Consider the following 57,671-nt stretch of genomic DNA (forward strand, 5'->3'; position numbering starts at 1 on the left):
CATGACCGTGAAGAAGTTCTACGACGACGACGCCGACCTGTCGATCATCCAGGGCCGCACCGTGGCCGTCATCGGCTACGGCTCCCAGGGCCACGCCCACGCCCTGTCGCTGCGCGACTCCGGCGTGGACGTGCGCATCGGCCTCGCCGAGGGCTCCAAGTCCCGCGCCAAGGCCGAGGCCGAGGGCCTCCGCGTCGTCGACGTCGCCACCGCCGCCGCCGAGGCCGACCTGATCATGATCCTCACCCCGGACCAGGTCCAGGCCGACGTGTACGACCAGCACATCGCCGGCAACCTGCAGGAGGGTGACGCCCTCTTCTTCGCGCACGGCTTCAACGTGCGCTTCGGCTACATCCAGGCCCCCGAGGGCGTCGACGTCGCCCTGGTCGCCCCCAAGGGCCCGGGCCACGTGGTGCGCCGCGAGTTCGAGGCCGGCCGCGGCGTGCCCGCGCTGATCGCCGTCGAGAAGGACGCCTCCGGCCAGGCCCACGCCCTCGCCCTGTCCTACGCCAAGGCCGTGGGCGGCACCCGCGCCGGCGTCATCGAGACGACCTTCACCGAGGAGACCGAGACCGACCTGTTCGGCGAGCAGGCCGTGCTCTGCGGCGGCGCCTCCCAGCTCGTGCAGTACGGCTTCGAGACCCTCACCGAGGCCGGCTACCAGCCCGAGATCGCCTACTTCGAGGTGCTGCACGAGCTGAAGCTCATCGTCGACCTCATGGTCGAGGGCGGCATCGCCAAGCAGCGCTGGTCCATCTCCGACACCGCGGAGTACGGCGACTACGTCTCCGGCCCCCGCGTCATCACCCCCGACGTGAAGGAGAACATGAAGGCGGTCCTCGCCGACATCCAGTCCGGCGCCTTCGCGAAGCGCTTCATGGACGACCAGAAGGCCGGTGCGCCCGAGTTCAAGGAGCTGCGCGCCCGGGGCGAGGCCCACCCGATCGAGAAGACCGGCCGCGAGCTGCGCCAGATGTTCTCCTGGCTCAAGGACGCGGACGACGACTACACCGAGGGCACGGCGGCCCGCTGAGCCGCCCGAGCCCCCGACGCCGGCCCCGGGCATCGCGCTCCGGGGCCGGCGTCGCATTCCGGCCACGGCCCGGTCACGCGTCTAGGCTCGGACCGGAGCGCGGGCCGGCCCGCCTTCCATCCCACCGCACCACACCTCCAGGAGCACCCGTGAGCGCAGCCCAGCCCGTCGTCCTGATCGCCGAGGAACTCTCGCCCGCCACCGTCGAGGCCCTCGGCCCCGACTTCGAGATCCGCCGCACGGACGGCGCCGACCGCGCCCGCCTCCTCGAGGACCTGCGCGACGTCGACGCGGTGCTGATCCGCTCGGCCACCCAGATGGACGCCGAGGCGATCGCCGCCGCGCCGCAGCTGAAGGTCATCGCGCGCGCCGGCGTCGGACTGGACAACGTGGACGTGCCCGCCGCCACCGAGGCCGGCGTCATGGTCGTCAACGCGCCGACGTCGAACATCATCTCCGCCGCCGAGCTCACCTGCGGCCACATCCTGGCCGCCGCCCGCAACATCGCGGCCGCCAACGGCTCGCTGAAGGCGGGGGAGTGGAAGCGGTCGAAGTACACGGGCGTCGAGCTGTACGGCAAGCGGCTGGGCGTGATCGGCCTGGGCCGCATCGGCGCGCTCGTGGCCGAGCGCATGAAGGCGTTCGGCATGGAGATCCTCGCCTACGACCCCTACGTGACCACCGCCCGGGCGCAGCAGCTCGGCGCGAGCCTCGTGGAGCTGGACGAGCTGCTCGAGCGCGCCGACGTGGTCACGATCCACATGCCCAAGACCCCCGAGACGGTCGGCATGATCGGCGATGAGCAGTTCGCCCGCATGAAGGACACCGCGATCATCGTGAACGTGGCCCGCGGCGGCCTCGTGGACGAGGACGCCCTCGCCCGCGCGCTCGAGACCGGGACCATCGGGGGCGCCGGCATCGACGTCTTCAGCTCCGAGCCGGCCACCGACCTGGCGTTCTTCGCCCACGACTCCGCCGTGGTCACCCCCCACCTGGGCGCCTCGACCGCCGAGGCCCAGGAGAAGGCGGGCGTCGCCGTCGCCGGCTCCGTGCGCCTGGCCCTCTCCGGCGAGCTCGTGCCGGACGCCGTGAACGTGGCCGGCGGCGCGATCCACGAGGACGTGCGCCCCGGCCTGCCGCTGGCCGAGAAGCTGGGCCGCGTGCTCACCGCGCTGGTGGGCGAGCAGTCCATCACGGCCGTCGAGGTGGAGATCGCCGGTGAGATCGCCGAGCACGACGTCTCCGCGATGCGCCTGGCCGCCCTGAAGGGCGTGTTCACGGACATCGTCTCGGACCAGGTCTCCTACGTGAACGCCCCCGTGCTGGCCGAGCAGCGCGGCGTCGAGTGCCGCCTCACCACCACCGCGGTGTCCGAGTCCTACCGCAACACCGTCACGGTGCGCGCCGCGACCGCGCAGGGCTCCCAGACGGCCGTCACCGGCACGCTCACCGGCCCGCGCCAGGTGCAGAAGCTCGTGGGCGTGGACCGGCACGAGCTCGAGGTGCCGCTGGCCGACCACCTGCTCGTGTTCGCCTACCAGGACCGCCCGGGCGTGATCGGCGTCCTGGGCCAGGCCCTCGGGGTGCAGGGCGTGAACATCGCCGGCATGGACGTCTCGCGCGACGACGAGGGCGCCGCCCTGGCCGTACTGACCCTGGACGGGGCCCTCTCCGGGGACACCGCGGCCACGCTGGCCGCGGCCATCGGCGCCGCCCGTGCGGCCGAGGTGGACCTCTCCGTCTGACCCGTCGACGCCCGGGCGGGCAACGCGGGGCCGGCGCGCGTCGCCCTGTGTTGAGATGGTGTCCATGTCGCGTCCAGCCGAGCCCCGCCCCGCACCCGCCCCGACCGCGCGCGCCGCAGCGGCCCGCCCCGCCACGCCTCCGGGCGTGCAGGGCCGCTGGGCCCGGCGCGCGGCGGGCGGGCTGATCGGCGTCAGTGTCCTGCTCGCCGCCTGGTCGTTCGCCCTCCCCTTCGTGTTCGGGCTGGGCCCGCGGCAGGTGCCGTGGTGGCGCGAGGTCTTCGACGTGAACCACGAGGCCAACCTCACGGCGTGGTGGAGCTCGGGCCTGCTCCTGCTGGGGGCCGCGGGCTTCACCACGGTGGGTCTCGTGCGCCGCGCGCTGGGGGCGGATCGGCGGCGGAGCCTGCTCGCGTGGCTGACCCCCGCGGCCCTGCTGGCGGCCCCATGAGCCTGGACGAATCGACGCAGCTCCACGAGCAGGCCGGCCAGCTGTGGGAGGTTCTGCCGTTCGCGGGGGAGAACCCGCTGCCCGCGTTCCAGTGGCTGATCCTCGGCGCGCCGGCCGCGATCGTCGTCCTCGGGCTGCTCGCGCTGTGCACCGTCGCCCTGCCCCGCCGGACCCGAGCGCTGACGGTGGCGGGCGGCGCGGTGTTCTTCTTCGGCGCGATCGTCCTCGAGGCGGTGCCGCTCGTCTTCGGGATCGGGCGCAGCACCCTGGCCTACCACGTGGCGACCCACGCGGAGGAGCTGACCGAGATGATCGGGGCGTCCGTGCTCGTGGTGGCCCCGTGGGCCCACCTCCACCTGCGGCCTGCGCCGGGCCATCTGCAGGTGACCGCCGACGGCGTCCCGGACGCCGGCGCGGACGACGTCGTCCTCGGCGCGGGCCCCGGCCCCGCGGCTAGACTCGACGACTGTGACTGACGCCCGCGCCCCGTACTACCTGACCACGGCCATCTCCTACCCGAACGGCGAGCCGCACATCGGCCACGCCTACGAGTACATCGCCTCGGACGCGATGGCCCGCTTCCAGCGGCTCGACGGGCGGGATGTGCGCTTCCTGACCGGCACGGACGAGCACGGCCAGAAGATGGAGCAGACGGCGCAGCAGCAGGGCGTGAGCGCCCTCGAGCTGGCCACGCGCAACGCCGCCGTCTTCAAGGAGATGGACGACGACGTCCTGGACATCTCCTACGACCGCTTCATCCGCACCACGGACACGGACCACGCCGAGGCCGTCCGCGAGATCTGGCGGCGGATGGAGGCCAACGGGGACATCTACCTCGGCTCCTACGCCGGCTGGTACTCCGTGCGGGACGAACGCTACTTCGGCGAGGACGAGACCGAGGTGGGTCAGGACGGGGTGCGCCGCGCCGTCGAGACCGGCACCGAGGTGACGTGGACGGAGGAGGAGTCCTACTTCTTCCGCCTGTCCAAGTACCAGCAGCCGCTGCTGGACCACTACCGCGAGCACCCGGACTTCGCCGCCCCCCGGTACCGCTTCAACGAGGTCATCCGCTTCGTGGAGGCCGGGCTCGAGGACCTGTCCATCTCCCGGACCTCCTTCCAGTGGGGCATCGACCTGCCGGCGCCCGCGGACCCCGACGCCGCCGACGCCGACCGGCGCGCCGACCACGTCACCTACGTCTGGGTCGACGCGTTGACGAACTACCTCACCGGCGCGGGCTGGCCGGCGGAGGACCCGGAGGCGTTCGCGCGCTACTGGCCGGCGGACCTGCACGTGATCGGCAAGGACATCTCCCGGTTCCACTGCATCTTCTGGCCCGCGTTCCTCATGTCGGCCGGCCTCGAGCTGCCGCGCCGCGTCATGATCCATGGCTTCCTGAACAACAACGGGGCCAAGATGTCCAAGTCCCTGGGCAACGTGGTGCACCCGCGGGAATGGGTGGCCCGGTACGGCCTGGACGCCATTCGCTTCTTCCTGCTGCGCGAGTTCCCGTTCGGCGCGGACGGTTCCTACAGCCACGAGGCCGTGGTGAGCCGCAAGAACGCGGACCTGGCCAACAACCTCGGCAACCTCGCCCAGCGCTCGCTGTCCATGGTGGCCAAGAACTGCGGCGCCGCCGTGCCCGAGCCGGGCGAGTTCACCGAGGCGGACCGCGCCGTCCTGGCCCAGGTCGACGCCCTGCTGGAGCGCTCCCGGTCCGCGTACGCGGTGCAGGACTTCCACGACGCGCTCGAGGAGACCTGGCGCGTGCTCGGTGAGATCAACGCCTACTTCGCGGACCAGGCCCCGTGGGTGCTGCGCAAGACGGACGAGCCGCGCATGCGCACGGTGCTGTACGTGACGTTGCAGGCCGTGCGCCGGGTGGCCCTGCTCGCGCAGCCGGTGATGCCCGGCTCGGCCTCGCGGCTGCTGGACCTGCTCGGCGTCCCCGCCGAGGGCGACGCCGGCCGCACCGGCGCGTCCGGCACCGGCCCGCGGTCCTTCGCCGCGTTCCACGAGGACCTGGTCCCCGGCACCCCGCTGCCCGCCCCGCAGCCGGTCTTCCCGCGGCACGAGGAGCCCGCCGAGGACTGAGTCCGTCCGGAGGGTGAGACCGGGTGTCACACGATGTGGTCCTCACGCGTGCCGCGCGTAGCCTGAGGGCCATGACCGAGACCACACGCAGCTCCGCAGACCCCTTGGACATCGCCGTCATCGGCGGCGACGGCATCGGCCCCGAGGTCACCGACCAGGCCGCCGCCGTCCTGCAGGCGGCGCTGCGTGCCGAGGGGCGTCCGGAGGCCCGGCTCACCCCGTATCCGCTGGGTGCGGAGCACTGGCTCGAGACCGGCGAGGCGCTCACGGACGAGGTCCTCGAGTCCCTTCGCCGCCACGACGCGATCCTGTTCGGGGCCGTCGGCGCCGCGCCCGGGGACGAGCGCATCCCGTCCGGGCTGATCGAGCGCGGCATGCTGCTCAAGCTGCGCTTCGCGCTGGACCACGGCGTGAACCTGCGCCCGGCCACCCTGCTGCCCGGCGCCGTCAGCCCCCTGGCCGCGCCCGGCGAGATCGACTTCACCGTGGTGCGCGAGGGCACGGAGGGGCCGTACGTGGGCAACGGCGGTGCGATCCGCGTGGACACCCCGCACGAGATCGCCACGGAGGTCTCCGTGAACACGGCGTTCGGCGTGCGCCGCGTCGTCGAGGACGCCTTCCGTCGCGCCGACGCGGGCGAGCGCAAGCGCCTCACGCTCGTGCACAAGCACAACGTCCTGGTCCACGCCGGCCACCTGTGGCGCCGCACCGTGGAGTCCGTGGCGGCCGACTTCCCCGCGGTCACCTGGGACTACATGCACGTCGACGCCGCCATGATCTTCCTGGCGACGGACCCGGCCCGCTTCGACGTGATCGTGACGGACAACCTGTTCGGGGACATCATCACGGACCTCGCCGCGGCCGTGACCGGCGGCATCGGGCTCGCCGCCTCCGGCAACATCAACGTCGAGGGCACGGTGCCGTCGATGTTCGAGCCGGTCCACGGCTCCGCTCCGGACATCGCGGGCCAGGGGATCGCCGACCCCGTGGCCGCCATCCTCTCCGCCGCCCTGCTGCTCGAGCACGTGGGCGAGACCGGCGCCGCGGCGCGCGTGCGCACCGCGGTGTGGGCGCACCTGAAGGACCGGGTGGACGGCGCGCGGGGCACCACCGCCGAGGTGGGCGCCGACGTCGCCGCGCGGGTCTGACGCGCGGGCCCGGCGCGTCGACGCCGGGTCTAGGATGGGGCGACGGCCTGTGGCGTGTGCCACGCCCGGCGCCGTGGCCCCCCGCGCGTCGTGCCCGGCACCGGAGCCGTCCCCATCCGTCACCCGTCACGAGGAGTGATCCCACCGTGTCCGAGACCGTGTTCACGCGGCAACCACATCTGTCCCCGATGTCCGATCAGCAGCGCGTCGAGATCCTCCAGGACCCCGGTTTCGGCAACGTCTTCACGGACCACATGGTCTCGATCGACTGGACCTGGGACGAGGACGGCGGCGCGTGGCATGACGCCCGCGTGGAGCCCTACGGCCCGCTGTCCCTGGACCCCGCGGCCGCCGTGCTGCACTACGGCCAGGAGATCTTCGAGGGCCTGAAGGCCTACCGGCACGAGGACGGGTCGGTGTGGACGTTCCGCCCCGAGGCCAACGCGGCCCGCCTGAACCGCTCCGCCCGCCGCCTGGCCCTGCCGGAGCTGCCCGAGGAGCTGTTCCTCGGCTCGCTGCAGGCCCAGCTCGAGGCGGACCGGGCCTGGGTGCCCACCGGCCCGGGCCAGTCCCTCTACCTGCGCCCCTTCATGTTCGCCTCCGAGGCGTTCCTCGGCGTCCGCCCGGCCCGGCAGGTGCGGTACATGGTGATCGCCTCGCCGGCCGGCAACTACTTCGGCGGCGAGCTCAAGCCGGTGACCATCTGGGTCTCGCGTGACTACGCCCGCGCCGGCAAGGGCGGCACGGGCGCGGCCAAGACCGGCGGCAACTACGCCGCCTCGCTGCTGCCCCAGCTGCAGGCCGCGGCGAAGGGCGCCGACCAGGTCGTGTTCCTCGACCAGTACCACGACGACGCGATCGAGGAGCTCGGCGGCATGAACGTGTTCTTCGTGCACGCCGACGGCCGCCTCGTCACCCCGGCGCTCACCGGCACGATCCTCGAGGGCGTCACCCGCTCCTCGATCCTCCAGCTCGGCCGGGACATGGGCCTGACCGTCGAGGAGCGTCGCGTCACCCTCGCCGAGTGGGCCGAGGGCGTCCGCTCGGGCGAGATCACCGAGGTCTTCGCGTGCGGCACCGCCGCCGTCGTGACCCCGATCGGCCGTCTGCTCGACGGCGACGACGTGATCGAGTCCGCCGGCGGGGCCGACGTGGCCCTGAAGATCCGCACCGAGCTCGAGGGCATCCAGACCGGGCGCGTCGAGGACCGCCACGGCTGGCTGCACCGCCTCGTCTGACCCCACCCCACGAACGGAGACCCCCGTGAGCTCGCACCGCTCCTCCGCGGCCGCCGAGGGCGCCCCACTCCCGGCCACGACGCCGGAAGACCTCCCGCCCACCGAGGCCGCCGGCCGGCCCCGCTGGACGCCCGCGAAGATCGCCGTCTGGGTGGCCGTCGCCCTGCTCGGCGGCGTCGCCTGGACCATGCTCGCCCTGCACCGCGGCGAGACGATCAACGCGATCTGGTTCGTGTTCGCCGCCGTGGCGACGTTCGCGATCGGCTACCGCTTCTACTCGAAGTACGTCGAGCGCATGATCGTCCACCCGGACGACACCCGCGCCACCCCGGCCGAGTACCGGGCCGACGGCCGGGACTACGTGGCCACCGACCGCCGCGTGCTCTACGGCCACCACTTCGCGGCCATCGCCGGCGCCGGTCCGCTCGTGGGCCCCGTGCTCGCCGCGCAGATGGGCTACCTGCCCGGCACCATCTGGATCATCGTCGGCGTGATCCTGGCCGGCGCGGTCCAGGACTACCTCGTCCTGTTCTTCTCGATGCGCCGCGGCGGCCGCTCGCTCGGCCAGATGGCCCGGGACGAGCTGGGCCGCGTCGGGGGCACCGCCGCGATCGTCGCGACCCTGCTGATCATGGTGATCATCACGGCCATCCTGGCCCTCGTGGTGGTCAACGCCCTGGGCGAGTCCCCGTGGGGCGTGTTCTCCGTGGCCATGACCATCCCGATCGCGCTCTTCATGGGCGTGTACCTGCGCTGGATCCGCCCGGGCCGCATCACCGAGATCTCCGTGATCGGGTTCGTCCTGCTCCTGGCGGCCATCATCGGCGGCGGCTGGGTGGCCGGGACCGAGTGGGGCGCGGCCCTGTTCACCCTGGACCGCACCACCATCGCCTGGGCCGTGATCATCTACGGGTTCGTCGCGGCCGTGCTCCCCGTGTGGCTGCTGCTCGCGCCGCGCGACTACCTGTCCACCTTCATGAAGATCGGCGTGATCGCCGGTCTCGCGCTGGCCATCGTCGTCGTGCAGCCGCGCATCGGCACCCCCGCGTTCTCCGAGTTCGCCTCGGGCCAGACCGGCCCGGTGTGGCCCGGTTCGCTGTTCCCGTTCCTGTTCGTCACCATCGCGTGCGGTGCGCTCTCCGGCTTCCACGCGCTGATCGCCTCGGGCACGACGCCCAAGATGGTGGAGAAGGAGCGGCAGACCCGCTTCATCGGCTACGGCGGCATGCTCATGGAGGCCTTCGTGGCCATCATGGCGCTCGTGGCCGCCGTCTCGCTCGACCGCGGCATCTACTTCGCCATGAACTCCCCGGCCGCCCTCACCGGCGGCACCCCGGAGACCGCCGTCGACTTCGTCATGGGCCTCGGCCTGGCCGGCGTGAACCTCACCCCCGGGGACCTGACCCACCTGGCCGACCTCGTGGGCGAGGAGACCGTGGTCTCCCGCACCGGCGGCGCCCCCACCCTCGCGGTCGGCCTGGCGCACATCATGGGCCAGCTCGTGGGCGGCGACGCGCTCATGGGCTTCTGGTACCACTTCGCGATCATGTTCGAGGCGCTGTTCATCCTCACCGCCGTCGACGCCGGCACCCGCGTGGCCCGGTTCATGCTCCAGGACTCCCTGGGCAACGTGGTCCCGCGCTTCAAGGACACCTCGTGGCGCGTGGGCGCGTGGGTCTGCACGGCTATCATGGTGGCCGCGTGGGGCGCCGTGCTGATCATGGGCGTCACCGATCCGCTGGGCGGCATCAACACGCTGTTCCCGCTGTTCGGCATCGCCAACCAGCTGCTCGCGGCGATCGCGCTCGCCGTCGTCCTGACGATCGTCGCGCGCCGCCGGGACTTCCGGGGCCTGTGGATCGTGGCGCTGCCGCTGGCGTTCATCACCGTGGTCACCACCGTGGCGTCGTTCCAGAAGATCTTCTCCTCCATCCCGGCGGTGGGCTACTGGGCGCAGCATCGCGCGTTCCAGGACGCGCTGGCGGCGGGGAAGACGAGCTTCGGCGCCGCGAAGTCCGTGCCGGCCATGGAGGCCGTGGTCCGCAACACCTTCATCCAGGGCACGCTCTCCGTCGTCTTCCTGGTGTTGGCGCTGATCGTCATCACGACGTCGGTGCTCGCCACGGTGCGCGCCTTCCGCGGCACCGAGGTCATCGACCACCAGGACCCGTACGTGCCCTCGCAGCGCTTCGCCCCGGCCGGGCTGTTCGCCACGGCCGAGGAGAAGGAGCTGCAGCGGAAGTGGGACGCGCTGCCGGCGGACCGGCAGCCGGTGCGGGGTCACTGACGTGGCCGATCCGCGCGCGACGCCGGCCGGGCCCTCCTCCGCGGAGGGCCCGGCCGGCCCGTCTCGGCCCAGCGTGTGGGCCCGGGCGCGCTGGTGGGTCCGCCAGCTCTCCGGCGAGGGGAAGTACGACGCGTACGTGGCCCACCACCGGGCGCACTATCCGGAACGCGCGCCGATGACCGAGCGGGAGTTCTGGCGGGCCGAGTACGCGCGCCAGGAGGCCAATCCGGGCAGCCGCTGCTGCTGAGCGGCCTGGACCCGCCCCGCTCCGCACCGCGCCGCGCTGAGCCAGACGAATCCGCCCGCGAGCCAGACGAATCGGTCGCCTCAGGCCGTCCGCCGCGGCCGAATCGTCTGGTTCGCGGCGTCAGCGGGGCTGGCATCGAGTGGGTGTCCGGCGACGGCGACCGCCGCTCACCCATTACGCTGACCCCCATGCGCATCGCCCGTTTCGTGGACCAGGCCGAACCGACCTACGGCATCGTGGAGGGCCCGGCCGACGCCGACCCCGCCGAGCTGAGCATCACCGCCCTGCAGGGGGACCCGTTCTTCCATGGGATCCAGCCGACCGGCACGACCCACCGCCTCGAGGACGTGCGCCTCGTGGCCCCGATCATCCCGCGCTCGAAGATCGTGGGCGTCGGCCGCAACTGGGCTGACCACGCGAAGGAGCTCGGCAACGAGGTGCCCGCCTCGCCGCAGTTCTTCCTCAAGCCGAACACCTCCGTGGTGGGGCCGAACGAGCCGGTGACCCTGCCGAGCTGGTCGGACGAGGTCTCCTACGAGGCCGAGCTCGCCGTCGTCATCGGCACCATCTGCAAGGACGTGCCGGTGAGCCGCGTGGACGACGTCGTGTTCGGCTACACCGTGGGCAACGACCTCACCGCCCGCGACGCCCAGCGCACCGACCTGCAGTGGGCCCGCGCCAAGGGCTTCGACGGCGCCTGCCCGCTGGGCCCGTGGATCGAGACCGAGCTGGACGTGGAGCCGGCCGGCGGCCTGCGCATCACGTCCCGGCTCGACGGCGAGACCCGCCAGGACGGCACGACGGCGGACATGGTCTTCGGCGTCCGCGAGCTCGTGGCCGCGGCCTCGGAGATGTTCACCCTCCTGCCCGGCGACGTGATCCTGACCGGCACCCCGGGCGGGGTCGGGACGGTCCAGGAGGGCCAGCGCGTCGAGGCCGAGGTCGAGGGGATCGGCGTCCTGGCCACCGTCTTCCGCCGCTGACGCGGGCGCCCGACGACGCCGTCCGGGCCCCCGCGTAGACTCGGGGCATCATGACTGACGCCACCGCTCCCGTGTCCGAGAACGCCCCCGCCCCCTTCGCCGACGTCCCCCAGGTGGACGCCGAGACCCCCGTGCGCGTGCGCTTCGCCCCCTCGCCCACCGGCACCCCCCACGTGGGGCTGATCCGCACCGTCCTGTTCAACTGGGGCTGGGCGCGGCACACCGGCGGCACCCTCGTGTTCCGCATCGAGGACACGGACGCCAAGCGCGACTCGGAGGAGTCCTACCAGCAGCTGCTCGAGGCGATGCGCTGGCTCGGGATCGACTGGGACGAGGGCGTCGAGGTCGGCGGCCCGCACGAGCCGTACCGTCAGTCCCAGCGCGGGCAGATCTACGCGGACGTGATCGAGAAGCTCAAGGCCGGCGGACACATCTACCCGTCCTACTCGAGCCCCGAGGAGACCGAGGCCCGTCACCGGGCCGCCGGCCGCGACCCCAAGCTCGGCTACGACGGGCACGACCGTGACCTCACGGACGAGCAGATCGCCGCCTTCGAGGCCGAGGGCCGCGCGCCGGTCTGGCGGCTGCGCATGCCGGACGAGGACATCACCTTCACCGACCTGGTGCGCGGGGAGATCACCTTCAAGGCCGGCTCCGTGCCGGACTTCGTGGTGGTCCGCGCGGACGGCTCGCCGCTGTACACCCTCGTGAACCCGGTGGACGACGCGCTCATGGGCATCACCCACGTGCTGCGCGGCGAGGACCTGCTCTCCTCCACTCCGCGCCAGATCGCGCTCTACCGCGCCCTGCACGCGATCGGCGTCGCTCGGTACATGCCGGTGTTCGGCCACCTGCCCTACGTGATGGGCGAGGGCAACAAGAAGCTGTCCAAGCGCGATCCGCAGGCCAACCTGTTCCTGCACCGGGACAACGGCTTCATCCCGGAGGGCCTGCTGAACTACCTCGCCCTGCTGGGCTGGTCCCTCTCCGCGGACGAGGACATCTTCACCCCGCAGCAGTTCGTGGAGCACTTCGACGTGCACAAGGTGCTGGCCAACCCCGCCCGCTTCGACGAGAAGAAGGCGATCGCGATCAACGGCACGCACGTGCGCATGCTCGACGTGGCCGACTTCCGTGACCGTCTCGTGCCCTACCTGCACGCGGCCGGCCTCGTGGGCGAGCACCTGACGGAGCGGGAGATGGAGGTCCTCACCGCCGCGGCCCCGCTCGTGCAGGAGCGCGTGCAGCTGCTCGGCGAGGCCGTCGAGATGCTCGCCTTCCTCTTCACGGCGGACCGGGACGTCCGGACCGCCGAGGGCGCCCTCAAGGGCATGCCGGCGGACCTGGGCGCCGCCGTCGCCGCGGCCCGGGAGGCGCTGGCCGCCCTGCCCGAGGACGAGTTCACCACCGAGCGCATCGAGGCGGCGCTGCGGGCGGCCCTCATCGACGGCCTGGGCCTCAAGCCGCGCCAGGCGTTCGGCCCGGTGCGCGTCGCGGTGACCGGCCGCAAGGTGTCCCCGCCGCTCTTCGAGTCGCTCGAGATCCTGGGCCGGGACTCCGCGCTCGCGCGCCTGGACCGCTTCGCCGCGGAGCAGGGCCTGGACCAGGACCAGCCCACCGACGCATGAGCCGGGGCGCCAGCACGACGCCGGCCGGCGGGTCCGCGGGCGCGCCCGCGCCGCCGGCCTGGGACGCCGTCCTCTTCGACCTGGACGACACGCTGCTGGATCTGCGCTCCGCCCAGCACGCCGCGTTCGACGCGACGGTGCGCCGGCAGTGGGCCGGGGCCGCCGACGTCGACCCGGCGGTGCTGGCTGAGGCCACCGACGCCTTCGCGTCCGACGCCGGCGGCCACTACGGGCGCTACGTGGCCGGGGAGCTGACGTTCGAGGAGCAGCGGCTGGCCCGCGTGGCCGACGCCCTGCGCGCGCTCGGCGTGCCCGAGGACGCGGCGACCCCGCTCGACGGCCTGTGGACCACCGACTACGAAGAGGTCGTGCGCGGGCACTGGGCGCTGTTCCCCGCGACCGTCGACGTCCTCGCCGAGGTGCGGGGAACAGGCCGTGGCGTGGGGATCGTCACGAACAACGTGGAGGCCTACCAGCGCGGCAAGGCCGACGCCCTCGGTCTGGAGTGGGTCGAGGTGCTGATCGGCTCGGACACGGCCGGGGCCCCGAAGCCGGACCCGGCCCCCTTCCTGGCCGGCTGCTCCCGCCTGGGCACGGACCCGGGACGCACCCTCATGGTGGGGGACAGCCTGCGTCACGACGTCGAGGGGGCCCGGTCGGCGGGGCTCGTTCCGGTGTGGATGAGCCCCGACGCCCCCGCCCACGGCGGGGCGGAGGAGCCGCTCTGGGACGAGGAGCACGCATGCTGGCGGATGCGGGCGATCGGCGGGCTGCGGACCTGGCTGGCGGCCTGACCCGCCGATTTTGCACACGTCGCCCGGAGGGTGTAGAGTTCTTACTCGTTGCCGGAGAGATCCGGGAACACCGAGCTCATGAATATGATGCACATCGGTCAGGCATGCTTGACCGACAGTGGGGTATGGTGTAATTGGCAACACAACGGTTTCTGGTACCGTCATTCTAGGTTCGAGTCCTGGTACCCCAGCGAGTCTTCGGACTCAATGAACGCGCACGGGCGGAGACGCTCGGACGTGGCGCACGGCCCCATCGTATAGCGGCCTAGTACGCCGCCCTCTCACGGCGGTAACGCGGGTTCAAATCCCGCTGGGGTCACGCAGTCGCCGCCCGGTCCTCGGACCGGAACGGCACGGGCGGATGAACGCATCCGCCGCCTGAACAGGAGACGCAGGCGCAGAAGAAGGTCTCCACGGCATCGCTTCCGCACACGCGGACAGCGCGCTCGGCCCCATCGTATAGCGGCCTAGTACGCCGCCCTCTCACGGCGGTAACGCGGGTTCAAATCCCGCTGGGGTCACCCGAGTGACAGGAGGCCCGGTCCCTGCGGACCGGGCTTCCGTCGTTTCCGTCCGCCGGGCCGGCGGGATGGGCGGCCGGTGCGCGCCCGTGAGACGATGGCCCACGTGCCACACACGGATCAGAACGCCCCAGACCTCGGCGTCGACACGGCCGTCCGTCGCGTGCGCGAGCACCTCGCCGCGCTCGAGCTGCCCTTCGAGACCGTCACCGCGGGGCAGGACCGCGCCGAGCGCGAGCGCACCCTGCACCAGATCGACGACTACGTGCTGCCCCGCCTCGACTCGCTCGACGCGCCGCTGCTGGCCGTCGTCGGCGGCTCCACCGGTGCGGGCAAGTCCACGCTGGTGAACGCGCTCGTCGGCCACGAGGTCTCCCGCTCCTCCGCCCTGCGGCCCACCACGCGGCAGCCGCTGCTGCTGCACAACCCCGCCGACGCCCACTGGTTCACGGGCCCGCGGGTGCTGCCCGACCTCGCCCGCGTCAGCGTGCACCGCGACGCGGCCGCCGGCCCCGTCGAACCCGACCAGTCCGCGATGGACACGGTCGCGCTCGTGGCCGAGCCCGCACTGCCGTCAGGCATCGCCCTCGTGGACGCCCCGGACATCGACTCCGTGGCGGACCAGAACCGCGCGCTGGCCCGGCAGCTCCTCGAGGCCGCCGACCTGTGGATCTTCACGACGACGGCGCACCGCTACGCCGACGCCGTGCCCTGGCAGCTGCTGGACGAGGCCGCCGCCCGCGACATCACCGTGGCCGTCGTGCTCGGCCGCGTGCCCGAGGGCGCGGCGGAGGACATCACCCCGGACCTGCGGCGCATGCTCACCGAGCGCGGCCTCGCCGACGCCCGGATCCACGTGATCCCCGAGACCCGCTTCGACGAGCGCGGTCTGCTCCCGCAGGAGCACGTCGCGGGCCTGCGCGCCTGGCTCGAGACCCTCGCCGCCGACGCCCAGGCGCGCGGCGCTGTCGCCCGCCGGACCGTGGACGGCGTGCTGGGCCAGCTGGCCGCCCGCGTCGCCGACCTGGCCCGCGCCGAGGAGGAGCAGCGGCACGCCGCGGACCTGCTCGCCCGGATCGTGGGGGACTCCACGGACCAGGCCGTCGGCCGGGTCCACGAGGCCACCTCGGACGGCACGCTGCTGCGCGGCGAGGTGCTCTCCCGCTGGCAGGACTTCGTCGGCACGGGGGAGTTCTTCCGCGGCGTCGAGACCACGATCGGCCGGCTGCGGGACCGCCTCGGCGCCCTGGTGCGCGGGCGCCCGGCCCCGCCCGAAGAGGTCGAGACCGCGCTCGAGACCGGCCTGCACGCCGTGATGGTCGAGGCGGCCGCCGCGGCCGCCGAGCAGATCGAGCGGCGTTGGGCGTCCGAGCCGGCGGGCCGGGCCCTCGTGGCCGGGCGCGACCTGGGCGCCCTGGCGCCGGACACGTCGGCGCGGGCGGCCGACGTCGTGCGGGACTGGCAGTCGGACGTGCTGGCGCTGATCCAGGAGGAGGGCGCGGGCAAGCGCACGCGCGCCCGCCTGGCGGCCACCGGCGTGAACGGCGCGGCCGTGGCCCTCATGATCATCTCGTTCGCCTCCACCGGCGGACTCGCGGGCATCGAGGTCGGCATCGCCGGCGGCGCCGCCGTCGTCGGGCAGAAGCTGCTCGAGTCGATCTTCGGCGAGGACGCCGTGCGCCGCATGGCCCGGCGTGCCGATGAGCTGCTCGAGCACCGAGTGCGGGCCTTCCTCGAGACCGTGCTCGCGGACCGCTTCCTGCCGCTGCTCCACCTCGAGCGCGAGCCGCAGGCCACCGAGGAGCTGCGCGCCCTCGTGCCGGTGCTGCGCCGCGGGGTGGCCGCCGGCGTCGACGGCCCGACCGGGCCCGAGCACGCCCCGTCCGCCGCCGAGGCGGGGGAGGAGCCCCGATGAGCCGCCGCGACACCCCCGCCCTGGCCCCCCGCCTGGACGCCCTCGGCGAGGCCGCCGAGCTGGCCGCGGGCCGCCTGCCCGAGGACGTCGTGGCCGGGGCCGACGCCGTCGTGCGCGCGGCCGGGGAGCGCCAGGCACTCTCCGCGGAGCACACCGTGGTCGGGTTCTTCGGGGCGACGGGCTCCGGCAAGTCCTCCCTGTTCAACGCGCTCACCGGCCGCGACCTGGCCCGCGTGGCCGCCACCCGGCCCACCACGTCCGAGCCGCTCGCCGCGGTCTGGGGCGTGGGCCGGGGACAGGGGTTGGACCCGGACGCGGAGCACGGCGACGGCACCGGCGAGGGCGGCGGCGCGGCCGCGCTGCTCGACTGGCTCGGCGTGCGCCGCCGCCACCTGCTGGACGAGGCGCCCGTGCTCGACGACGGCCGCCCCGGCTTCCTCGGCTTCGGCCGCCGTGACGGCGCCGACGCCACCGGCCTGATCCTGCTGGACCTGCCGGACATCGACTCGGTCGAGCGGGGCAACCGCGAGATCACCTCCCGGCTGGCCGGCCACGTGGACGTGCTGGTGTGGGTCGTGGACCCGGAGAAGTACGCGGACGCCGTGCTGCACCGCGAGTTCCTGGCGACCATGGGCTCGCACGCGGCCGTCACCCTCGTGCTGCTCAACCAGGTGGACCGGCTCTCGGTGCGTGACCGGGACGTCGTGCTGGCCTCGCTGCGCCGGATGCTCTCCGGCCACGGCCTCGGCGACGTCCGGGTGCTGCCCGTGTCCGCGCGCACGGGGGAGGGCCTCGAGGAGGTCGGCCGGCAGGTCGCGGCGATCGTCGCCCAGCGCGGCGCGGCCGCCGAACGCCTGGGCGCGGACGTCGCGGCCCGTGCCGCGGACCTCGCCGCCGCCTCGGGCGAGGGCGAGCCGGCCGGCGTCGGGCCCGGGGACGAGCAGCGGCTCGGGCGCGAGCTGGCCGTGGCCGGCGGCGTGCCGGCCGTCGTCCGGGCGGTGGAGGGCTCGTACCGGCTGCGCTCGGCCAAGCGCACCAGCTGGCCCGTGCTGCGCTGGATGCACTCCTTCCGCGCGGACCCCCTGCGGCGCCTGCACCTGATGCCCGAGAGCGCCGCCCCCCGCCGCGACCGGGACGAGGTCGCCCGCGACCCCGCGCTGCACCGCACCTCCCTGCCCGAGCGCTCGGGCACCCAGCGGGCCGTCGTCGACGGCGCGGTCCGCACGCTGGCCGCCGCGGCCGGCGCGGGAGCCTCCGAGCCGTGGGCCGCCGCCATCCGCCGCGCGGGCCGGGAGCACGCCGAGGAGCTCCCCGGCGCCGTGGACCAGGCGATCGCCGCCACCGACCTCGGGGCCGGTCGGGGCAGCTGGTGGCACCCCGTGCTGGACGTGCTGCAGTGGCTCGCCCTCCTCACCGCCGTCGTCGGCGCCGGCTGGCTGGGCGTCCTCGCCCTGGCCGGGTACCTGCAGTTCCCCCTGCCGCCCGCCCCCACGGTCGAGGGCTTCCCCCTCCCGACGCTGCTGCTCGTCGGCGGCCTCGCGCTCGGCGTGCTCCTGGCCCTGCTGGCGATCCCCCTGACCCGGTGGACCGCCGCGGCGCGGGGACGCCACGCGCGCCGCCGCCTCGAGGAGGCGACCACCGACGTCGGCCGGCGGCTCGTCGTCGACCCGGTGCGCGCCGAGGTGGACCGCTTCCGCGCCTTCCGCGACGCCCTCGCCCGGGCCTCCGGCGCCCCGGTCCGGCGGGGCCGCCGATGACGGTGCGCGACCCCGCGGCCGCGGCGGGGGCGACCGTCGGCGACCTCACGGAGGCCGAGCTGCTCGAGGTCGTCCTGACCGGGCTCGCCCCCGCCGTCCGGGACGGCCACTGGCCCGCCGGCACCGTCGCCCCGGGCGACGACGCCGCCCTCGTGCCCGCGCCCCGCGGCGGGACGCTCATCTCCACGGACGCGATGGGGGAGGGCACGGACTTCCTGCACCGCTGGCCCGCCGGTCCCCGCACCCGCGGCCACGACGCCGGCTGGAAGGCCGTCGCCCAGAACCTCTCGGACGTCAACGCGATGGGCGGGACCGCCTCCGCGCTCGTCACCGCCCTCACCCTGCCGCCGACGACGCCGGTCGCCTGGGTGCGGTCGTTCGCCGCGGGCATCGTGGGCGCGGTGCGTCACCTCGGCGCGCCGGACTGCCGGGTGGCCGGGGGCGACCTGGGCACCGGCGGACGGGTCCACGCCGCAGTGACGGTGCTCGGGGACCCGCACCCCGGCGGCGTGCTGCGCCGCGCGCCGGCCGCGGCGGACCGGGACCGCGTGCTCGCCGAGGGCGCCGACCTCGTCCATGCCCAGGCGGTGCCGGACGGTCCCCGGGCCGCCGCGCCTTCGGGGCCGGGGTGGGCCGCCGCCGGGCTCACCCTGCTGCTCACCGACCGCGCGGAGCTGGAGCGACGGGCGGACGCCCTCCCCGCCGCCGACCGGCCGTCACCGCGGGAGCTCGCCCGCGCCGTCCGCGCCCAGCTGCGACCCCGCCCGCCGCTGGCCCTCGGACCCGCCGCGGTGACGGCCGGCCTGCTCACCCTCATGGACGTCTCCGACGGCCTGGGCAAGGACGCGCACCGCATGGCGGCCGCCACCGGCGGGGCCGGCCCCGCGCCGGCACCGTGGCTGGACGAGGCCTGGCTGGCGGAGGCCGCCGCACCCCTGCGCCGCGTGGCCGCCCTGGCCGGGACCAGTCCGGAGGCGCTCGTGACCGGCGGGGGCGAGGACTACGGCCTCCTGGGGCTGGCGTGGCCCGAGACCGAGCTGCCCCGGGGGTTCACGCGGATCGGCCGGCTCGTGCCGGACGGGGCCCGGCCGCCGACCGGGCACCGGCCCCTGTCCGAGTCCGGCTGGGACCCGTTCGCCGGCTGAACGCCCGGGCCGGGGTCCGCGGGCGGGTCAGGCCGCGCGGAGGAGTCGCTCCGGGTCGAAGCGGTGGCCGAGGCCGATGACGTCCCACCCGTGCTCGCGCCACGCGGCGACGTCCAGGACGTTGCGCCCGTCGATCAGCAGGCGGGAGGCCACACGTGCGCCCACGGCGTCCGGATCCATCTCGCGGAACTGGCGCCACTCGGTCAGCAGCAGGGTCAGCTCGGCGCCGTCCACGGCCGCCTCGAGCGAGTCCACGTAGTCGAGCCGCGGGAAGCGGGCGGCCGCGTTGGCGTTGCCCTCGGGGTCGTACACCCGGACGTCGGCGCCGGCCGTGTAGAGACGGTTGGCGACGTCGAGGGCGGGGGAGTCCCGGACGTCGTCGGAGTCCGGCTTGAACGTGACGCCCAGCACGGCGATCCGCGTGCCGTTGAGCACCTGCACGCTCGCCGGGGTGGGGGCGGGCCCGGAGGCCTCGGCCCGGCGGATGCGGCCGTCGCGAGCCGCGGAGAGCACCTGCACCGCCAGGTCCACCACGCGGTCGCGGCGGCGCAGGTTGATGTCGTCCACCTCCGCCAGGAACCGCATGGTCCGGTCCAGGCCCAGCTCGGAGACGCGGGCCTGGAGCGCTCGGATGTCCTTGGGCAGGCAGCCGCCCCCGAAGCCCACGCCCGCGTTGAGGAACCGGCGTCCGATCCGGGCGTCGTGGCCGATCGCGTCCGCGAGGGTGCCGATGTCCCCGCCCACGTTCTCGGTGATCTCCGAGAACGCGTTGATGAACGAGATCTTCGTGGCCAGGAAGGCGTTGGCGGCCACCTTCACCAGCTCGGCCGTCTCGAGGTCCGTGCTGATCCACGGGGTGTCGGCCGCGAGCTGCCGCGCGTAGACGCGGCGCAGGATGCCCTCGGCGCGGGGCCCGTGCGTGCCGATGACGAGGCGGTCCGGGGTGAGCGTGTCCCTCACGGCGAAGCCCTCCCGCAGGAACTCGGGGTTCCAGGCGAGCTCGACCTCGCCCGGCAGTCCGGCCTCGGCGCGCACGGTGCGCACGAGCTCGGCCAGGCGGCGCGCGGTGCCCACGGGCACGGTCGACTTGCCGACGATCAGCGCGTCGCGGTCGATCGCCGCGGCGAGGGAGGCGACGGCGGCGTCCACATAGCTCAGGTCCGCCGCGGTCTCGCCCACCTTCTGCGGGGTGCCGACGCCGATGAAGTGGACGTCCGCCCAGCGGGCCGCCTCCGCGACGTCCGTGGTGAAGCGCAGCCGCCCGGAGGCGACGTGGGTGCGCAGCAGCTCGGGCAGGCCGGGTTCGTGGAAGGGCACCTCGCCGCGGGCCAGGCGCTCGATCTTGGCCGGGTCCACGTCCACGCCGAGGACCTCGAAGCCCAGCTCGGCCATGCACGCGGCGTGCGTGGCGCCCAGATAGCCCGTGCCGACCACGGACAGCCGCGGCGCGGCCTCCTGCTCGGCGGGGGCGGCGGGCGCGGTCGTCTCGGTCACGGCGGACTCCTCGGTGGTGCGGGGGCGGCGGTCGGGGACCTGGCCGACGCTAGGCCCCGCGGGTGAACGCGGGAAGAACGGGGTGTCTCCGCGGCGCGTCCCGTCGGTGGCGCGGGCGGGCCTCAGGCCTCGCCGGCGCGGATGAGCTCGGTGAGCCGCGTCGCGGCGGAGACGACGGCGTCCGCGTGCAGCCGGCCCGGCTGGCGGGAGAGCCGCTCGAGGGGGCCGGAGATCGAGACCGCCGCGATGACGCGGCCGCTGGGACCGCGCACCGGTGCGGACACCGAGGCGACCCCGGGCTCGCGCTCGGCCAGGGACTGGGCCCAGCCGCGCCGCCGCACCGCCGCGAGGACGGTGGGTGTGAACACGGCGCCGGCCAGTCCCTCGACGAGCCGCTCGTGGTCCTCCCAGGCCAGGAGCACCTGCGCGGCGGAGCCGGCCTTCATGGACATGCGGGCGCCCACGGGGATGGTGTCGCGCAGGCCCCAGGGCCGTTCCGCGCTGGCCACGCACACGCGGGAGTCCGCCTGCCGACGGAACACCTGGGCGCTCTCTCCCGTGGCGTCGCGCAGCCACAGCAGCACCGGGCCGGAGGCCGTGGTGAGCCGGTCCTCGCCGGCGGCGGAGGCGAGCTCGGCCAGGCGGGTGCCCAGCACGTAGCGGCCCTGCAGGTCCTTGCCCACCATGCGGTGGTGCGTGAGGGCGGCCGCGAGCCGGTGCAGCGTGGGCCGCGCGATCCCGGTGGCGGTGACGAGCTGGGCGAGCGTGGCCGGGCCGGACTCGAGCGCGTCGAGGATCGCCACCGACTTGTCCACCACGCCGACGCCGCTGGGATGCCGGTGGAGCGAGGGGCCGATGAGGTCGTCCTCGGTGGGCGGGCGCACGGGCTCGGTGGTCATGGGGTGATCGTAGTCGTCTCACTGCTCGGACGGACCGGGGGTGTCGGTGTGCGTCGCATGTGACCGGGCCGGCCGGCGCCAGGTCCGGCATGTGAGACGGAATCTCACGATATGGAATATCGCGCCGCGTGGTCGAGAACGGCCCCGCCGCGCCCCACAGTGGTCCGTGAGCACCGGCGCCCCGCGCCGGGCGACGACCGACAGGTGCGTGAGCAGGAAGGTGCGGCACATGACGACGGCGACGACGCGGCCCAGGACGCTGGCCGAGAAGGTCTGGGACGAGCACGTGGTGGTGCGCGGCGGGGGCGAGGGCGCCTCCCGCACCCCCGACCTGCTCTACATCGACCTGCACCTCGTGCACGAGGTGACGAGCCCGCAGGCCTTCGAGGGGCTGCGTCTGGCCGGGCGTCCGGTGCGTCGGCCCGACCTGACCATCGCCACGGAGGACCACAACACCCCGACGCTGGACATCGACCAGCCGATCGCGGATCCCACCTCGCGCACCCAGATCGAGACCCTGCGGGCCAACTGCGCCGAGTTCGGCGTCCGCCTGCACCCGTTGGGCGACGCCGAGCAGGGCATCGTTCACGTCGTCGGCCCCCAGCTGGGCCTGACCCAGCCCGGCCTCACCGTGGTCTGCGGCGACTCCCACACCTCCACCCACGGTGCGTTCGGCGCCCTGGCGTTCGGCATCGGCACCTCCGAGGTCGAGCACGTCCTGGCGACCCAGACCCTGCCGCTGAAGCCCTTCAAGACCATGGCGGTCACCGTGGACGGCACGCTGCGCCCGGGTGTGACGGCCAAGGACATCATCCTCGCGGTCATCGCGAAGATCGGCACGGGCGGGGGCCAGGGCTTCGTGCTCGAGTACCGCGGTGAGGCCATCCGGAACCTCTCCATGGAGGGCCGGATGACCATCTGCAACATGTCCATCGAGGCCGGCGCCCGCGCCGGCATGGTCGCCCCGGACGAGACCACCTTCGCCTACCTGAAGGGACGGCCCCATGCCCCCGAGGGCGCCGACTGGGACGCCGCCGTCGAGCACTGGCGCACCCTCGCCACGGATGAGGGCGCGGAGTTCGACGCCGAGGTGGTCATCGACGCGGACACGCTGGAGCCGTTCGTCACGTGGGGCACCAACCCGGGTCAGGGCGTGAGCCTGAACGACACCGTCCCCGCGCCCGAGGACTTCACCGACCCGGTGGCCCAGGAGGCGGCCCGCAAGGCGCTGTCCTACATGGACCTGGCCCCCGGCACGCCGATGAAGCAGGTCGAGGTCGACACCGTCTTCATGGGCTCGTGCACCAACTCCCGCATCGAGGACCTGCGGGCGTTCGCCGAGGTCGTCCGGGGCCGGCGCAAGGCCGAGGGGCTGCGCGTCATGGTCGTGCCGGGCTCGGCGCGCGTGCGTCTGCAGGCCATGGACGAGGGCCTGGACAGGGTGTTCGAGGACTTCGGGGCCGAGTGGCGGTTCGCCGGCTGCTCCATGTGCCTGGGCATGAACCCGGACCAGCTCGCCCCGGGGGAGCGCTGCGCGTCCACCTCCAACCGCAACTTCGAGGGCCGGCAGGGCAAGGGCGGACGCACCCACCTGGTGTCCCCGGTGGTCGCCGCGGCCACCGCCGTGCTGGGCCGCCTCGCCAGCCCGTCCGACCTGCCCGCCCTCACCCTCCAGGAGGCCTGAGCCATGGAGAAGTTCACCACCCACACCGGCGTCGGCGTGCCGCTGCGCGCCTCGAACGTGGACACGGACCAGATCATCCCGGCCGTGTACCTCAAGCGGATCTCCCGCACGGGCTTCGAGGACGCCCTGTTCGCCGGCTGGCGCCAGGACCCCGACTTCATCCTGAACACCGAGCCGTTCAGCGGGGGCACCGTGCTCGTGGCGGGCTCCGACTTCGGCACCGGCTCCTCGCGCGAACACGCCGTGTGGGCGCTCAAGGACTACGGCTTCCGCGCCGTGATCTCCCCGCGCTTCGCGGACATCTTCCGCGGCAACTCCGCCAAGCAGGGGCTCGTCGCGGCTCAGGTGGAGCAGGAGGACGTCGAGCGCATCTGGAAGGAGCTGGAGAACCGTCCCGGGACCACGGTCACCGTGGACCTCGTCACACGCACCATCGAGTGCGGGGATGTGACCGCCCCCTTCCAGATCGACGACGACACCCGTCGCCGGCTGCTCGAGGGCCTGGACGACATCGCCGTCACCCTGGGGCACCAGGCCGAGATCGACGCCTACGAGGCGGACCGCCCCGCGTACAAGCCCACCACCCTCCCGGCCCGCACGGCCGGCTGACCGGCCGCCGCCGGGGGCGCACCATTGCCGGGCGTGCCCGGCGACGCCCTATGCTGGGAGGCGATTCCGGGACCGCCCGCCGCACACGGCGGGCGGTCCCGTTCAGAGACCTCCCCGCTCCGGCGGAGTGGCCGAGACCGTGGCCCTGCGGCCGCGCTGAGGAAGGACGCGCATGGCGAAGCTCTTGACCATCCATGGCGGCAAGCCGCTGACCGGTGAGGTGACCGTGCGCGGCGCCAAGAACCTGGTGCCCAAGGCCATGGTGGCCGCCCTGCTCGGCAACTCGCCGTCCGTGCTCCGGAACATCCCCGAGATCAAGGACGTGGACGTCGTCAGCTCCCTCCTCGAGATCCACGGCGTGTCCGTGGAGTGGGACAAGGAGACCGGGCGGATCACGATGGACCCGGCCGGGGTGAAGTCGGCCCTGACCGCCGAGATCGACGCCCACGCCGGCGACTCGCGCATCCCGATCCTCTTCTGCGGCCCGCTCATGCACGCGATCGGCGAGGCCTTCATCCCCGACCTCGGCGGCTGCAAGATCGGCGACCGCCCGATCGACTACCACCTGGCCGTGCTGCGCAACTTCGGCGCCGTCGTGGACAAGCGCCCGGGCGGCATCTCCATCTCCGCCCCCAAGGGCCTGCACGGCGCCAAGCTCGAGCTGCCGTACCCCTCCGTCGGAGCCACCGAGCAGGTGCTGCTGACCGCCGTGAAGGCCGAGGGCATCACCGAGCTCAAGGGCGCCGCCGTCGAGCCGGAGATCCACGACCTCATCGCCGTCCTGCAGAAGATGGGCGCGATCATCACCGTGCAGACGGACCGCACCATCCGCATCGAGGGCGTGAGCGAGATGCGCGGCTACAACCACATCGCGCTGCCCGACCGCAACGAGTCCGCCTCGTGGGCCTCCGCCGCCCTGGCCACCCGGGGGGACATCTACGTCCGCGGCGCCGAGCAGCGCGACCTGACGGCGTTCCTGAACACCTACCGCAAGATCGGCGGCGAGTTCGACGTCGTCGACGACGGCATCCGGTTCTGGCACGCCGGCGGCGATCTCAACCCGCTCGTGCTCGAGACGGACGTGCACCCCGGCTTCATGACCGACTGGCAGCAGCCCCTCGTGGTGGCGCTGACCCAGGCCAAGGGGGTCTCCATCGTGCACGAGACCGTGTACGAGAACCGCTTCGGCTTCACCGACGCCCTCGTGCGGATGGGCGCCTCCATCCAGCTGCACCGCGAGTGCCTCGGCTCCGTGCCGTGCCGCTTCGGTCAGCGCAACTTCCTGCACTCGGCCGTGATCTCCGGCCCGACGCCGCTGCACGGCGTCGAGTTCGACATCCCGGACCTGCGCGGCGGCTTCTCCCACCTGATCGCCGCCCTCACCGCCGAGGGCACCTCCACGGCGACGGGCCTGGAGATCATCAACCGCGGCTACGAGCACTTCATGGCGAAGCTCGAGGGCCTCGGCGCCGACGTCGAGCTGACCGAACGCGACCGGTGAGCGGCGTGGACGCGCAGAGCCCTGCCGCCGCGGGGGGTCGTCCGACGCGTGCCGCGCGGGCCCCCTACGTGATCCCGGGGGTGATCGTGCGACCGGCGATGCGGGCCCTCGTCCGCCAGGTGTGGGAGGGGACCGAGCACCTGCCCGAGACCGGCGCGATCCTCGCCGTCAACCACATCTCGGAGGTGGACCCGCTCTCCGTGGCCCACATGGTCTACAACCAGGGCCTGCTGCCGACCTTCCTCGCCAAGGCCGAGCTCTGGAAGGTGCCCGTGCTCAAGCAGGTCCTCGAGGCCACCCGCATGATCCCGGTCGAGCGCACCCGCGACGGCGGCCGCTCGCTCGCCGCCGCCCGCGAGGCCGTCGCCACGGGCCGGGCGATCATCGTCTACCCGGAGGGCACCGTCACCCGCGATCCCGACGGCTGGCCCATGGCCGGGCGCAACGGGGCCGTGCGCCTCGCCCTGCAGACCGGCGCCCCGCTCATCCCCGTCGGTCAGTGGGGCATCCAGGAGCTGCTGCCGTACGGCGGCCGCTCCCTCCGCGTCCTCCCGCGCAAGACCGCCCGGATCCGGGTCGGCGCGCCCGTCGACCTCGCGGACCTGCGGGACCGCCCCGTGACGGCGGCGACCCTGCGCGAGGGCACCGGCCGCATGATGGCCGCGATCACCGACCTGGTCGCCGAGCTGCGCGGAGAACCGGCCCCGGAGGGCCGCTGGGATCCCACGGCCGGAGCGCGGGTGATCGGGGCATGAGCGATCCGCGCACCGTCGCCGTCCTCGGGGCCGGCAGCTGGGGGTCGGCCTTCGCCCGCGTCCTGGGCCTGAGCACCAGCCCCGAGCCCGCCCGCGCGTCCGAGATCGTGATGTGGTCCCGGCGGGCCGAGGTCGCCGAGGCCATCACCGAGCGACACGAGAACCCCGAGTACCTGCCCGGCATCACCCTGCCCACCTGCGTGCGCGCCGTCACCGACGCCGCCGAGGCGGTCCGGGGCGCCGGCGTCGTGGTGGTGGCCGTGCCCGCGCAGCATGTGCGCGAGACGCTACGCACCGTGCGCGCCGACCTGGCCCCGGACGCCGTCGTGGTCTCCCTCGTCAAGGGCCTCGAGCGCGGCACCGACGCGCGGATGTCGCAGGTCTGCGCGGAGGAGCTGGGCCTCAGCCCGGACCGGTTCGCGGTGGTCTCCGGACCCAACCTCGCCCTCGAGATCGCGCGCGGCGAGCCCACCGCCACGGTGGTCGCCTCGGCCTCGCGCGCGACGGCGGAGCGCATCGCCGCCCTCACGGCCGGCCGGACCTTCCGGCCCTACACGAACACGGACGTCGTGGGCGTGGAGATCGGCGGCGTGGTGAAGAACGTCATCGCGCTCGCCGTGGGCATCTGCGACGGGCAGGGGCTGGGGGACAACTCCAAGGCCTCCGTCATCACCCGGGGCCTGGCCGAGACCACCCGGCTGGCCGTCGCGCTCGGCGGCGACCCGGCCACCATGGCCGGGCTCGCCGGCCTGGGCGACCTCGTGGCCACGTGCGCCTCGCCCCTCTCCCGCAACCGCACGGCCGGCCGCCACATCGGCACCGGCCTCAGCGCGGAGGAGGCGGTGGCCGCCATGAGCCAGACGGCCGAGGGCATCAAGTCCGTCTCCGCCATCGTGCACGCCGCCCGCGCCCACGGTGTGGAGATGCCCATCAGCGAGCTGATGGACCGGGTGGTCGCCGGGGACGTGGCCGTGGACCGCCTCGCCGAGCTGCTGCTCGCCCGTGACCTGAAGTCGGAAGGACGCACCGCATGACCGCCACCCCCGCCCCGGAGGCCACCGCCGGCGCGCGTCCCCGCGTGCTCCTGCTCTTCGGCGGCCGCTCGAGCGAGCACCCCATCAGCTGCGTGACCGCGGCGGGCGTGCTGCACGCGGCCGACCGTCAGCGCTGGGACGTCGTGCCGGTGGGCGTGGCCCGCTCCGGCCTGTGGTCGCACGACGAGCTGGACGTGGCCTCGTTCCGCCTGGACAGCGACGCCCTGCCGGAGGTGCCGGAGCCCGCGGCCCCGGTGAGCCTGCGCGCCCTGCCGGACGGCACCGTCGAGCTGACCGCGGCCGACGGCTCCTCGCTGGGCCCGGTGGACGTCGTGTTCCCGCTGCTGCATGGCCCCTGGGGTGAGGACGGCACCCTCCAGGGCATGTTCGAGTCGCTGGGTCTGCCCTACGTGGGCTGCGGTGTGCTCGCCTCTGCGGTCGGCATGGACAAGCACTTCATGAAGGTCGCCTTCCAGGCCGCCGGTCTCGAGGTCGGCCCGTGGGAGACCATCACCGCCCGCGACTGGGCGCGCGATCCGGAGGCGGCCCTCGCCCGCGCTGGGGCGCTCGCCTACCCGCTGTTCGTCAAGCCCGCCCGCGCCGGCTCGTCCTTCGGCATCACCCGCGTCACCGAGCCCGCGAGCCTGCGCGTCGCCGTCGAGGAGGCCCGTCGCTTCGACCCCAAGGTCGTGGTGGAGGCGGGCATCGTCGGCCGCGAGATCGAGTGCGCCGTCCTCGACGGGCACGGCTCCGCCGCCCCGCGCGCCTCGCTGCCGGGGGAGATCGTCGTGGCCCACGACGAGGGTGAGACGCAGTTCTACGACTTCGAGTCGAAGTACCAGGACACCGGCACCACCCAGCTGTCCTGCCCGGCCGAGCTGCCGGAGGAGGAGATCGAGCGGCTGCGCGCCCTGGCGATCCGCGCCTTCGAGGCCGTGGACGGATCTGGCCTGGGCCGCTGCGACTTCTTCTTCACCCCGGACGGGCGCTGGGTGGTCAACGAGATCAACACCATGCCGGGCTTCACGCCCATCAGCATGTACCCGGCCATGTGGGAGCGGACGGGCCTGTCCTACGACGATCTGATCTCGGAGCTGCTGGACCTCGCCCTCGAGCGGGGCGTCGGCCTGCACTGACGCGGCCCGCGGCCGGCCCGGGCCACGGCGGTCGTGCCGGCCGGCCCGCGCCGGTCTCAGCCGACGGGTGTGGCGTCCTGCACGCCGACGCAGCCGCCGCTGGGCTCGATCTGCGCGACCGCCGAGGACAGGCCCACCATCACGGTGTCCGAGCTGGCCTGGTCCTTGCCGAACAGCACCTCCACGGCCGGGTCACGGCCGTAGGTGGTGATCCGCCAGTTCTCGTCCTCGTCCCGGATGACCCAGTCGATCCCGTCCACGGAGATGCAGCGGTCCGTGGTGGGGCCGGGGACCTCGGCGCCGCAGCGCAGGACGACGGCGGCCGGGTCACCCCACACGGCCGTCGCCTGGCTGTCGGTGGGGCGCAGGTCGAGGTCGCCCAGGGCGTCGGGCATGGCCACCATGGCCGGGGCACACGCCGGGTCAGCGGCGTGGGGCGCGGCCTCCACCGTGGCCACCCGTCCGGTGCAGGCCGTGGCGCCGAGGGCGATCGCGGTCAGGAGGGGCACGAGACGACGCAGACGGCGGGATTCCATCCGCCCAGGATACGTGCGGCGCCGGGACCCGCGGGGGCCCGTGCCCTAGCATGGGCGGGACCGTTCCCGTCCCCGCCTCAGGAGCCCACGTGAGCAGCACCGCGGACCCCCGCCCCCGCCCCCCGCAGGAGGACGTCGCCGTCGGGCGGCGCCGCCGTCGTCGCCGCCCGTGGCTGATCGCCCTGGCGGTCGTGCTCGTGGCGCTGCTGGCCGTGGGCATCGCGGCGGCGGTGTACGTCGGCGGGATCGCCCGGACCATCGACCAGGACACCCAGCGCTTCGACGGCGGCGCGTTCCCCGCCGAGTCGGGCCGCCCGGGCGCCGCGGGGGCGTCCGCCCAGCAGCCCACCGCGCCGCCGCCCGGCATGGACGCGGACCAGGCCGCCGAGGGCGCCCAGGGCCCCGTCGCCCCGGGCGCGGACGAGAAGGCGGACGAGCAGGCCCTCGACGTGCTGCTCGTCGGCGAGGACGCGGGCGCGGAGGGCCGTGACTCCGCCGGCCGATCGGACACCCTCATGTGGGTCCACGTGCCCGGGGACCGCAGCGAGATCCAGGTCATGTCCATCATGCGTGACATGTGGGTGCCGATCCCGGGGCACGGGGACCACAAGGTCAACGCCGCCTACCAGTACGGCGGCATCCCGCTGACGGTGGCCACCGCGGAGAACATGTTCCAGGCGCGCGTGGACCACGTGATCGCCGTGGACCTCGCCGGCTTCAAGGGCCTCGTGGACGCCCTGGGCGGCGTCAGCGTGGACAACCCCAGCGCCTTCGTCTCGACCGGCGGCGTCGACTTCCCCGCGGGCACCGTGCAGATGGACGGGGACAAGGCCCTGGCCTACGCGCGGGAGCGGTACAACCTGCCGCGCAGCGACTTCGACCGCGTGGAGAACCAGCAGCGCCTGGTCAAGGCCATCGTGGCCGCGTTCCTCTCCCGCGACACCCTCTCGGACCCGAGCCGCGTGCAGGCCGCCGTCGAGGAGTTCGCCCCCTTCCTGACCCTCGACGACGAGCTCGACTCCAGCACCCTCGCGAACCTGGCGTGGTCGCTGCGCGACGCGCGCGACGCCCCGATCGTGACCAGCACGGTGCCGTCCGTGGGCGTGGGCTACACGGACACCGGCGAGGACGTCGTGTGGCCGGACTGGGCGGCGATCGCCCGCCTGGGCGAGGGCATCCGCACCGGCACCCTGGGGGAGGCCGTGGCGCCGTGAGCACGCCGACCCGGCCGTCGCTGGTGCCGCACTGGCTCGCGCTCGCGGAGGAGCTCGTGGGCCGGGCCGCGCCGCGGCTCGACGCCCTGAACCTCTTCCCGGTCCCGGACGCGGACACGGGCACGAACATGCTGGCCACGCTGACGGCGGCCCGCACCGCGGCCGACGCCTGCCCCGCACAGGACGACGCCGGCGCCGTGCTCGCGCACGCGGGCGCGGCCGCGCTGGACTCGGCCCGGGGCAACTCGGGCATGCTGCTCGCGGTCGGCCTGGCGGGGATGGCCGAGCCTCTGCGCGGCCGGGAGCGTGTCGACGCGTTCGCCCTGGCGGCGGCGTTCGGAGCCGCCGACCGGGCCGCCCGGCAGGCCCTGTCGGATCCGCGCGAGGGGACGATCCTCACGGTGCTCTCCGCGGCCGCCCGCAGCCTCGCGCGCTCGTCCACCCAGGCCCCCGACACGCCCGCGGTGGCCGGGGACGCGGACCCGGCCGTGCGCCTCGGCCCGGCCGTGACCCTCATGCTGGCCGACTGCGTGCAGGCCGTGGAGGAGACCGAGTCGTTGCTCGCCCCGCTGACCCGGGCGCACGTCGTGGACGCCGGCGCCGTCGGGCTGCTCTGGGTGTTCGAGGCGCTGCGCTCCGTCGTGACGGGCACGCCCGTGGACGAGGAGCTGGCCACCGCGCTCCCCGGCTACGTCGAGGGCGCCCACGCCGCGGAGGGCGAGCCCGCCGCCGCGGCGGAGGCGCCGACCGAGGGGGCCGTCGAGGTGATGGGCACCCTGGCCCTGACCCCGCTTGCCGCGGCCGAGCTGCGCCGACGGTTGACCGACGTGGGGGACGCCGTGATCCTCGCCCCCGTCGGGACCGCCCGTGACGCGCAGGGCCGGGTGCCGTGGCGGGTCCACGTGCACGTGCCCCGCGCCGAGGACGCGATCGGCCCCCTGCGGGCCGCCGGCGACGTCGAGGGCCTGGCCGTCACCGACCTGGCCGAGCCGTCGCACGGCGACGACGCCGCACCGGATGGGTGCCATGGCCGCTGAGGCCCCCGTCACCGACCTGCCCCTGTCCGAGGTGCTGGGCGGGAAGCTGCCCGCCCGCCTCGAGAAGGAGCTCGGGCTGACCACGGTCGGGGACCTGCTGGACCACGTGCCGCGCCGCTGGATCGAGCGCGGCGAGCTCACCCCCATCGCCGCCCTGCCGTACGACGCCGAGGTGACCGTCGTCGCCGTCGTGGAGTCGGTGACCACGCGGCGCATGCACAGCCGGCCCGGGTTCATCGTGGACGTCACCGTCGCGGACCCGTCCGTGGCCGGCGTGCCGGGGGCGAGCCTGTCCATGGCCTTCTTCAACGGCCACGACGCCCGCCGCCGCCTCGCCCCCGGGATGACCGCCATGTTCCAGGGCCGCACGACCGAGTACCGCGGCCGGATCACGCTGAACAACCCGGACTTCGCGCTCCTGGACGACGACGTCGCCCCGGGGGAGGTGGACGTGCGACCGGTCCCGCTCTACCGGGCCACGGGGAAGCTGCCGTCGTGGACGGTCCGCTCCGCCGTCGCCCGGGTGCTCGAGACCGTCGACCTGGGACGGATCCCCGAGCTGCTCACCGAGCGGATCCGCGCGGAGGCCGCCGCGGCGCTCGACCTGGACGCGCCGCTGCCGGGCACCGCCCAGGCGTACCGGGACCTGCACGCCCCTCACGACGTCGCCGCCACCGGCCCGGCGCGGACCGCGCTGGCCCTGCGTGAGGCGCTGCTCGTCCAGGCCGCGCTCGCCTGGCGCCGGGACCGGGAGCGGGCGGTGCCCGCCGTGCCCCGCCCGCCGCGGCCCGGGGGCCTGCTCGAGGCCCTGGACGCCCGCCTGCCGTTCGCGCTGACGCCCGGCCAGGTGGCGGTGGGGGAGCAGCTGTCCGCCGAGCTGGCCCGGGACGCCCCGATGAGCCGGCTGCTGCAGGGGGACGTGGGCGCGGGCAAGACGCTCGTGGCCCTGCGGGCGATGCTGCAGGTCGTGGACGCCGGCGGCCAGGCCGCCCTGGTGGCGCCCACCGAGGTGCTCGCCGCCCAGCACCACCGTGCCCTGCTGCGCCTGATGGGCCCCCTCGCCGAGGCCGGCACCCTCGGGGCCGGCGACGGCCCGGCCACGAGGGTCGTGCTGGTCACCGGCTCGCTCAAGACCGCCGCGCGCCGCGAGGCGCTGCTGGCCCTGGCCTCCGGTGAGGCCGGGATCGCCGTGGGGACGCACGCGCTGCTCTCCGAGAAGGTGGGCTTCGCCGAGCTGGCCCTGGCCGTCGTCGACGAGCAGCACCGCTTCGGCGTGGACCAGCGCGAGGCCCTGCGGCGGGCCAACCCCGGCACGCACCTGCTCGTCATGTCCGCCACGCCCATCCCGCGCTCCGTGGCGATGACGGTGTTCGGCGACCTGGACCTGTCGGTGCTCGAGGGGCTGCCGTCCGGGCGTCAGCCGGTCACCACGCACGTGGCGCGGATGGCCCACGGCCCGCGCGTGATCGGCCGGGTGTGGGAGCTGATCGCCGAGCACGTGGCGGCCGGCCACCAGGCGTTCGTGGTGTGCCCGCGCATCGACCCCGACGACGCCGACCCGGGTCACGCCAACGTGGAGGAGATGACACCCCGGCTGCGGGGTCTCCCGGCGCTGGCGGGGCTGCGGATCGACGCCGTGCACGGGCGCATGGACCAGGCCGAGCAGGACGCGGCGATGCAGGCCTTCGCGCGCGGGGAGACGGACGTGCTGGTGGCGACCACCGTCGTGGAGGTGGGCGTGGACGTGCCCAACGCGACGGTCATGGCGATCCTCGACGCCGACGACTTCGGCCTGTCCACCCTGCACCAGCTGCGCGGCCGCGTGGGCCGCGGGCCCGGGGCGGCGGTCTGCCTGCTGGCCACGCGCCTGCCGGACGGGCACCCGTCGCTGCGCCGGCTCGAGGTCCTGGCCCAGGAGCAGGACGGCATGCGCATCGCGCAGGAGGACCTCGCCCAGCGCGGCGTCGGCGACGTGCTCGGCGCCGCCCAGTCCGGGCTGGCCTCGGGGCTGCACCACGTGGACGTCATCGCCGACGCCCCGCTGATCGCCGTGGCCGCCGACGCCGTCGCGCAGGTCATGGCGGCCGGCCCGGGGCTCTCCGCCCACCCGGCGCTCGCCGCCGAGGTGGCCCGCTGGGAGGCCGAGCACCTCACCGCCGCCGACTACCTCGAGAAGGGCTGAGCCATGTCCCGCATCATCGCCGGCGCGGCCGCCGGGCGTCCCCTGACCGCCGTCCCCGGCACGGGCACGCGCCCCACCACGGATCGAACCAAGGAGGCCCTGTTCTCCTGGCTCGAGGCCCGCGACTGGCTGGAAGGGACGGCCGTGCTCGACCTCTACGCCGGCTCCGGCGCCCTGGGGTGCGAGGCCGCCAGCCGCGGAGCGGCATCGGTGCTGCTGGTCGAGCGGGACCGGAAGGCCGTGGCCGCGTGCCGCGCGAACGCCGCGCTGGTCAACCGGGCGCGCGGGGCCGACGTCGTGCGCGTGCGCGCCGGAAGCGTGGAGCAGGCGCTCGCGGCGGAGGCCGCGTCCGTGGACCTGATCCTGGCCGACCCGCCGTACCCGGTGGCCGGCCCGCCGCTCGAGGCGGTGGTGGAGGCGGCGGCCGGACGGCTCGCCCCGGGCGGGCTGCTCGTGCTGGAGCGGGCGGCCCGGGACGTGGCGCCGCGCCGGCCGCGCGGCCTCGAGGAGGTCGAGGTGCGCGTCTACGGCGAGACCGCCCTGTACCTCTGGCAGGACGAGCGCTGACCCCGCCCACCCGCTTTCGTTCGGGAAACGGCGGCGTGTCGGCCTGCTTTCGTTCGGGAAACGGCGGCGTCTCGGCCCGTTCTCACCGGGGAGACGGGAGGGCGGAACGGACTGGGCTCAGCACGGAACCGCGAGCACGGCGGCCGCCGTTTCCCGAACGAAAATGCTCCGGGGACCGCCGTTTCCCGAACGAAAGTGCTCCGGGGGCCGCCGTTTCGTCAACGAAAGCGTCGGGGGTCAGGGCGCGCGCAGCCGCGGGGCCGCCTCGGCCAGGCGGCGCATCGCCTCGTCGATCGCATCGGGAGACTTGCAGAACGCCAGCCGCAGCCACGACCGCAGGTGGCCTCCGTCCGGGCGGCAGAGCGCGCCCACGGGGATGCCCGTGACGCCGGCCTCACGCGTCCACCGCACCGCGGCCTCGGCCGCGTCCGTCACACCCCACGGGGCCAGGTCCACGACGACGAAGTAGCCCGCCGCCGGGACGACCGGGTCCAGGCCCGCCTCCCGCAGGCCCGCCACGAGCCGATCCCGGGCGTCGCGGTACCGCTCGCGCTGGCCGGCGAGGTGCCGCTCGGCGTCGTCGGTGGGCAGGTAGGCACCCAGCGCGCGCTGGAAGGCGGGGCCGGAGGAGTAGGTGAGGAACTGCTTGACGGCGCGCGCGGCCCCGACGAGCTCGGCCGGGCCGGTCAGCCAGCCGACCTTCCACCCGGTGACCGCGAACGCCTTGCCCGCGCTGGAGACTGTCAGGGCGATGTCCTCGGCGCCCGCGACCGAGCGCAGGCTGACGTGCTCGCCCTCGTAGACGAGGTGGTCGTAGACCTCGTCCGAGAGGATCAGCACGCCCCGGGACCGGCACAGGGCCACGAGCTCCTCGAGCAGCTCCCGCGGATAGACCGCGCCCGTGGGATTGTGCGGGGTGTTCACGATGAGCAGGCGCGTGCGGTCGGTGATCGAGTCCGCCACCCGTGCCGGGTCCGGCAGGAAGTCCGGCGCCTCCACCGGCACGCTCACGTGCCGGCCGCCGGCCAGGGCGATCGTGGCGGCGTGCGAGTCGTAGAACGGCTCGACCGTGACGACCTCGTCGCCCGGGCGCACGAACGCCAGGACCGTCGCGGCGATGCCCTCGGTGGCACCCGTGGTGATCATGACCTGCGTGGCGGGGTCCTCCGTCACGCCCCAGTGGCGCCGGCGGTGCTCTGCGACGGCCCGCCGCAGCGCGGGGTCGCCCGTGCCGGGGGCGTACTGGTTGGGGCCCGCCAGCACGGCGTCGGCCGCCAGCCGCAGCAGCGCGTCGGGGCCGTCGGCGTCGGGGAAGCCCTGGCCGAGGTTCACGGCCCCGTGCTCGACGGCGAGGCCCGTCATCGTCTCGAACACGGTGGGCACGGGGCCGGCGTCACCGAGCAGGCCCGCGGCCGCCGCCGTGCGACGCCACGGCGCGTCCACGTCGACGTCGTGCCGTGCCGATCCGGGGGTGGGCTGGGTTCCGTCCATGGCCGCACTGTACCCATCGCCGCGGACCGCACACGGCGGCGCCTGCCGCGTCGGTCACGACCGCGACGCGCCGGAGCCGGACCGGACGGGCGCCCGTCGCCGCTCGGCGCGGCCCCCGCTAGGCTGGCACCCATGCGTCGTGCCGTCTGCCCTGGTTCGTTCGATCCCCTCCACAAGGGGCACGTCGAGGTGATCGCGCGAGCCGCGAACCTCTTCGAGGAGGTGGTGGTCGCCGTGTCCTCCAACCCGGCCAAGACGTACCGCTTCAGCGTGGACGAGCGCATCGCCATGATCGAGGCGACGGTGTCCTCCCTCGCCGGTGTCGCGGTCCGGCCCATGGGCCCGGGCCTGCTGGCCGAGTTCTGCCGGCAGATCGGCGCGGACGCGATCGTCAAGGGGCTGCGCGGCGGCGCCGACCTCGAGTTCGAGGCACCGATGGCCGCGATGAACCGCCACCTCACCGGGGTCGAGACGGTCTACCTCCCGGCCGACGCCCGGTACACCCACGTGTCCTCCTCGCTCATCAAGGAGGTCCATGGACTCGGTGGCGACGTCGCCGAGTTCGTCCCGGCCGCGGTCCTGCGCGGCCTCGACGGCGGGGCCTGACCCCGCCCGGCCCACCCGCGGGCCATCCCTTCGCTCGTCCCACCGCATCCACCGCAGGAGAACCGCCGATGACCGTCCCGCCCCCCTCCCGCCCCCGCACCCGCAAGGCCGTGATCCCGGCCGCCGGCCTGGGCACCCGCTTCCTGCCGGCCACCAAGGCCATGCCGAAGGAGATGCTGCCGGTGGTGGACCGCCCGGCCATCGAATACGTGGTGTCGGAGGCCCGGCGTGCGGGCCTGGCGGACGTGCTGATGATCACGGGCCGGAACAAGCGGGCCCTCGAGGACCACTTCGACCGCCATCCCGCGCTGGAGGCCGCGCTGGAGCGCAAGGGCGACGCCACGCGGCTCTCGCAGATCCGCGAGTCGGACCTGGTGGGGGACATCCACTACGTCCGTCAGGGCGAGGCCCTCGGGCTCGGCCACGCGGTGAACTGCGCACGCCGCCACGTCGGCGAGGAGCCGTTCGCGGTCCTGCTGGGCGATGACATCATCGGCGACGGCGAGGCGCTGCTCGAGCGCATGATCGACGTGCAGCAGCGCCTCGGCGGCTCCGTGATCGCCCTCATGGAGGTCCCGGAGGAGGCCGTCTCGGCCTACGGCGTGGCCGCGGTGCAGGCCGTGCCGGGGGAGGGCGACGACGTCGTCCGCGTCACCGACCTCGTGGAGAAGCCGGCCCGCGAGGACGCCCCCTCCACCCTCGCGATCATCGGCCGCTACGTGCTGGCCCCGCAGGTGTTCGACGTGCTGGACGAGACCCCGCCCGGCCGCGGCGGGGAGATCCAGCTCACCGACGCGCTGCAGAGGCTGGCCACGGAGGACGGTGAGGGCCGCGGCGTGCACGCCGTCGTCTTCGACGGCCGCCGCTACGACACGGGGGACAAGCTCGGCTATCTGCAGGCGGTCATCGAGTTCGGGACGCGGCACGAGGACCTCGGGGCCGACCTGCGGGCCTGGCTCCGGGAGTTCACCGCCGGGCTCTGAGCCGGGCCGGCGACGCGCGGGCCGCGGCCGGCTTTGGCCGAGGCGGACCCACCCGGTAGGATGGGCTGTCGGTCCGTCGTGGCTGGACCCGTGTCCAGGCCGCATCGCACCCCCGCAGAGGGCGTGCGGACGGGCCGTGTACCCCCGCCGTCCCACCCGCCGAGAGGAGCGACCATGGACAGCATCCAGCACCACGGCGCCGACTCGCCGTGGGTGATCCCCGTGCGCGATCTGACGCGCGGGGCCGGAGTCCAGCGCGAGCTGACGGCCGAGTGGCCCGCCCTTGCGGGCGTCTCCACGCCGCTGCTGGGGATCCCCGAGGGGGACCCCGTCGAACTGGACCTGCGTCTGGAGTCGGTGCACGAGGGCGTCCTCGTCACCGGCACCGCGGACGCGACCCTGAAGGGCGAGTGCGGCCGTTGCCTGCGCCCGCTGCACGAGGGGATCACCGTGGACCTGCAGGAGCTGTACCTCACCGGCACGTCCGAGGACGACGCCGGCGAGCAGCCGCTCGTGGTGCGCGAGACCGTGGACCTGGAACCCGTGTTCCGGGACGCCGTGGTCATCGCCCTTCCGTTCCAGCCGCTGTGCCGGCCGGACTGCGAGGGCCTGTGCGCCGACTGCGGCATCCGCCTCGAGGACGCGCCCGAGGGGCACGCCCACGAGCGCGTGGACCCGCGCTGGGCCGCCCTGGCCCACCTCGCGGGCACCTCAGAGACCTCCATCACCGAGACAGAAGAGAGATAGTCGTGGCAGTCCCGAAGCGGAAGATGTCCCGTGCCAACACCCGTGCCCGCCGGTCGCAGTGGAAGGCCACCGCGCCCGCCCTGGTGAAGTCCGTCGAGAACGGTCGCGTCTCGTACCGCCTGCCCCACCAGGCCGAGCTGAAGACCGACGCCGCCGGCACCCCCCTGTTCTTCGAGTACAAGGGCCGCAAGGTCGCCGACGCCTGAGATGGCGTCCCCATCGGCTCGCCGCGGGCCTGAGCCCGCGCCCGAGCCAGAAGAGCTGTTCGAGCGTCTCGGCGTGCACATCACCGCCGGGACGCTCGAACGCGCTCTGACGCACCGCTCGTTCGCCTACGAGCAGGGCGGGCTGCCCACCAACGAGCGCCTCGAGTTCCTCGGGGACTCGGTGCTGGGCTACGTGGTCACCGACCACATCTTCACGGTGTACCCGGACCTGGCCGAGGGCGACCTCGCGCGCCGCCGGGCCGCCGTCGTGTCCACGCGTGCCCTGGCGAAGGTGGCGCGCCGGATCGGCATCGGCCCGTTCGTGCGCCTGGGCACGGGGGAGCGCCGCACCGGCGGGGCAGACAAGGACTCGATCCTCGCCGACACCCTCGAGGCGCTCATCGGCGCCGTCTACGTGGACCACGGGCCCGTGGCCGCGGCCGCACTCGTGCACCGCCACGTGGTGCCGCTGCTGGACGAGCCGGACCTGCTGCGCGAGAGCACCGACTGGAAGACGGTCGTGGCCGAGGCCGCCAGCCGCCACGGTCTCGGCGCCGTCCGCTACGCGATCGAGGGGCAGGGCCCCGCGCACGACCCCCGCTACCGGGCCACCCTCGTCGTCGGCGAGCGCGAGTACGGCTCCGCCGTCGCCAGCTCCAAGAAGCAGGCCGAGCGGGACGCCGCGGCCGCCTCATGGCCCGCCCTCGAGGCGGATCTGCCGGCCGCGGGGCGCTGAGCCCGTGCCGGAGCTGCCCGAGGCCGAGGTCGTCCGGCGCGGCCTGGCCCGGTGGGCCACGGACGCCGTCGCCGCGGAGCTCGAGGTCCTCGACCCCCGCTCGCTGCGTCGCAGCCCCGGCGGTGCGGACGCCCTCCGGGAGCGGCTGCGCGGCGCCCGGCTGGCCGAGCCGGCTCGCCGCGGCAAGTTCCTCTGGCTGCCCCTGGCCGAGGGCGACGACGCCGTCGTCGTGCACCTGGGGATGAGCGGGCAGATCCGCGTGGACGAGCCGGGGGCCGCCGACCAGCGACACCTGCGCCTGCGCCTGCCCATCACCGCCGTGGACGGCTCCGCCCGCGAGCTGCGGTTCGTGGACCAGCGGATCTTCGGCGGCTGGTGGCTCGACGCGCTGCGGCCCGACGACGCCGCCGGCGGTGAGCGGATCCCCACCACGGCCGCCCACATCGCCCTGGACCCGCTGCACCCGTTGTTCGACCCCGTGGCCGTGCACGCGCGCCTGGCACGGCGCCGCTCCACCCTCAAGCGCGCGCTGCTGGACCAGTCGCTGGTCTCCGGGATCGGCAACATCTACGCGGACGAGGCCCTCTGGGGCGCCCGCCTGCACCCCGAGCGCCCGACCGAGCGCATGCGCCGGGCGGACACGCTGCGCCTCCTGGCGGCCGTCCAGGACGTGATGCGCCGGGCCCTGGAGGTGGGGGGCACGAGCTTCGACGCGCTCTACGTCAACGTGGACGGGCGATCGGGCTACTTCGCCCGCTCCCTGGCGGCCTACGGGCGGACCGGGCAGCCGTGTCGCCGCTGCGCCGCCGAGGGGATCGACTCCCGCATCGTCCGCGAGCCGTTCATGAACCGTGCGAGCCATCTGTGCCCGCGCTGCCAGCCCAGGCCGCGCCGTCGCCGGGCATCGACCGCCGACGCCTGATGAGGCGTCCGTAGACTGGCCTGACCCCCGACCTCGAGCAGGAGACCCGAGTGAGCCATCCCCCGGCCGCGTCCTGGACGCCCGAGCCCCTGCCGCGTCCCGCGTCCCCCCGCGACGACGCCCCGCCGGTCGCGCGGCGCCGCCGGCGCTGGCCGTGGGTCGTCGGCGTGCTCGCCGTCCTGCTCGCGGCGCTGCTCGGTCTGGGCGCCTGGTACGCGGGCTCGCTCGGGCGCACCTTCGACGACCACCGGCAGACGGTGGACGTGGGGGCGCTCGAGCAGGCGGCCGGGGACGGCCCGCTGAACGTGCTCGTCCTGGGCTCCGACTCCCGTGAGGGCGAGGGCGAGCAGGACATGGGCCAGCGCTCGGACACCATGATGCTCGTGCACATCCCCGCGGACCGTCGCCAGGTCTACGTCATGTCCGTGCTGCGGGATTCGTGGGTCACCGTGCCCGGCCACGGCGAGGCGAAGATCAACTCGGCCTTCGACAGGGGCGGCTACGCGCTCGCCGTGGACACGGTGGAGCTGCTGCTGGGAGTGCCGATCCACCACGTCCTGGAGGTCGACTTCCAGGGCTTCCGGGGCGTGACGAACGCGCTGGGCGGCGTCGAGGTCTGTAACCCGCAGGCCTTCTCCTCCGGTCAGGCCAACCCCTCGTACTACCCGCGCGGGCACATCCTGCTGCAGGACACGGCCGCCCTGCGCTACGTGCGCGAACGGCACGCCTTCGACGACGGCGACGTCACCCGGGTGAAGAACCAGCAGCGCTACCTGGCCGGGGCGATGGACCGCTTCCTCAGCCCGCAGATCCTGGGCAATCCCGCCCGCACCACCGAGGTCGTCGCCACGTTCTCCGACCACCTCGGTGTGGACGAGGGGCTCACGTCCGGCGTGATCGCCTCGCTCGCGTGGCAGCTGCGCGACGTCCGCGGCGAGGACGTCGAGATGTTCACGGTGCCTCGCAAGGGCTTCGCGGAGGGGCCGAACGGCGACGCCATCGTCGAGCTCGACGAGGACAAGCTGGCGGACCTGCGCTCCGCCCTCGGCGACGACGACGTCCAGCGCTATGTCGACGAGCACGAGCCCACGAAGGAGAAGAAGGCCCAGGCCGCCGGCGGGCCCGCCCCCGTGCTGACCCTGCTGACCGGCACCACGCCCGCACCCGCCCTCGGGGAGGACCCCTGTGACGACTGAGCCGCGCCGCCCCCGCCTCCTGCTCGTCTCCCACTCCTACCGACCCGAGCGCACCCCGCCCGCGCGTCGCTGGGGCGCGGTCGTGGCGGCGCTGCGGTCGGCGGGCTGGGACGTCGACGTCGTCGCGCCCGGGGGTGTGCGCCCCTTCGCCGGGCCCGACGGCGAACGTGTCCTGCCCACGCCTCGCCTGCCCCTGGGGGAGGCCGGCCGCAACGGCCGCTTCGCCGAGGCGGTGGTGCACGCGCTGCTCGCCGTCCCCCGTGGGATGGCCACCCGACGCCCGGACGTGGTGGTGGCCACCGTGCCCGCGCTGCCCGTTGTGGTGCCCGGCGTCGTGCTGTCCCGCCTCTGGCGCCGTCCGCTCGTGCTGGAGATGCGCGACGCCTGGCCGGATCTCGCCCATGAGGCCGGGGTCCACCAGGGCCTGCTGGGCGTTGCGATGGAGCGTGTTGTGACTGGCGGCCAGCGCGCGGCCCGACTCGTGGTGACCGTCACGGACGGCTTCGCGGAGACGCTGCGCGGGCGCGGGGTGCGGGTGGTCCGCACCCTGGGCAACGGCGTGGACCTGGCTCGCCTGGCGGTGGCGCCCCGGCGGGAGCGGGCCGCCGGTGAGCTCCACGTGCTGTACCTGGGCAACATGGGCGAGAGCCAGGGGCTCGAGCGGCTCGTCGACGCCGCGGCGACGCTGCATCGCACCCGGCCGGGGGTGCGCGTCCGGCTGGTCGGGGAGGGGACCCGGCGTCCGGCGCTGGAGGCCCGCAACGCCGAGCTCGGCTCGCCGGCCGAGATCCTCGGACCCGTCCACGGCGCGGCCGTGGCCGAGCAGTACGCGTGGGCGGACACGCTGGTGGTGGCCCTGCGTCCCGACTGGCCGAGCTTCCGGCACACCGTGCCCTCCAAGACCTACGAGGTGCTCGCCGTCGGCCGGCACGTCACGGGCCTGGTGACGGGGGAGGCCGCCCGCACCCTCGAGGCGGCCGGCGGCGCCGAGGTCATCGGCCCGGACGTGGACGACCTGGTGCGGCACCTGACGGCGCTCGCGGACGACCCGCACCGCACCGACGTCGGCACGGGCGGACGCGACTGGGTGCGCCGCCACGCCGACCTGCCGGCCGTGGCCCGCCGCTACGAGCGACTGTTGCGCCGCGTCGCCGGTCGCTGAGCCCGACGTCGGCCCCTTGCTAGGGTTGACGCCGCCGCACCCGGCCGGGTGCACTCCACCGGGACACCGAGGAACGGTTCTGATGCCAGCTGGGAAGTCCATCCGTCGGGTCGCGCGCGCGGGCGCTCGCCTGCTGCCGCCCGAACAGCGCCGTCGGGTGCGCCGCACCGGCGGCGCGCTGCTGCGCAGGCTGCCGCCGCAGCTGGCCGAGGAGGTCCGCGGCGTGTTCGGCATCCGCTGGGGCGCCCCTCCGGCGCACGCCCGGCCGGCTGACGCCCTGGGCCTGGCGGGCGGGCAGGCCCGTGCCCGCCCCGGCAATGTCTCCCTCACCGGCCGCGGTGCCGCCGCCGTCGGCGCCGATCCGGAGGCCGCGGCCCGTCTCGAGCGGGCCCTGGGCCTGGCCGACACGTCCCGCACCGAGCAGGGCGGGCGGGCCGTCGGCGTCGTCGCAGCCCCGGACGTGCGCGCGGCCCTCGCGACCGCCGGGCACCGCGTCGTGCCGCTCGTGCCGGGCACCGCGGGCGCGGTGGCCGAACGCGTGGAGGCCGTCGTCGTGGACGTGGACGGCGTGGACGGACCGTGGGCCGGGGCCCTCGACGCCGCCGGCGCGGCCCTCTACCTCGAGCTGCGGGGTGCCGTGAGCGCGGCCGCCGCGCGCGGGGTCACCGTCTGGGTGCTCTCCCGGGGCCGTCACCGGCACCGGCTCGGGGCCCTCGCCCTGCTGCACGCCGAGGACGTCATCGTGGTCGAGGCCGGCGCGGGCCGGACGCCGTTGCACTTCACCGAGGACCCGGGCGACGCACCCCAGGGGATCGCCGATGTCCTCGCCGCCTGCCCGGAGGAGAGCGCATGAACACGCAGCACCCCGACCGCCTGACCGACGCCGCCGGCGTGCGCGTCCTGCTCTACGGCGACGTCGACCTGAACGTCATCGACGGCTCCGCCACGTGGCTGCCCTCGTTGGCGGAGACCCTCGCCCGCACGGGTGCGAGCGTGGACGTCCAGCTCAAGGCCGTCGAACGCCGGGACCTGCTCACCGCTCCGCTGCGCGCCCTGACGGGGGTGCGCGTGCTCCCCGCCGAGCCGGCGGCCGGGCAGGGGGGGATGACCCCCTCCCGTGCCGCGGATGTGCTGGCCCGCCGGGACGACGAGTCCCGGTACGACGTGGTGCTCGTGCGCGGCATCCACGCCTGCCTCGAGCTCGCCGACCGCGGTGCCTTCCCGGGGCGGCTGTGGTCCTACGTGACCGAGTACGGCTACGTGGAGGACGGCTTCCCGGCCGGGCGCGTCGAGGAGCTCGGCCGCATTGCCGCGGCGAGCCGTCTGATGCTGGCCCAGACGCCCCAGGCCCGCGCCGTGCTCGAGGCGATGGTCCCGGCCGCCGCCGGGCGCACCGAGCTGCTCTCGCCGATGGTGCCGGACGGGCTCGCTCCGGCCGAACGCGGCGAGGCGCCCGCCGACGGCCCGGTGCGTGTCGTGTACACGGGCAAGTTCGCCCACGACTGGCGCACCGACCTCATGCCGGACGTGCTGACCGCCCTCCATGAGGCCGGTGTCCCGGCCACGCTCACGATGGTGGGGGACAAGGTCCACCCCGAGCGGGACCGGCCCGGCTGGGCTGCGGCGATGCGCTCCCGCCTCGAGGCGGACCGGCCCGACTTCGAGTGGACCGGAGCGCTCTCCCGCGAGGAGTCCATGGCCCGCACCGCGGCCGCGGACGTCTCTCTGGGCTGGCGCGCCCCCGCCCTGGACCTCTCGCTCGAGATCTCCACGAAGGTGCTGGAAAGCTGCGCGGTCGGAGTGCCGCCGCTCCTGAACCGGACCGTGGCGCATGAGGAGCTGCTGGGGGCCGACTACCCCCTGTTCGTGGACGGGGTGAGGGACTCGGCCCGCGATGTGGCCGCCCGCATCGCGGCCGCCCGCCACGACCTGCCGACCCTCTCGCGACGCGTCGTCGAGGCCGCCGCCCCCTACCGCATGACCGCGCGCGCACGTGCCCTGACGCGCGTCATGGACCGGCTCGGTCTGCTCGACCGACGGCCCGCCCGCGGCGGGTCACGCACCCGCGTGGTCCTGGCCGGCCACGACCTGAAGTTCGCGGGCGAGCTCGTCGACCTGCTGCGGGACGACCCGGGCGTCGAGCTGCGCATCGACCACTGGCAGGGCCTGCACCGCCACGACGAGGCCGCCTCACGCCGCCTCGTCGAGTGGGCCGACGTCGTCGTGTGCGAGTGGGCGGGCCCCAACGCCGTCTGGTACGCCCGCCACAAGCGCCCCGGCCAGCGACTCGTGGTCCGCCTGCACATGTTCGAGCTGCGCGGCGGCTGGCTCTCCGCGCTCGAGACCGACGCCGTGGACCGCCTCGTGACCGTCTCCGATCTCTACCGGGACCTGGTGCGCGAGCACCTGCCCATCGACCCCGCGCGGGTCTCGGTGATCCCCAACGCCGTGTCCGTGGCCGACCTGGACCGTCCCGGCCTGCCCGGTCGCCGGTTCCGGCTCGGCCTCGTCGGCGTGGTGCCGCTGCGCAAGCGCCTGGACCGGGCCGTCGACCTGCTGGAGATCCTGCGCGCCCATGACGAACGGTTCACCCTGCACGTGCGCGGCCGCATGCCGTGGGAGTACCCGCACGAGTGGCGCAAACCCCTCCAGCGCGAGGGCTACCTCGACCTGTTCGCCCGCCTCGGCGCCGGTCCGCTGCGCGAGGCCGTCGCCTTCGAGCCCTTCGGGGCGGACATGGGCTCGTGGCTGACGAAGATCGGCTGGGTGCTCTCGCCGTCCACCACCGAGAGCTTCCACCTCGCGCCCGCCGAGGGCATGGTCTCGGGCGCGGTCCCGCTCGTCTGGGACCGGCCCGGCGCGAGGGGCGTGTTCGGCGAGGAGTTCGTGCTCGACGACACCGACGCCGCGGCGCGGCGGGTGCTGGAGGCGACCGCCGACGACGCGCGGTGGGACGCGCTCTCGGCCCTGGCCCGGGACCGGGTGCGCTCGTACGACGAGCGCGTCGTGGCCAGTCTGTGGCGCGAGGCGCTCGGGCTGAACTGAAGCAGGCCGGGCGTCGGCGGTAGGGTGGGACGCGTTCGCCCCCGCCCGCCGGTGCCGGGGCCGTCGTGGACCATTCCCCATCGAGGAGACCCCGTGAAGAAGATCGAGACCGTCGCCGTCATCGGCCTGGGCTACATCGGCCTGCCGACCGCCGCCATCCTCGCCGAGAACGGCGTGAAGGTGCTCGGCGTGGACGTCTCGGACCGCACGGTGGACGCCGTGAACGCGGGCACGGTGCCCTTCGTGGAGCCGGACCTGGCCGGGTTCGTCGCGCGCGGCGTCGAGAAGGGCCTGCTCAGCGCCTCGACGACGACGCCGGCCGCGGACGCCTACATCGTCGCCGTGCCGACCCCGTTCAAGGACGGGCACTCCCCGGACCTGGGCTACATCGAGGCCGCGGCCCGCGGCCTGGCCCCGCAGCTGACCGGTGACGAGCTCGTCATCCTCGAGTCCACCTCGCCTCCCGGCGCCACCGAGCACATGGCCGAGGTGATCTTCGCCGAGCGTCCGGAGCTGCGCGAGTCCGAGCTGGACTTCGCCCACTGCCCCGAGCGGGTGCTCCCGGGCCGCGTGATGGTCGAGCTCGTGACCAACGACCGGATCGTCGGCGGCTCGACCCGGCGTGCGGCCGAGCGGGCCCGCGACCTCTACCGCACGTTCTGCGAGGGCGAGATCCTGCTGACGGACACCCGCACCGCGGAGATGGCCAAGCTCGTGGAGAACTCCTTCCGCGACGTCAACATCGCCTTCGCCAACGAGCTGTCCGTGATCTGCGCCGAGCAGGGCATCGACGTGTGGGAGCTCATCGAGCTCGCCAACCACCATCCCCGCGTGAACATCCTGCAGCCGGGCCCCGGGGTGGGCGGCCACTGCATCGCCGTGGACCCGTGGTTCATCGTGGACGCCGCCCCGCAGACCGCCCGGCTGATCCGCACGGCCCGGGAAATCAACGATGGCAAGCCCCAGTGGGTCATCGACCAGGTCAAGGCCGCGGCCTTCGACGTCCAGCAGGCCATCGGCCGGGCGCCCGTCATCGCCGCCCTCGGGCTGGCCTTCAAGCCGAACATCGACGACCTGCGCGAATCCCCGGCCCTGAACATCGCGGCCGAGCTGGCGGGCCAGTTCTCCGGGTCCGACGTGCTCGTCGTCGAGCCGCACGTGACGGAGCTGCCGGCCGCGCTGCAGGGCAAGGACAACGTGCGCCTGGTCGCGGCCGACGAGGCCCTGGACGCCGCCGACATCGTGGTGCTGCTGGTGGACCACTCCGCCTTCGCCGACCTCGGCGACCGCGTGGCCGACAAGCGCGTGATCGACACGCGGGGCCAGTGGCGCACCGTCCCGTCCCTCTGACCCGACGCGGCCCGCGCCCCGCCCGCCCCGCCGATAGGAGCCTGCACCGATGACCGCACGCGAGCGCCCCGCGTCGTCCCGCCGGCCGTTGCTGCGGTCCCTGGCCCTGACCGCCCAGACCGTCCGCGAGCACGTGACGGACGATCCGGTGCTGCTGGCCCTGCAGGTCTCCCGTCGGCTGCCGCCCGCGCTGGCGGGCGGGGCGGCCGACATCCTCACCCGCGTGGGCCGGAACGGTGTCGTGCCCGCACTCGGCCACGAGATGCGGGGCGAGCGCGCGGCGGCCCTGGCCGCCCTCGGCGTGGACGAGGCCGGCCGGCCCGTCCGCGCGTCCCGTCCGAGGGCGGGGAACGTCCGCGGGCTGGTCCACCGGGCCGACGCAGCCCTCGGCATGGGCCGGCCCGACGTCGCCGAGACGCTGCTCGGCAGCGTGCCGGAGGAGCATCGCGGCGCGGCGTGGACGGCCGCCGCCGCACGCCTGGCGGCCCACCGCGGAGACTTGGGCGGCGCAGCCGCGCTCGCCGCGCGGCATCCCCGCAACCGTCATCTCGCCCGCCGCATGGCGGGGGAGCGGGACGCGTTCCGCGGCGTCGCCCCGACCGTGCCGACCGAGCCCGGCTACCGCCCGGTCCCGGGGCGGGTGCTGCACGTGCTGACCAACTCCCTGCCCCACACCGGCTCGGGGTACGCCCAGCGCAGCCACGCGATCCTCACCTCCCTGCGGGACGAGGGCTTCGATGCCGCCGCCGTGACGCGGCCGGGCTACCCCGTGCAGATCGGCGTGCCCTGGGCGGCACAGCGGGATGTCGTGGACGGGATTCGCTACGCCCGGCTGCTGCCGGCGCGGCTCGCCCAGGGCCAGGCCGCCCGCATCCAGCAGCACGCCGAGCTGCTGGCCGCGCACGTGCGTCGACACCGTCCTGCCCTGCTGCACACCACCACGCACTTCGTGAACGCGCTCGCGGTCGAGGCCGTGGCGCGGGCCTTCGGGATCCCGTGGGTGTACGAGGTCCGCGGGCAGCTCGCGGACACGTGGGCGGCGGTGCGCGGTCCCGAGGCCCTGGCCTCGGAACGGTACCGGCTCTTCCAGGAGCGGGAGGCCGAGGCCGCCCGCCGCGCCGACGGGGTCGTGACGCTCGGGGCGGGCATGCGCGACCGCCTGGTCGCGGCCGGGGTGGCTGAGGACGCCGTCGTGCTCTGCCCCAACGCCGTGGGCCCGGCCTTCGTCGCCGAGCCGGCGGACCGGGACGAGGCACGCGCCCGGCTGGGCTGGGACCTGCCGACCGACGCCTTCGTGGTGGGCACCGTCTCGAGCCTCGTGGACTACGAGGGCCTGGACACCCTGCTGCGCGCCGCCGCACGGCTGGCCCCGCACCGTCCCGGGCTGCGCGTGCACATCGCCGGCGACGGCGTCGCCCGTCCCGGGCTTCAGGCCCTGGCCGCGGAGCTCGGCATCGCGGAGCTGTGCGCCTTCCCCGGGCGGGTCGACCGCGAGGACGCGCGCCTGCACCACGCCGCCCTGGACGTGTTCACGGTCCCGCGCCGGGACCTGCCCGTCACCCGCGCGGTGACGCCGATGAAGACCGTCGAGGCCTCGGCCACCGGTCGGCCCGTCGTCGCCTCGGACCTGCCGGCCCTGGCCGAGCTCGTCGAGGACGAGCGGACCGGCCTGCTCGTCCCCGCGGAGGATCCCGCCGCGCTGGCCGCTGCCCTCGACCGGCTCGCGGGGAACCCAGCCGAGCGGGTGCGCCTCGGCGCGGCCGGCCGGGAATGGGCCCTGCAGACGCGCACCTGGGAGGCCAACGCGCGCCGCTATCGGGCGCTCTATGACCGGCTCGGCGTCCACCCGCGCTGATACAGTGACGCTGGCGCCGGGCCTCCCGCACTCTCGTGTTCCGGAGGCCTCCTCGACGCCCGCCCGACGCTCGCCGCGTGGGGCCCGTGCACGGAAGGAAGACTGGACCCGCATGAAGATCGCCGTCGTCGCCCTGGGCAAGATCGGCCTGCCGCTGGCCGTGCAGTTCGCGAGCAAGGGACACGAGGTGGTCGGCGTGGACGTCAACGCCACCGTCGTGGACCTCGTCAACGCGGGGACCGAGCCCTTCCCGGGCGAGGCCCACCTGCAGGAGAAGCTCTCCTCCACGGTAGCCGACGGCCGCCTGCGCGCCACCACCGACTACGGCGACGCCGTCCCGGGGGCCGACGCCGTTGTGCTCGTCGTGCCGCTCTTCGTGGACGACGAGGCCCGCCCCGACTTCGGCTGGATGGACGGTGCCACCACCGAGCTGGCGAAGCACCTGACCCCGGGCACCCTCGTCTCCTACGAGACCACGCTGCCCGTGGGCACCACCCGCACCCGGTGGAAGCCGATGCTGGAGGAGGGCTCGGGCCTGACCGAGGGGGAGGACTTCCACCTCGTGTTCTCCCCGGAGCGCGTGCTCACCGGCCGCGTGTTCGAGGACCTGCGCCGCTACCCCAAGCTGATCGGCGGCCTGACCCCGGCCGGCGCCGAGCGCGCCCGCGAGTTCTACGAGGCCGTGCTGGACTTCGACGAGCGTCCTGACCTGTCCCGTCCCAACGGCGTGTGGGACCTCGGCTCCGCGGAGGCCTCCGAGATGGCCAAGCTCGCGGAGACCACCTACCGCGACGTCAACATCGGCCTGGCGAACGAGTTCGCCCGCTACGCCGGCGCGAACGGCATCGACATCTACCGGGTGATCGAGGCCTCCAACTCGCAGCCGTACAGCCACATCCACCGCCCGGGCATCGCCGTGGGCGGCCACTGCATCCCGGTCTACCCGCGCCTGTACCTGTGGAACGACCCGGCCGCGGACATCGTCCGCACCGCGCGCGCCGTGAACGCCTCGATGCCGGACTTCGCCGTGGACCTGCTCGCCCAGGCGCACGGCGACCTCGCCGGTCAGCGCGTCGTCGTGCTCGGTGCCGCCTACCGCGGCGGCGTGAAGGAGACCGCGTTCTCCGGTGTGTTCGCCACCGTGGGCGCCCTGCGCACCCGCGGCGCCGAGGTCACCGTGGACGACCCGATGTACACGGACGAGGAGCTCACCGCGCTGGGCTTCACCCCGCACTCCGCGGGCGCCGAGGTCGACGCCGCGATCCTGCAGACGGACCACGCCGAGTACCGCGCCCTCACCCCGGCCGACCTGCCGGGCGTGCGCACCTTCGTGGACGGCCGCAACGTCACCGACGCCGACGCCTGGGCGGGCGTGACCCGTCGGGTCATCGGCCTGCCGCAGGACGCCGAGGCCGCCCGGTGAGCGGGAACGTCTTCACCGCCGCCTCGGCCGACGTGGCCGAGGACGCCGTCCTCGGCGCCGGAACCAAGGTCTGGCATCTCGCGCAGGTCCGTGAGCAGGCCCGCCTCGGCGAGCGCTGCATCGTCGGTCGCGCGGCCTACATCGGCACCGGGGTGGAGCTCGGCGACGACTGCAAGGTCCAGAACCTCGCCCTCGTCTACGAGCCGGCCCGTCTGGGCCGCGGCGTGTTCATCGGACCCGGCGTCGTCCTGACCAACGACACCTACCCCCGCGCGGTCAACCCGGACCTGTCCCAGAAGTCCGGGGACGACTGGGACGCCGTGGGCGTGGACATCGGCGACGGCGCCGCGATCGGCGCGCGGTCGGTGTGCGTCGCGCCGGTGCGCATCGGCGCGTGGGCCCTGGTGGCGGCCGGCTCGGTGGTCACCCGCGACGTGCCGGACTTCGGCCTCGTGGCCGGGGTGCCCGCGAAGCGCATCGGCTGGGTCGGCCGGACGGGCCGCCGGCTGGAGGAGAAGGACGGCGTCTGGGTGTGCCCGGACACCGGGGAGACGTTCATCGAGCGGGACGGGGCGCTGCGTCCGGCCGGACCCGCGCAGGAGGAGGAGAACCATGGCTGAGTTCATCCCGGCGGCGAAGCCGCTCATCGGTGACGAGGAGCGCGAGGCCGTGGACCGCGTCCTGCGCTCCGGCATGGTGGCGCAGGGCCCCGAGGTCGCGGCCTTCGAAGAGGAGTTCGGTGCCGCGATGGTGGACGGCCGGGCCTGCGTGGCCGTCAACTCCGGCACCTCCGGCCTGCACCTGGGCCTGCTGGCCGCGGGCATCGGCCCCGGCGACGAGGTCATCGTGCCCGCCTTCACCTTCGCGGCGACCGGCAACGCCGTCGCCCTCACGGGCGCGACCCCGGTCTTCGCGGACGTGGACCTCCAGACATACACCCTCGACCCCCAGGACGTGCGCGCCAAGGTGACGGAGTGGACCGCCGCCGTCATGCCGGTGCACCTGTACGGCCACCCGGCCCGCATGGACGAGCTCGAGGTGATCTGCCGCGAGCACGGTCTCCAGCTGTTCGAGGATGCGGCGCAGGCGCACGGCGCCCGCTGGAAGGGGCGCCCCGTGGGCACCTTCGGGGCGTGGGGCATGTTCAGCCTCTACCCGACCAAGAACATGACCTCGGGCGAGGGCGGCATGGTCTCCGTGGGGGAGGAGGACGTCGCTCGTCGCCTGCGCCTGCTGCGCAACCAGGGCATGGAGGTCCAGTACCGCAATGAGCTCGTGGGCTTCAACAACCGCATGACGGACATCCACGCGGCCATCGGCCGGGTGCAGCTGACCAAGGTCGGCGCATGGACCCGGCGCCGGCAGGAGATCGCCGCCCGCTTCGACGCCGAGCTGCGAGGGGTCACCGTGCCGACGGTGCTCGAGGGCGCCGAGCACGTGTACCACCAGTACACGGTCCGCCTGCCCGAGGAGCTGGCCGGGAAGCGGGCGGACGTGCTCGCCCGGCTGAAGGACGAGTTCGGGGTCGGCACGGGGGTCTACTACCCGGTGCCCACCAATGAGCTGCCCTCCTTCGGCGTCGAGGCGGACCTGCCGAACACCCGCGTGGCCGCGTCCACCGTGTTCTCCATCCCGGTCCACCCCTCGCTGACGGACGCGGACGTCACGCGCGTCGTCGAGGCCGTCAACACCGTGGTGGCGGAGGCCGCCGCATGAGCGTTCTGCGCACCGGACTGATCGGCCTGGGCATGATGGGCCGCCACCACGCCCGCGTGATGCGCTCCATTGAGGGTACCGAGCTGGTCGCCGTCGCCGACGCGATGGGTGATCCGCACGGCGTGGCGGGGGACCTGCCCCTCTACGACTCGGTCCAGGGGCTCATCGACCACGGCGTGGACGCCGTCATGTGCGCGGTCCCGACCGGCCTGCACGAGGAGGTCGGCATGGCCCTGGCCGAGGCCGGCGTGCACGTGATGGTCGAGAAGCCCATCGCGCACAGCACCGAGGCCGGCACCCGCCTGGTCCGCGCCTTCGACGAGGCCGGCCTCGTCGGCGCGGTGGGCCACATCGAGCGGTTCAACCCCGCCCTCCAGGAGATGCGCCGCCGGATCCAGGCCGGCGAGCTGGGCCGGGTCCTGCAGATCACGACCGTTCGCCAGGGCGGCTTCCCCGCCCGCATCGCCGACGTCGGGGTCGTCAAGGACCTCGGCACGCACGACATCGACCTGACCGCGTGGCTGGCGGACAGCCCGTTCACGCGCGTGGCCGCGGAGACCATGACCCACTCCGGCCGTGAGCACGAGGACATGGTGGTCGCCAACGGCCGCCTCGAGTGCGGGGCCATCACGAGCCACGTGGTGAACTGGCTCTCGCCGGTGAAGATCCGCCAGACCGTCGTCACCGGCGAGCTCGGCGCGTTCGTGGCGGACACCGTGCACGCAGACCTGACCTTCCAGGCCAACGGATCGGTCCGCACTCGCTGGGACGCGGTGTCCGCGTTCCGTGGCGTCTCCGAGGGGGACGTCACCCGTCTGGCGATCGAGAAGCCCGAGCCGCTGCACACCGAGCACGAGGCGTTCCGCGACGCGATCCTCGGAGTCCGGCAGGAGCACGTGTCCATGGCGGAGGGGCTCGACACGCTGCGCGTGGCCGAGGCGATGATCGCGTCGGCCCGCACGGGTGAGAGCGTCACGCTGTGAGCGCGGGGGACTGGCGACGCCGCGCCCGCCGGGCCGTCCGCGCGGCGGCCCGACGGGCGCGAGCCCTGCCCGAGCCCGGGCCTCGCGTGCTGCGCGCCGTGTTCGACACCCTCCCACAGGACTCGGACGCCGTGCGTCGGATCCGGTCGATGGCCGCCCCACCCCGCCGGCGCGGCACGCCCCCGCCCCGCTCCGCCGCGCCCGCCCGCGACACCACCCCGGGCTATCGCGGCTACCTCCACCTCGCCGACGTCGGGGACACCTACACCTCGCAAGAGGCAGCGACACTGCTGCAGCTCGAGAACGCCGTGCTCAAGCGGCGCCTGTTCGCGGAGCCGGCGCCCCCGCTGACCCCCACGGGCCACGAGGAGGAGGACCTGGCCGCCGCGCCGAGGCGGGTCGCCGACCACTTCGCACGGGCGGACGCCGCCGCCCAGCTCGGCGACGACGCGCCGCGACACCTGGTCGTGGTGGGCGTGTACCCCACCCTCGAGAACTCCTACGGCAACGGCTTCGTGCACCGCCGGGTCAAGTACTTCCAGGCCGCCGGCGTCCGCGTCGACGTCGCGGTGATCGATCGGTCCGCCGAACCCCGCTCCTACGAGTACGACGGCGTCCACGTGCTGGTGGGCCGGGGAGCGGAGGCCGCGGAGCTGCTGCGCACGCGGCACTACGAGTCCGTGGCGGCCCACTTCCTCGTCCGCTCCCTCTGGGAGCCGATCCAGGACGCGCTGGCGGGGCACCGCTTCTTCGCGTTCATGCACGGTTTCGAGTCGCGCCGGTGGATCCGGACCATGCGCAACCACCGGACCCAGGGGCAGGTGGACGACGCGATCGGCGACACCCTGGAACGCCAGCGCTTCTGGCGCGAGGTGCTCGACCACCCGCACGGCCCCGAGCGGTTCGTGTTCGTCTCCCGCTGGTGGCGCCGAGCGGCTCAGGAGGACATGGAGCTCGTCTTCCCGGCGCAACGCACGGCGATCGTGCACAACGTGATCGACACGGACCTGTTCTGCTTCGTGCCCAAGGACCCCGAGCAGCGCTTCCGTGTGCTGTGGGTCCGCTCCGCGGCGAACCTCAATTACGGCGCGGACCTCGCCGTGCGGGCCCTCGAGCGCCTGCGGGACACGCCCCTGTGGGACCGCATGCAGGTCACCGTGATCGGCGACGGCAAGCACTTCGGCCTCTTCGAGGAGGCCTTCGCGGACGACGCGAACGTCACGGTGGAGCGCCGCTTCGCCGTCCAGGAGGAGATCGCGGCCCTGCACCGGGAGCACGGCGTGTTCCTGGTGCCCACCCGACTCGACTCCCAGGGGGTCTCGCGGGACGAGGCGATGGCCTCCGGGCTCGTGCCCGTGACCAATGACGCCGGCGCCGTCCGGGAGTTCGTGGACAAGGACTGCGCGATGATCGCCGACGCCGAGGACGTGGCCGGGCTGGCCGACGGCCTGCGACGGCTGATGGAGGACCCGGACCTGTTCCTGCGGATGTCCCGGGCCGCGGCAGCCCGGGTCCGCGCGCAGACTTCGCCGGAGCACACCGTGGACCAGGAAATGGCGCTGATGGGTCTGGCGGCAGGCCCGGGCGGGCGAGGGGAGGAGAACGCATGAGCGCCGTGCTGCTGTTGACGGCCGGCACGGGCCCGGCGGAGGGTCTGCTGCTGCAGGACCTGCGCGATAGCGGCCACGTGGTCGACGTCCTCGACGTCGCCTCGCACGCTTGGCTGCGCCGGCGTCCCGGCCTTGCCCCGGCCCCGCTCTACCCGTGGACCGGCACCCACGCCCTGCGCGCTGCCGGCGCCCAGATCGCGCGCGAGATGCGCAGGGTCACGGCCGCGGGCGCCTACGACGCGATCCTCGCCTCCGGGCTCGGCGCCGCGGGCTTCGCCGCCCGGCATGTAGAGGAGGAGTTCATCCCCCTGCTCCGCCGCGGCGACCTGGACTTCTCGGCGGCCCGCAGGCACGCCGAGGAGGACTTCGCGGCCCTGACGCGGGCGGTCGACCGGCTGTTCCTCGAGAACGAATGGGAGTTCGACAAGGCCCTGTCGAAGGGGTCGTGGAGCGCCCACCTCCGCCATCCACGTCGAGCCCTGCCGCCCGAGTTGTTGCCTCCGCTGGCCGAAGAATTCGAGACGCCGAGCGTCGTCGTCCTCCATCCGGAACACGTCGACGCCGATCGCCTCGCCGCGCAGATGGAGGCGCTCCAGACCGCGGTGGACACGGTGCCGGGCGCCTCGCTCCGCAGCCTCTCGGCCTCCGCCCTCTACCGCACCCGCGACCTCGCCGCAGGACGCGCGTTCGACGCGGTCGCGGCGACCCGGCTCGGCGGCGCCACGCACGTGGTCCTCGTGGGCTCGTCGCGAGACCACACTGCCGTCGGCGAACTCCTGGTCGGCACCGGCTTCGCGGAACGGCTGGTGGTGGAGGACACCATCGGCTCGGGCGCGTGGGCCGCGGGCCATCCGGGCGTGCGGACGGGGCGGGGGCTGCGCCTCGTCACGGAGCTCGCCGCGGCCCTGCGCGGGGGGCCCGAGCCTCACTCCGCCGTCGACGCCGTCGACGACGGCACCACCGACCTGCTCGCCGCCTACCGCACGGCGATGACCGGGCGCGTGGACCGGACGTTCGAGGACCTCGCCGTGCTCCGGCACGACGGCCCGCTGGACGTGTTCTTCTCCACCTCGCCGCTCGAGGACCGCACCGACGGGGCCCGTCCCCAGCGGGTGCGCAACATGAACGACGCCCTCTCCGAGCCCGCCGCGGCGCTGCGGCTCTCCTCCGTCCCGGGCGTCTTCGACCGGCGGCTCCGGGTCCTGGACGAGGCGCTCGCCGCCGGCCGTCCCCTCGGACTCCTCTACGGCGAGAACTCGACGTCGCCGATCCCGGTCGGCCGGGTGACCGCCGCCCTCGCGGACGTCATGGCCCGCTTCTCCGCCGGCGGCGGCACGAGCGTCTGGTTCGTGCGTGACCTGCACTGGCTGGACGAGATCGACGGGTACCTTGAGGACGCCGACGCGCGGCGCGACGTCCAGGAGCGTGGGCTCGCCGAGTTCGACGCGATGGCGGCGGCCGCGGACCGGCTGGCGGCTCCGTCTGCGGAGTCCGGGGAGGGCTTCGACGCCCTGCTGGCCCGCCACGGCCGCGGGCCCGTGGACTGGCTGCCGCTGCCGCCGGCCGTGTCCCCGGCGAACACCGTCCCCGCCGATGCCCCGGCGATCGGCGAGGAGGGCGTCACCCTGCTGTACGCCGGAGGCGTGGGCGGGATCTACGGCCTGGGCCAGTACCTCACTGCCGTCGGGACGCTTGACCCGCAGGTGCGACTCGACTTCGTCGTGCGCGCGGGGGAGCGTTCCGTGTTGGAGGACCTGCTGGCCGAGCACGGCCTGGCGGACCGGCCCGGGCTGCGGATCACCACGGTCCCGCTCGAGTGGTACGTCCCCGCGACGCGGACCGTGGTGGGCGTGGTGCTGCTGGGCGGCGAGTACGCCCGGTTCAGCTTCCCCTACAAGACCATGTCCTTGATCGAGCGCGGCTACCCCGTGCTCTGCTTCGCGGACATGGGGATCGCGGACTTCCTCGAGCGCAATCGCGTGGGGCTCGGCGTCGCGCGCTCCTCGGAGGCGATCCGCGCCGGCATCGCCGCGCTCGTGCGGGGCGGGGCGCCCGGCATGGCCGAGGCCCAGCGCACACAGTCCTGGGCCGCCCGGGTGGCCACCGCCCGGGCATCGGCCGAGGACTGAGTCCCGGCCCCACCGGGGGGCGCCCATCCGGGGACCCGGGAGGGGCCCGTCACGGATCACACCGCGGCGGGCTCGTCCCTCGTCTCCGCGGGGCTGAGCAGGGCCTGCAGCCGCGCCAGCACGGCTTCGGGCGCGTGCAGCCGTGCGTGGTGCTCGCGCGCCCGCTCCCGCCGTTCCCGCGCGGCCGCCGACGTCTCCTCCAGCAGGCCCAGCACCGTGGCGAGGAGCGTGGCGTCGTCGGTCTCGGTCACCGGCGGGGCGCACTCGTCCGGCGCGGGAGTCACCGGCGGCCCGGCGACCACAGCGTTGCCCGCGGCCAGGGCCTGCAGGGCCGCGATCTCCAGTTCTCCCGTGTGCAGCGGGGCCACGACGACATCGCCGTGGAACGCGTCGGGTCGACGGCGGAACCGGGGACCCGACGGGGCCTCGACCGGGATCCCGCGTGCGGTGAGTTCCGCGACCAGCTCGTCCACGGCCGCCGACTCGGCCGAGGTGCGGTCCCCGGGCAGGATGAGCACGCTGCGGGGGGCGGACGCGCCGTCAGGGCCGGGTCCCCGGTCCGTCGGCGTCGGGATCGGTGCCGGCAGCCAGAGCACGCCCGGCGTCAGCAGCGCCTCCTCGCGCCGGTGGGAGAGCACGGGGACTCCGGCGGCCAGGGCGGCCTGGAACGGGCGGCCCTGACGCCGGATGCGGCGGTCCAGCGCCGCCCGCGCGTCCGGGTCCAGTCCTCCCCAGGGGTGGCCGGGGACGGCCGTCAGCCGCCGGTCGACGCCGGCCAGGATCCGCTCGCCGGCCACGAGGGCGACCTGGCGTCCGCGAGCCCGGAGGGAGAGCAGTTCATGGACGGGGGACTGCTCGGCCCGGCCCCACAGCGGCCCCTCGCCCCCGCTGAGGACCGTGCCGTGGGCACGGTCGTCCGTGACCCAGTCGTGCAGGACGCCCCAGACCGCCTCGGGCCCGCCCACGGCGAGGCCGCGGCCCTCGGGGACCTCCCGGGGCGGCCGCTGCGTCGCGGGGCCGGCGTCGGCGGGCCAGGCGTCCAGGAGGGGTCGGACCGTGGGCGGGTCGCCCACGACCAGGAGTCCGCGGGGCCGGGGATCGCGCGCGGGGTCCGGGGCGATCTCCACGGGCGGCGGCGCGGCGGGCGTGGGCACGAGACGCCGCCAGAGGCCGTGCAGCGCCCGCTCGGCGGCCTCCCACCCGTGGCGGGCGGTGATCTCCGGGGAGCGCGCGGCCGCGGTCAGCTCGGTCCGTCGCGCCAGGAGGTCGCGCACGGCCCGGGCGAGGTCCGCCGCGTCCCCGGGGGCGAACACGGTCCCCACCCCCTGCTCCCGGACGAAACGGGCCTGCTCGCGCAGGTCGGACACGATCAGCGGCAGACCCGCCAGCAGGCATTCACGCAGCTTGGTGGCCACCGCGCTCTCGTGGGCCGGGGTGGGAAGCAGAGGGCTCACGCCCGCGGTGGCGGAGGAGACGTACCACGTCACAGAGGCCGAGGGCACGTAGTCGACGATGTGCATCCGGTCGGCGACGTCGAGCTGGGCAGCCCGGTCGCGCAGGCCCTGCCGGGCGCCGGGGTCGGGGGAGCCCACGAACGCGACGTGGACGCCGGGCAGCAGCGGCAGGGCGTCCACCAGCGTGCCCACGCCGCGGACCTCGGCCAGCTTGCCGACGTAGACGAGCAGCGGGACGTCGTCGGATAGGCCCAGCTCGGTGCGCAGGGGCAGGCGCTCGGCCGGGTCCATCGGGACCTGCGTGCCCCACGGCCCGTTGATCACCGTCACGGGGCGTTCCGGCAGGGCGTGGTACTCGCGCATCCGGTCGGCCAGTCCGTCCGTGACGGCGACGACGGCGTCGGCCTCGTGGATCAGCTCGGCCTC

48 protein-coding genes and 3 tRNA genes (1 of these 51 only partly in view) are annotated in these 57,671 nt (G+C 74.6%); 46 read left to right on the forward strand and 5 right to left on the reverse strand.

Annotation, left to right across the window (positions count from 1 at the left end):
- The first annotated feature begins 1 nt into the window (after position 1).
- The 18 genes from ilvC to AC0VX0_RS04010 all read left to right on the forward strand — a co-directional run bounded on the left by ilvC (position 2) and on the right by AC0VX0_RS04010 (position 18,983).
- A complete protein-coding gene (gene ilvC, locus AC0VX0_RS03925; protein ID WP_065573668.1) occupies positions 2-1,033 on the forward strand; it encodes a ketol-acid reductoisomerase in 1,032 nt (343 codons plus the stop codon).
- A gap of 149 nt (positions 1,034-1,182) precedes the next feature.
- Complete coding sequence (gene serA, locus AC0VX0_RS03930; protein WP_069941570.1) at positions 1,183-2,778, forward strand: phosphoglycerate dehydrogenase; 1,596 nt, start codon at positions 1,183-1,185, stop codon at positions 2,776-2,778.
- A 64-nt stretch (positions 2,779-2,842) separates the two neighbouring features.
- On the forward strand, positions 2,843-3,226 hold the full coding sequence (locus AC0VX0_RS03935) for a hypothetical protein (protein ID WP_241252039.1): 384 nt from the start codon (positions 2,843-2,845) through the stop codon (positions 3,224-3,226).
- Positions 3,190-3,702 (forward strand): hypothetical protein, encoded by a 513-nt coding sequence (locus tag AC0VX0_RS03940; protein WP_257997770.1) that lies wholly within the window; start codon positions 3,190-3,192, stop codon positions 3,700-3,702. Before AC0VX0_RS03935 ends, AC0VX0_RS03940 begins: the two co-directional genes overlap by 37 nt.
- Positions 3,695-5,320: a methionine--tRNA ligase gene (gene metG / locus AC0VX0_RS03945; RefSeq protein ID WP_063190343.1), complete on the forward strand. Its 1,626-nt coding sequence runs from the start codon at positions 3,695-3,697 to the stop codon at positions 5,318-5,320. Before AC0VX0_RS03940 ends, metG begins: the two co-directional genes overlap by 8 nt.
- 71 nt (positions 5,321-5,391) lie before the next feature.
- Positions 5,392-6,468 carry a 3-isopropylmalate dehydrogenase gene (locus tag AC0VX0_RS03950; protein WP_102708336.1) on the forward strand — a complete coding sequence of 359 codons (1,077 nt, stop codon included), beginning with the start codon at positions 5,392-5,394 and terminating at the stop codon, positions 6,466-6,468.
- 188 nt (positions 6,469-6,656) lie between these two features.
- Positions 6,657-7,706, forward strand: a complete 1,050-nt coding sequence (locus tag AC0VX0_RS03955) for a branched-chain amino acid aminotransferase (RefSeq protein ID WP_069941579.1) — start codon at positions 6,657-6,659, stop codon at positions 7,704-7,706.
- Between the two features lie 25 nt (positions 7,707-7,731).
- A complete protein-coding gene (locus AC0VX0_RS03960) occupies positions 7,732-9,993 on the forward strand; it encodes a carbon starvation CstA family protein (protein ID WP_144818332.1) in 2,262 nt (753 codons plus the stop codon).
- A 1-nt stretch (position 9,994) separates the two neighbouring features.
- On the forward strand, positions 9,995-10,240 hold the full coding sequence (locus AC0VX0_RS03965) for a YbdD/YjiX family protein (RefSeq protein WP_377635787.1): 246 nt from the start codon (positions 9,995-9,997) through the stop codon (positions 10,238-10,240).
- Positions 10,241-10,428: 188 nt separating this feature from the next.
- Entirely contained in the window at positions 10,429-11,223 is a 795-nt protein-coding gene (locus AC0VX0_RS03970; RefSeq protein ID WP_336630072.1) for a fumarylacetoacetate hydrolase family protein, read from the forward strand.
- A 50-nt stretch (positions 11,224-11,273) separates the two neighbouring features.
- A complete protein-coding gene (gltX, locus tag AC0VX0_RS03975; RefSeq protein ID WP_136939803.1) occupies positions 11,274-12,851 on the forward strand; it encodes a glutamate--tRNA ligase in 1,578 nt (525 codons plus the stop codon).
- Positions 12,848-13,645 (forward strand): HAD family hydrolase, encoded by a 798-nt coding sequence (locus AC0VX0_RS03980; protein ID WP_036312934.1) that lies wholly within the window; start codon positions 12,848-12,850, stop codon positions 13,643-13,645. The genes gltX and AC0VX0_RS03980 overlap by 4 nt, the downstream gene beginning before the upstream one ends.
- 119 nt (positions 13,646-13,764) lie before the next feature.
- Positions 13,765-13,836: transfer RNA gene (locus AC0VX0_RS03985), tRNA-Gln, on the forward strand.
- 55 nt (positions 13,837-13,891) lie between these two features.
- Positions 13,892-13,964: transfer RNA gene (locus tag AC0VX0_RS03990), tRNA-Glu, on the forward strand.
- 129 nt (positions 13,965-14,093) lie between these two features.
- Positions 14,094-14,166: transfer RNA gene (locus tag AC0VX0_RS03995), tRNA-Glu, on the forward strand.
- 106 nt (positions 14,167-14,272) lie between these two features.
- Positions 14,273-16,081 (forward strand): dynamin family protein, encoded by a 1,809-nt coding sequence (locus AC0VX0_RS04000; RefSeq protein ID WP_101965610.1) that lies wholly within the window; start codon positions 14,273-14,275, stop codon positions 16,079-16,081.
- Positions 16,078-17,838 carry a GTPase gene (locus AC0VX0_RS04005; protein WP_036338076.1) on the forward strand — a complete coding sequence of 587 codons (1,761 nt, stop codon included), beginning with the start codon at positions 16,078-16,080 and terminating at the stop codon, positions 17,836-17,838. Before AC0VX0_RS04000 ends, AC0VX0_RS04005 begins: the two co-directional genes overlap by 4 nt.
- Complete coding sequence (locus AC0VX0_RS04010) at positions 17,835-18,983, forward strand: thiamine-phosphate kinase (protein ID WP_101965545.1); 1,149 nt, start codon at positions 17,835-17,837, stop codon at positions 18,981-18,983. Before AC0VX0_RS04005 ends, AC0VX0_RS04010 begins: the two co-directional genes overlap by 4 nt.
- Before the next feature lie 27 nt (positions 18,984-19,010).
- On the opposite strand, the gene AC0VX0_RS04015 is transcribed toward AC0VX0_RS04010, so the two are convergent.
- Positions 19,011-20,477 carry a UDP-glucose dehydrogenase family protein gene (locus AC0VX0_RS04015; RefSeq protein ID WP_070709130.1) on the reverse strand — a complete coding sequence of 489 codons (1,467 nt, stop codon included), beginning with the start codon at positions 20,475-20,477 and terminating at the stop codon, positions 19,011-19,013.
- 122 nt (positions 20,478-20,599) lie between these two features.
- Entirely contained in the window at positions 20,600-21,376 is a 777-nt protein-coding gene (locus AC0VX0_RS04020; RefSeq protein WP_002856418.1) for an IclR family transcriptional regulator, read from the reverse strand.
- A 229-nt stretch (positions 21,377-21,605) separates the two neighbouring features.
- Between AC0VX0_RS04020 and leuC the strand changes: the two genes are divergently transcribed.
- The 6 genes from leuC (at position 21,606) to AC0VX0_RS04050 (ending at position 28,095) form a co-directional block, all read left to right on the forward strand.
- Positions 21,606-23,060 carry a 3-isopropylmalate dehydratase large subunit gene (leuC, locus tag AC0VX0_RS04025; RefSeq protein ID WP_044659168.1) on the forward strand — a complete coding sequence of 485 codons (1,455 nt, stop codon included), beginning with the start codon at positions 21,606-21,608 and terminating at the stop codon, positions 23,058-23,060.
- Between the two features lie 3 nt (positions 23,061-23,063).
- Positions 23,064-23,669 (forward strand): 3-isopropylmalate dehydratase small subunit, encoded by a 606-nt coding sequence (gene leuD / locus AC0VX0_RS04030; protein WP_100058237.1) that lies wholly within the window; start codon positions 23,064-23,066, stop codon positions 23,667-23,669.
- A gap of 172 nt (positions 23,670-23,841) precedes the next feature.
- Positions 23,842-25,170, forward strand: coding sequence for a UDP-N-acetylglucosamine 1-carboxyvinyltransferase (murA, locus tag AC0VX0_RS04035; protein ID WP_002856412.1), 1,329 nt, complete (start codon positions 23,842-23,844; stop codon positions 25,168-25,170).
- A gap of 5 nt (positions 25,171-25,175) precedes the next feature.
- Positions 25,176-25,925, forward strand: coding sequence for a lysophospholipid acyltransferase family protein (locus tag AC0VX0_RS04040; protein ID WP_257962982.1), 750 nt, complete (start codon positions 25,176-25,178; stop codon positions 25,923-25,925).
- Positions 25,922-26,959 (forward strand): NAD(P)H-dependent glycerol-3-phosphate dehydrogenase, encoded by a 1,038-nt coding sequence (locus AC0VX0_RS04045; RefSeq protein ID WP_095347299.1) that lies wholly within the window; start codon positions 25,922-25,924, stop codon positions 26,957-26,959. Before AC0VX0_RS04040 ends, AC0VX0_RS04045 begins: the two co-directional genes overlap by 4 nt.
- Positions 26,956-28,095, forward strand: coding sequence for a D-alanine--D-alanine ligase family protein (locus tag AC0VX0_RS04050; protein ID WP_100058750.1), 1,140 nt, complete (start codon positions 26,956-26,958; stop codon positions 28,093-28,095). The genes AC0VX0_RS04045 and AC0VX0_RS04050 overlap by 4 nt, the downstream gene beginning before the upstream one ends.
- Positions 28,096-28,151: 56 nt before the next feature.
- Here AC0VX0_RS04050 and AC0VX0_RS04055 read toward each other — a convergent pair whose 3' ends face one another.
- Entirely contained in the window at positions 28,152-28,631 is a 480-nt protein-coding gene (locus tag AC0VX0_RS04055; protein ID WP_069941790.1) for a DUF3515 family protein, read from the reverse strand.
- A gap of 89 nt (positions 28,632-28,720) precedes the next feature.
- On the opposite strand from AC0VX0_RS04055, the gene AC0VX0_RS04060 reads away from it, so the two are divergent.
- Genes AC0VX0_RS04060 through rsmD form a run of 4 tightly spaced genes read left to right on the forward strand, consistent with a single transcriptional unit; the run spans position 28,721 to position 33,631 of the window.
- On the forward strand, positions 28,721-29,845 hold the full coding sequence (locus AC0VX0_RS04060; protein WP_475451914.1) for an LCP family protein: 1,125 nt from the start codon (positions 28,721-28,723) through the stop codon (positions 29,843-29,845).
- Positions 29,842-30,882, forward strand: coding sequence for a DAK2 domain-containing protein (locus tag AC0VX0_RS04065; RefSeq protein ID WP_049146002.1), 1,041 nt, complete (start codon positions 29,842-29,844; stop codon positions 30,880-30,882). The genes AC0VX0_RS04060 and AC0VX0_RS04065 overlap by 4 nt, the downstream gene beginning before the upstream one ends.
- Positions 30,872-33,064: an ATP-dependent DNA helicase RecG gene (locus tag AC0VX0_RS04070; protein WP_049146005.1), complete on the forward strand. Its 2,193-nt coding sequence runs from the start codon at positions 30,872-30,874 to the stop codon at positions 33,062-33,064. Before AC0VX0_RS04065 ends, AC0VX0_RS04070 begins: the two co-directional genes overlap by 11 nt.
- Before the next feature lie 3 nt (positions 33,065-33,067).
- Positions 33,068-33,631 (forward strand): 16S rRNA (guanine(966)-N(2))-methyltransferase RsmD, encoded by a 564-nt coding sequence (gene rsmD / locus AC0VX0_RS04075; protein WP_161787770.1) that lies wholly within the window; start codon positions 33,068-33,070, stop codon positions 33,629-33,631.
- Between the two features lie 237 nt (positions 33,632-33,868).
- Here rsmD and AC0VX0_RS04080 read toward each other — a convergent pair whose 3' ends face one another.
- Complete coding sequence (locus AC0VX0_RS04080; RefSeq protein ID WP_475451917.1) at positions 33,869-35,122, reverse strand: aminotransferase class I/II-fold pyridoxal phosphate-dependent enzyme; 1,254 nt, start codon at positions 35,120-35,122, stop codon at positions 33,869-33,871.
- A 132-nt stretch (positions 35,123-35,254) separates the two neighbouring features.
- Between AC0VX0_RS04080 and coaD the strand changes: the two genes are divergently transcribed.
- From coaD to AC0VX0_RS04170, 18 genes are all read left to right on the forward strand, one after another.
- Positions 35,255-35,728, forward strand: coding sequence for a pantetheine-phosphate adenylyltransferase (coaD, locus tag AC0VX0_RS04085; RefSeq protein ID WP_036338106.1), 474 nt, complete (start codon positions 35,255-35,257; stop codon positions 35,726-35,728).
- 68 nt (positions 35,729-35,796) lie between these two features.
- On the forward strand, positions 35,797-36,711 hold the full coding sequence (galU, locus tag AC0VX0_RS04090; protein ID WP_336633752.1) for a UTP--glucose-1-phosphate uridylyltransferase GalU: 915 nt from the start codon (positions 35,797-35,799) through the stop codon (positions 36,709-36,711).
- Between the two features lie 174 nt (positions 36,712-36,885).
- Positions 36,886-37,458, forward strand: coding sequence for a YceD family protein (locus tag AC0VX0_RS04095; RefSeq protein WP_073115630.1), 573 nt, complete (start codon positions 36,886-36,888; stop codon positions 37,456-37,458).
- Positions 37,459-37,460: 2 nt separating this feature from the next.
- Entirely contained in the window at positions 37,461-37,664 is a 204-nt protein-coding gene (gene rpmF / locus AC0VX0_RS04100; protein WP_002856390.1) for a 50S ribosomal protein L32, read from the forward strand.
- 73 nt (positions 37,665-37,737) lie between these two features.
- Positions 37,738-38,400 carry a ribonuclease III gene (gene rnc / locus AC0VX0_RS04105; RefSeq protein WP_218587490.1) on the forward strand — a complete coding sequence of 221 codons (663 nt, stop codon included), beginning with the start codon at positions 37,738-37,740 and terminating at the stop codon, positions 38,398-38,400.
- Between the two features lie 4 nt (positions 38,401-38,404).
- The gene (mutM, locus tag AC0VX0_RS04110; protein ID WP_371469762.1) at positions 38,405-39,322 is read left to right on the forward strand and encodes a bifunctional DNA-formamidopyrimidine glycosylase/DNA-(apurinic or apyrimidinic site) lyase; all 918 of its coding nucleotides are present in this window, start codon (positions 38,405-38,407) and stop codon (positions 39,320-39,322) included.
- A 50-nt stretch (positions 39,323-39,372) separates the two neighbouring features.
- Entirely contained in the window at positions 39,373-40,518 is a 1,146-nt protein-coding gene (locus AC0VX0_RS04115) for an LCP family protein (RefSeq protein ID WP_371469760.1), read from the forward strand.
- Positions 40,508-41,680, forward strand: a complete 1,173-nt coding sequence (locus tag AC0VX0_RS04120; protein WP_371469759.1) for a glycosyltransferase family 4 protein — start codon at positions 40,508-40,510, stop codon at positions 41,678-41,680. Before AC0VX0_RS04115 ends, AC0VX0_RS04120 begins: the two co-directional genes overlap by 11 nt.
- 82 nt (positions 41,681-41,762) lie before the next feature.
- Positions 41,763-42,533, forward strand: a complete 771-nt coding sequence (locus tag AC0VX0_RS04125) for a hypothetical protein (protein WP_475451921.1) — start codon at positions 41,763-41,765, stop codon at positions 42,531-42,533.
- On the forward strand, positions 42,530-44,725 hold the full coding sequence (locus AC0VX0_RS04130) for a glycosyltransferase (protein ID WP_371469757.1): 2,196 nt from the start codon (positions 42,530-42,532) through the stop codon (positions 44,723-44,725). The genes AC0VX0_RS04125 and AC0VX0_RS04130 overlap by 4 nt, the downstream gene beginning before the upstream one ends.
- A gap of 93 nt (positions 44,726-44,818) precedes the next feature.
- Complete coding sequence (gene wecC, locus AC0VX0_RS04135; protein ID WP_475451924.1) at positions 44,819-46,075, forward strand: UDP-N-acetyl-D-mannosamine dehydrogenase; 1,257 nt, start codon at positions 44,819-44,821, stop codon at positions 46,073-46,075.
- 49 nt (positions 46,076-46,124) lie between these two features.
- The gene (locus AC0VX0_RS04140) at positions 46,125-47,930 is read left to right on the forward strand and encodes a glycosyltransferase family 4 protein (protein ID WP_475451925.1); all 1,806 of its coding nucleotides are present in this window, start codon (positions 46,125-46,127) and stop codon (positions 47,928-47,930) included.
- Between the two features lie 112 nt (positions 47,931-48,042).
- Positions 48,043-49,353, forward strand: coding sequence for a nucleotide sugar dehydrogenase (locus tag AC0VX0_RS04145; protein ID WP_049158734.1), 1,311 nt, complete (start codon positions 48,043-48,045; stop codon positions 49,351-49,353).
- Positions 49,350-49,973 (forward strand): acyltransferase, encoded by a 624-nt coding sequence (locus AC0VX0_RS04150; protein WP_049158735.1) that lies wholly within the window; start codon positions 49,350-49,352, stop codon positions 49,971-49,973. Before AC0VX0_RS04145 ends, AC0VX0_RS04150 begins: the two co-directional genes overlap by 4 nt.
- The gene (locus tag AC0VX0_RS04155) at positions 49,966-51,069 is read left to right on the forward strand and encodes a DegT/DnrJ/EryC1/StrS family aminotransferase (RefSeq protein WP_207476790.1); all 1,104 of its coding nucleotides are present in this window, start codon (positions 49,966-49,968) and stop codon (positions 51,067-51,069) included. Before AC0VX0_RS04150 ends, AC0VX0_RS04155 begins: the two co-directional genes overlap by 8 nt.
- Positions 51,066-52,052, forward strand: a complete 987-nt coding sequence (locus AC0VX0_RS04160; RefSeq protein WP_475451928.1) for a Gfo/Idh/MocA family oxidoreductase — start codon at positions 51,066-51,068, stop codon at positions 52,050-52,052. Before AC0VX0_RS04155 ends, AC0VX0_RS04160 begins: the two co-directional genes overlap by 4 nt.
- Entirely contained in the window at positions 52,049-53,662 is a 1,614-nt protein-coding gene (locus tag AC0VX0_RS04165; protein WP_312026304.1) for a glycosyltransferase family 4 protein, read from the forward strand. The genes AC0VX0_RS04160 and AC0VX0_RS04165 overlap by 4 nt, the downstream gene beginning before the upstream one ends.
- Positions 53,659-55,791, forward strand: coding sequence for a hypothetical protein (locus tag AC0VX0_RS04170; protein WP_475451931.1), 2,133 nt, complete (start codon positions 53,659-53,661; stop codon positions 55,789-55,791). Before AC0VX0_RS04165 ends, AC0VX0_RS04170 begins: the two co-directional genes overlap by 4 nt.
- 56 nt (positions 55,792-55,847) lie before the next feature.
- Here the strand turns inward: AC0VX0_RS04170 and AC0VX0_RS04175 are convergent, their stop codons facing one another.
- Positions 55,848-57,671, reverse strand: partial view of a glycosyltransferase family 4 protein gene (locus AC0VX0_RS04175; RefSeq protein ID WP_221848011.1) — the 3' portion only. Its footprint extends 762 nt past the window's final position; 1,824 of the gene's 2,586 nt are visible here — the last part of the coding sequence; the start codon falls outside the window, past its right edge — the gene reads right to left on this strand; its stop codon occupies positions 55,848-55,850.

The sequence above is a fragment of the Micrococcus sp. iso_26 genome (genome assembly GCF_056172975.1).

Excerpts from the sequence above, each read along its gene's own strand:
- ilvC (WP_065573668.1), top strand. The coding sequence starts at position 2 with ATGACCGTGAAGAAGTTCTACGACGACGACGCCGACCTGTCGATCATC.
- AC0VX0_RS03935 (WP_241252039.1), top strand. The coding sequence starts at position 2,843 with ATGTCGCGTCCAGCCGAGCCCCGCCCCGCACCCGCCCCGACCGCGCGC.
- AC0VX0_RS03950 (WP_102708336.1), top strand. The coding sequence starts at position 5,392 with ATGACCGAGACCACACGCAGCTCCGCAGACCCCTTGGACATCGCCGTC.
- AC0VX0_RS03955 (WP_069941579.1), top strand. The coding sequence starts at position 6,657 with ATGTCCGATCAGCAGCGCGTCGAGATCCTCCAGGACCCCGGTTTCGGC.
- AC0VX0_RS03970 (WP_336630072.1), top strand. The coding sequence starts at position 10,429 with ATGCGCATCGCCCGTTTCGTGGACCAGGCCGAACCGACCTACGGCATC.
- gltX (WP_136939803.1), top strand. The coding sequence starts at position 11,274 with ATGACTGACGCCACCGCTCCCGTGTCCGAGAACGCCCCCGCCCCCTTC.
- AC0VX0_RS03980 (WP_036312934.1), top strand. The coding sequence starts at position 12,848 with ATGAGCCGGGGCGCCAGCACGACGCCGGCCGGCGGGTCCGCGGGCGCG.
- AC0VX0_RS04005 (WP_036338076.1), top strand. The coding sequence starts at position 16,078 with ATGAGCCGCCGCGACACCCCCGCCCTGGCCCCCCGCCTGGACGCCCTC.
- AC0VX0_RS04010 (WP_101965545.1), top strand. The coding sequence starts at position 17,835 with ATGACGGTGCGCGACCCCGCGGCCGCGGCGGGGGCGACCGTCGGCGAC.
- AC0VX0_RS04020 (WP_002856418.1), bottom strand. The coding sequence starts at position 21,376 with ATGACCACCGAGCCCGTGCGCCCGCCCACCGAGGACGACCTCATCGGC.
- leuC (WP_044659168.1), top strand. The coding sequence starts at position 21,606 with ATGACGACGGCGACGACGCGGCCCAGGACGCTGGCCGAGAAGGTCTGG.
- leuD (WP_100058237.1), top strand. The coding sequence starts at position 23,064 with ATGGAGAAGTTCACCACCCACACCGGCGTCGGCGTGCCGCTGCGCGCC.
- murA (WP_002856412.1), top strand. The coding sequence starts at position 23,842 with ATGGCGAAGCTCTTGACCATCCATGGCGGCAAGCCGCTGACCGGTGAG.
- AC0VX0_RS04045 (WP_095347299.1), top strand. The coding sequence starts at position 25,922 with ATGAGCGATCCGCGCACCGTCGCCGTCCTCGGGGCCGGCAGCTGGGGG.
- AC0VX0_RS04050 (WP_100058750.1), top strand. The coding sequence starts at position 26,956 with ATGACCGCCACCCCCGCCCCGGAGGCCACCGCCGGCGCGCGTCCCCGC.
- AC0VX0_RS04055 (WP_069941790.1), bottom strand. The coding sequence starts at position 28,631 with ATGGAATCCCGCCGTCTGCGTCGTCTCGTGCCCCTCCTGACCGCGATC.
- AC0VX0_RS04070 (WP_049146005.1), top strand. The coding sequence starts at position 30,872 with ATGGCCGCTGAGGCCCCCGTCACCGACCTGCCCCTGTCCGAGGTGCTG.
- rsmD (WP_161787770.1), top strand. The coding sequence starts at position 33,068 with ATGTCCCGCATCATCGCCGGCGCGGCCGCCGGGCGTCCCCTGACCGCC.
- AC0VX0_RS04080 (WP_475451917.1), bottom strand. The coding sequence starts at position 35,122 with ATGGACGGAACCCAGCCCACCCCCGGATCGGCACGGCACGACGTCGAC.
- coaD (WP_036338106.1), top strand. The coding sequence starts at position 35,255 with ATGCGTCGTGCCGTCTGCCCTGGTTCGTTCGATCCCCTCCACAAGGGG.
- galU (WP_336633752.1), top strand. The coding sequence starts at position 35,797 with ATGACCGTCCCGCCCCCCTCCCGCCCCCGCACCCGCAAGGCCGTGATC.
- AC0VX0_RS04095 (WP_073115630.1), top strand. The coding sequence starts at position 36,886 with ATGGACAGCATCCAGCACCACGGCGCCGACTCGCCGTGGGTGATCCCC.
- AC0VX0_RS04125 (WP_475451921.1), top strand. The coding sequence starts at position 41,763 with ATGCCAGCTGGGAAGTCCATCCGTCGGGTCGCGCGCGCGGGCGCTCGC.
- AC0VX0_RS04130 (WP_371469757.1), top strand. The coding sequence starts at position 42,530 with ATGAACACGCAGCACCCCGACCGCCTGACCGACGCCGCCGGCGTGCGC.
- AC0VX0_RS04140 (WP_475451925.1), top strand. The coding sequence starts at position 46,125 with ATGACCGCACGCGAGCGCCCCGCGTCGTCCCGCCGGCCGTTGCTGCGG.
- AC0VX0_RS04145 (WP_049158734.1), top strand. The coding sequence starts at position 48,043 with ATGAAGATCGCCGTCGTCGCCCTGGGCAAGATCGGCCTGCCGCTGGCC.
- AC0VX0_RS04155 (WP_207476790.1), top strand. The coding sequence starts at position 49,966 with ATGGCTGAGTTCATCCCGGCGGCGAAGCCGCTCATCGGTGACGAGGAG.
- AC0VX0_RS04160 (WP_475451928.1), top strand. The coding sequence starts at position 51,066 with ATGAGCGTTCTGCGCACCGGACTGATCGGCCTGGGCATGATGGGCCGC.
- AC0VX0_RS04170 (WP_475451931.1), top strand. The coding sequence starts at position 53,659 with ATGAGCGCCGTGCTGCTGTTGACGGCCGGCACGGGCCCGGCGGAGGGT.